The following is a 57,671-nucleotide window of genomic DNA, read 5'->3' as shown; positions in this document are numbered from 1 at the left end:
CACTGCAGGACTGGAGAATGTATGCGATGTCCTTGAACGTGTTCCTGAAGATGCCGTCGTAGCTTCGCTCCAGGTAGGGACGCTCCCACTCGTGCCTGAGGTCCTTGAAGCGGTCCAGCAATTCGTACAGGCCGAAGTTCATCGTGCCCATATTGAGGGACGCGAGTTCCGGCCGCAACTGCAGCGCGGGCTGCAGCCGCTCCTCGACGCTCATCGTCGGCGCGCCGCCCGTGGTCAGGTTGATCACCACATCCGAAGCCGCCTTGATGGCCGGTGCGAACCGGCGAAATAGCGCCGGGTCCTGCGAAGGACGTCCATCGCCGGGATCGCGCGCGTGGAGGTGAACGATGGCGGCGCCGGCCTGCGCGGCGCCAATCGCGCTCGCTGCAATGTCCTCAGGCGTGACAGGCAGATGGGGCGACATGGATGGCGTGTGGATGGACCCGGTAATGGCGCAGGTGATGATGACTTTGTTCAAGATGCTTCCTCGTCGGGAAATGGGTTCGAGCGGGCCTTGTCCCGCCTGGCGAAGCCGGACTGCGCCTGCCGTTCCCGGACATGCCCATACCCGCGCACGCTGGCGGGCCAGGCCAGCAGTTCCCGCAAGCGCTCCGCGGGCCATTGCACCGCCACCTGTTCAATCGCGTCGAGGTCTTCTTCGTAGGCATCGCGCACGCGGCGATTCAGTACCGCCTCCGCGCCGCGTGCGAACGGGTCGAGCCAACTGCCACGCAGGAAGCGCACGCCGGCCAGCATGCGGAACATGGGACGTATCCAGCCGCCAACGCGTGTCTTGCTGACCTTTCCGGTAAGTTTGTCCAGCTTGCCGAAGGGGCCGCCCGCCAGATGGAAGCCAATCTTGAACTCGCCTTCGAACGCATCGCGCAGGGACTGCAGGAACTCGGGCCTGGCATACAAGCGCGCCACCTCGAACTCGTCCTTGACCGCAAGCACGCGAAAGTACTGCGTCGCCACCTGACGGACCAGGGCCTCGGCGTCGCTGCGGCCTGCCAGCGTGCGCTGGACCGCCGCGATCCGCTTGCGGTAGCGATCGGCAAGCGCCGTGTTCTGATAGCCGACAAGTCGCCGGGCCCGGTCCTCGATCAGCCCGGCCAGCGATCCGCCCGCCGTCATCTGCATCCGGACCACCTGCACGGGCGCCAGCAGCCGCAGTACCGCCGCGTTGTCATGCGCGAGCCACCGGCCTAGCGCGAACGCCTTCTGGTTGGTGGCGGCCACCACCCCGTTGAGTTCGATGGCCTTCTCCATCGCGGGCCGCCGCACCGGGATCGCGCCCTTCTGCCAGGCGTAGCCAAGCAAAAGCATGTTCGAGAGAATGGCATCGCCAAGGAGTTGCCGCGCCAGCGCCGCCACGTCGATAAATTCGGTTCGCCCGCCCAGTGCCGCGGTCAGCCGCTGCCTGAGACCTGTCTCATTGGCCGACCAGTCCGGCTGGCTGGTGAAGTCACTGGTGGGAACGATCTCGGTATTGACGAAGGCGCGCGCCAGCCCCGGACGCAACCGCGACAGGGCGTCGGCGCCGGCCGCGACGATCAGGTCGCATCCCAGCAGGACATCGGCTTCGCCGCTGCCGATGCGCGCGGCGTGCAGCAGTTCCGCGCTGGGGGCAATCCGGATATGCGACCCGACCGCACCGTACTTCTGGGATAGTCCGGTGATGTCCAGTGAACTGCCGGCCTTGCCATCCAGGTGCGCCGCCATGGTCAGCACGGCGCCAATGGTCACGACGCCGGTGCCGCCGATGCCCGCCACCAGGATCGACGCCGGTTCGAAATCGCCCGGGATGGCGGGGTCCGGCAGCGCGGGAATCTTCAGTTCGCCTGGCGTGCCGCCCCTGGCTTCAGGCCGGCGCGGCTTTGCCCCGTCGAGCGTCACGAAGCTCGGGCAAAAGCCGCGCACGCACGACATGTCCTTGTTGCACGACGACTGGTTGATCTGCCGCTTGCGGCCCAGCGCCGTCTCCAGCGGCTCGATGGCCAGGCATCCGGACTGGTCGCCGCAATCGCCGCAGCCCTCGCAGACTTCGGGGTCGATATAGGTCCGCACCGGCGGGTCGGGCAGCTTGCCGCGCTTGCGCAGCCGCCGCGCCTCCGTGGCGCAGGCCTGGTCGTAGATGAGCACCGACAGCCCGGCGAATTCGCGCAGCTCGCGCTGCACGGCCTCCAGCGCCGCGCGGTCGTATACCGGCACGTCCAGCGCTGCGCGGCGGCGCTGGTCGTAAGCCGTCACGTCATCCGTGACCACGACGAGCTTCCTGATCCCCTCCGCGCGCAACTGGGCGACAGCCTTGTCGACGCTCAGCTCACCGTCGACCGGCTGGCCGCCCGTCATGGAGACAAAGCCGTTGAACAACAGCTTATAGGTCATCCGCAGATTGGCTGCCAGCGCCTGGCGGATCGCCAGATAGCCGGAATGGAAGTAAGTCCCGTCGCCCATGTTGGCGAAGACATGGGGCTCGTTCGTGAACGGCGCCTGCCCCATCCACATCATCCCCTCGCCACCCATGTGCGAGACGGTGTGCGTCTTCTTCGGGTCGTTCAGCATGGCAATGGTGTGGCAGCCGATGCCTGCCAGCGCCCTGCTGCCGTCCGGCAGCCTGGTGGACGTGTTATGCGGGCAACCCGCGCAAAAGCTCGGCCGGCGCAGCGGCGCGGCAGGTTCCGCCGCGCTCGTCAATGGCGCATTCGCATCCGCCACGGCCTGCGCCGGCAATCCCAGCAGCCGGTGGATGGCTTCGGCGATCTGGAGCACCGTCAGTTCATTGCAGATGGGCAGCACCGGGGCGCCCCGCGACGCGGACCACTCAGGCGCCCCGTCGAACTTGCCACGCACCACGGGCGCCCGCGCCATGCGCGCATCGAAGAGGATGGATTTCAGTTGCGACTCGAGCAGCGGCCGCTTCTCCTCGATCACCAGGATGGTGTCGAGACCCTGGGCGAAGGCGCGCACGATTTCGTCTTCGAGCGGCCATACCATGCCGATCTTCAATACGCGCAGCGACGCGCCGTGCGGACTGGCAGCGTCGATGCCGAGCCGCTGCAAGGCTTGCATCGTATCGGCGTAGGATTTGCCGGCGGTGACGATGCCCACGCGCGCGGCCGGGGCAGGCCACACGAGCCGGTTGAGCCCCGCCGCCCTGGCGAACTGGACGGCTGCCGGCAGCTTGTGCACGTACAGCCGCTCTTCCGCGACCGGCGCCATTTCGAAGGCGCGAATATGCAGGGGCCCGTTGACAGCGGGCAATGCACCGATCGGGCCGTGCTGCCCCACCTCGACTTCGCTGGCGGATTCCACCACGTCTGTCACAAGCTTCATGCCCACCCAGCATCCGCTGTGGCGCGACATCTCGATCCCCCGCAAGCCGAAGTCGATGATGTCCTGGACGTTCGCCGGGTACAGCACCGGAATGCCTGCCGCGATCAGCGAGAAGTCAGACTGGTGCGCGGTGGTCGACGACTTCGCGCTATGGTCGTCGCCCGCCAGGACCAGCACGCCGCCGGCGGCACTGGTGCCGGCCAGGTTGCCGTGCTTCAGCGGATCGCCGCTGCGATCGACGCCCGGACCCTTGCCGTACCAGATGCCAAACACGCCTTCCACCGTGGCGCCGGGAAAAGTGCCGACGTATTGCGTGCCCCAGATGGCAGTGGCGGCCAGGTCCTCGTTGACGCCGGGCTGGAAGCGCACGTTCATTGCCTGCAGCAACGGCTGGATGCGCCACAGCTCCATGTCGAGCCGCCCCAGCGGCGATCCGCGGTAGCCGGAGATAAAGCCCCCGGTATTCTTGCCCAGGCGCGCATCGATGCGGCGCTGGTCCAGCGCGATGCGCAGGATCGCCTGGTTGCCGGTGAGGAAGACCTTGCCGGCGAGTTGCTCGAAGCGGTCGTCCAGCCGGGGCGACGGCAACGCCGTTGGCTCCGTGCGCGCGTTCATGGCTGACCGCCTGTGAGTACCCGGTTACCGCTGGCACGCGGAATAAGACAAGCCGTCATCGAAACGAACTCCGTGATGAATGATTAAGGTATCGATGGCAATCAGAAGCGCTGCGAGTACTGCACGCCGATGCTCTGCTGCCGCGTCGACAGGGTTTCCCGGCCGGCTACCGTGGGATTGCCTGAAAGTTGTGTGGCAACGGCCGAACCCAGTGCCGAGCTGCCGGTGGTGGTGTAGCCGGGAGACAAGGAGTAGAAGACCGACCATTTGCTGTTCGGCCCGGTCGCATAGCCAAGTCCGAGCGTGTAGTGCCGGCGGAACGTGGCAGGCGAGGTGACGTTGCTGGCCGTGTCCTCATCCGCGTAGGCCGCACTGTTTAGTGAAACGCCCCCCGACACGTGCAAGGCGGGGGTCACCTGGTAGCGCACACCGAGCTTGAAGACATTCATGTCCTTCCACCCATTGCCCGGGCCGCCGCCGCTGCCGCGCAAGGCGGTGCCGTCGAAGGGGCGATTGCCGAGCCCGGACGTTCCCGAATAGTTGATGCGCTGGTAGTCGAAGAGAAAGGACAGGTCGGGCGTGGGCGACCACTGCATGCCGGCCAGCATGTTCTCCGGAATATCCAGGCGGCCCTGGTCCGCCAGCAAGCCCTCATATTCCGTGAGCCGTCCCATCCGGATACGGGGCGAGTACGCCGCGCCGAAGCTGAGCGTATCGCTGGCACGCCAGTAGGAACCGATGCGCATCCCCACGCCGAACGAGGACGCCGTGCCCTGGTTGGTCAGGTGGTCCGGCGCCGCCGATTGCGGGGCCAGCGCCTGCAAACCCTCGGCACTGAACAACTGGGCCGCGATCAATAGCGAGAAGCCGACCGAGACCGTATCGGAAACCCGTGCGGATACCGTTGGCGCTATCGTCAACTGCTGGATGGTGGTGGTGGCCCTGCCGTTGCCGCATAGCACATTGCCACGGTAGGTGGCGCCGGGCGCCGCCGGCGGCGGTGCGAGGCAGGTTGTGGCGCTGCCCGTGAAGTAGGTGCCCGCGCCATTGCTATAGCCGACGAGGCTCAGCGACAGGTCGGGACCGATCATCTTGCTGACCGCCATGTCGGCAAGCGGCACCCAGCGGTTCGCGCTATCCGCGCGGGTGTCGAGCACGCCGGTCAATGGCGGCGGCAGGCCCGCCGAGCGGCTCATGCTGGTCCGGCCGTTGGTGGCGATCAGGTTGCCGTCGAAGCGGTTGCCGGCCCATACCGTGGTAGCGGGATTGCTGGCGCCGCCAAACGCATCGCGCGTCGATGCGGCGGCGGCACCGGCCACGCCGCGCGCTTCGGCGCCGTAGCCAATCTGGAAGTAGCCGTTGTCGGCAAGCGCAAGCGCGGGGCACAGTGCTGCCGCGGACGTGACGATCCACTGTTTCGAATTCACTGCTGTCTCCATTGTCATTGTTATGGCCGCGGGAATGTCTCTGCCTCCTCGCGGGGGGGCTTGATGCGATCAGTGGCCGGTGATCAGATTGGTCAGGACGCCAAGTCCGGCGATTTCAACCTCGACCCGATCGCCGTCGTGCAGGAAGCGCCACTGCTCGATGCCGGCGCAGTTCGGCACGCATCCGGTGGCGAGCAGCTCGCCACCGTGCAGGGTCTCGTTGGACGATGCATAGCTGACGATGCGGTCGATGCGATGGGTCATCCCCGAGGTGCTGCCTTTGCCGCGCACCTCACCGTTGACGCGCACGATGACGTCGAGCGCATGCGGGTCGCCGATCTCATCCGCGGTGACGACCCAGGCGCCGAGACTGTTGCTGCCATCGAAGTCCTTGCCCTTGGCCGGGCCCGCGCTGGGCCGGGCGCGCATCTCCTTCATCAGCTGCGCGCGTTCGGAGAAGTCGTTGAAGATCACGTAGCCGAACACGTGCGACATCGCCGCCGCGCTGTCGATGTTCTTGCCCGGACGCCCGACGATGACCCCAAGCTCGGCCTCGTAGTCCAGCCTGGTGCCCGGCGCGGGCCGGCGCACCCTGTCCCCGTGACCGGAAAGATTGAGGCGCGCGCCTTTGTAGTACATGGGCGTCTCAAAGAAGGCCTTCGGGACTTCGCCCGCGCCCAGCATGCGCATCAGCAAACCTGTCAGCGGGCTGACGCCATGCGCCATGACCTGCCGGAATGCATTGCTGAGATGCTGCTCGTACACGCTGAAGCAACGGATCTGCGGGGGACGGTAAGGAACCTGGAGCCGGACCTCCCCCAGCGCATGGACCCCCGGCGCGCGGCCCGCCCCGGCGCCTTCCGCCGCCAGTTTCCGAATGGCCGGCAGCGTCTCATCCTGATGCTCGATCAGCGCCAGCAGGGAAGCGAAGCGCGCGTCCCCTGAAAAGGAAGCGGTCACGTCCAGCACGCGGCCGCCCGAAAGCGAGAGCCCCACATGGCTCGCCACGTCCGCCGAGGAAAACGTACACAGTCTCACGGCCTTGACTCCCTCAGCGCAACGTCAGGAACTGGCGGCTGGTCACCTCGCCGGGCCGCATCAGCAGGCTGTCGGGTTCGCCCGCCTTGTAGCGTTCGAGCAAATGCTCCGGATCGAACTCGACGCCGATCGAGTTTTCGGCGAAGGCGCCCGAGCGGAACCAGGCCTGCAGGTCTTCCGGCGCCGCGAAGTTGTCAACCTGGAGTTCAGCCTGTATGCCGTCGGGGTCGCGGTAGTACAGCGACGTGGTCGGCCCATGGTTGATGCACCATTCCGGCTTGAGGGCGTGCGCCTTCAGGCGTTCATAGGTGTGAAGCAGGTCGCCGAGCGAGCCGAAGGTGAATGCCACATGGTCCAGGCCCGTACTCTCGCGCCGCTTGGGCTCGAAATTCGCGGCGTTGATCAGCGCCAGGCGATGGTGCTCTTCGTCGTAGGACAGGAAGCAAAGCAAGGCATTGCGGAACATCACGCGCGCGCCCAGCACGATGCTCCACCAATGGATCGCCTCGTCAAAGCGCCGCGTGGTGAGCACGATATGGGCGAGCTTCGCCGGGGGACGCGCGTCCGGGTCCGGGCAGGGGATAGGAAACTGGTCCATGATGTCGCTCATTGCCTCTCCTTCGTGAGGTGTGCCGCGCTTGCGGCGCTGGTGGTGATGGTGGTGATGGTGGTGACGGTGGTGACGGACTGGGAAACCAGGCGGGTGACAACGTCCCGCAACGCCGCCCGGGGATCGGCGCACTGACGCCGGCTGCGCCAGGCCACGATGCCGTCGCCGCGCAGCAGCACGGCGCCGGACTCGTCGATCTCCAGCGCCGCGGCGAATGCCGACGGGTTGATGCGAAACTGCGCGGCGTCGCCGCTGCCGACAAGCGGACACGCCACCTCGATGCCCCAGTCGGAATGCAGTTGCGACAGGGCCGCCTGCCAGCGCACGCGCTCCTTTTCGTTGACCAGCAGCGTCATCGGTGCGCGCCGCGCCAGGTCCCGCGTCGAGAGTGACTCGCCATCGCGTTCGCTCCAGAGATGGGGAACCAGCGAGCCGGGACTTGTGCTCGGCCAGTATTCGGCGCCGGCATGGGGAGACTGAGGGTGCGGATGCGGCTCGCGACAGACGAATCCGACCGAATGCGCGTAGCCGAGATCGGTGCCCAGCGTCACGAACACTTCGCGCTGCTTGTCGATCGCCCTTCGCACTTTTGCCCGGGCCTCGGCGCCGCCGGGCTCCGCGGCCGCCAGATGGCCCAGCGGCTTCAGGCCGGCGCCCGTCACGGTACGGAACAGCCCTCGTGCCGCGCGCCTGGGCAGCATGCGCACCCACGCGGACCGGGAAAGCGCGGACAACGTCTTGAAGCCCGCAGGCTCCACGCCAGCCGCACGCAACACCGCGTCGGACAGTTCGCTCAGTTGCAGCGTGCGGCGCGCATGGGCATCCGCGCTCGCGGTCCGCTCGGCGGCATAACTGGACAACAGCCCTTGCGCGAGGTCGCCGCGGACGAAGCCGCCCAGCAGGATCTGCAGCCGCCACGCCAGGCTCGCCGCATCCTCGATGCCATGGTTCATGCCAAAGCCCCCGATGGCGGAGAATCCGGCGGCAGCGTCGCCTAACAGCATTACCCGGCCCACCCGGCAGGTCTCGGCGCGCCGCAGCGCCATGGCCCATGGCCGGACCGACTGGACCTTGACGTCGATGCTGTCATCGCCGATCGCCGCCCGCACCAGCGCCCGCGCCCGCGCGGCCGGCATCTCGCCAGCCAGCTCGATCTCCGGCAGCACCGCCGTCGACAGGACCCAGTCCTCGTCGTCGGCGGTGTGGGCCGTAAGCGTGCCCACCACCCGGGGGTTGAGGATCCAGTACAGCGGGCTTGGCCGCGACGTGTTCAGCCTGTCCAGCCGCGCACGGAAATGGATCTGCGCGACCGCCTGCAACGGCGTCTCGGCCGACCGCACCCCGAGCAGGCGCCGCACGGTGCTCTGCGCGCCGTCCGCACCCGCGACGAAGCGCGCGGTGCGCCGCACGCGCCGGCCGCTGCGCAGTTCGCGCAGCGTCAACACGCATCCGTCATCGTCTTGCGACAGCGCCTCCAGCTCGTATCCCGCCAGGAACTCGATCCGCTCGCTGCCCGCAACGCGCTGCCGCAAGATCGGATCGGTCACGTTCTGGGACAGGTGCAGCGGGCGGCAAGGCCCGCTGCCCAGCAGGCGCGCGGTATGCACCGGGTCGTTGCCGATCGGCACGCAGCGCCCGAGATCCACCCCCGCCAGCGACGTGCACCACGTGATGTAGCGAAGCTTGAGCGGCGCCGAACTGATCTCGCGCAGCGCCTCGGCAAGTTCGGCATCGATGGAGCGGATCACCTCCATCGCGCGGGCAGACCAGACGTGTCCGCGCGGATGCGTATCCGCATTCGGCTGGCGCTCGATCAGCACGCTGCGGATGCCGCGGCTGGCGAGGAGCAGGGCCAGCACGGAGCCTGCCGTGCCGGCGCCGACGATTGCAACGGGGGTGGGATGCCCACCCTGGCCGAGCGGCGCGGCTTCGGGATCGTGTGTCACAGGTAAACCTTCGCGAGAGTGTTGATGAGTGCCTGCGCGGCGGGGCGCGGCGACAGCCGGGAGCCTTGGCCCGGACCGGACGCGCTTACGAGACAGGCGCGACAGGCCGTGCGCCGGATGGCAGCGGTTCGCGTGACGGGACGGGGACTTGAAGCACCCGGCAAAGGGCGCCGAGCACGTCCTCCAACCGCGCGTCCGTCGCCGCCGCATGCCGCCAGGCGATGTGCCCATCGGGGCGCACCAGGATGGCGGCGTCGGGCAGCCCAAGGTTCCATGCGGATAGTTGCGGCCTGTCGGCGTGATGCGTGACGGCGTCGAGGTCCACGCCGTGCACGGCTACGCCGCCAAGCTGCTGGCTCGCTGACTCGGCAAGTCCGGCGCACGCCTTGCCATGGCGCCCAAAGCCGGCGAGCAGGAAGTGCCCATGGCCAACCAGATCGTGCGAAGTGGCGGGCGACCCCGGCACGCCTTGCAGCCGGAAATGCGGCAGCCGCGCGCCCGGCGTGAGCGACTGCGCCACTTCGAGTACGGGATTTGACGCCATCGGGGCCGCCGCGCCGCCACCGCAGACCGCCGCGCTCCGGTACACGTAGCCCAGGTCCAGGCCGAGCGTGTTGAAATGCTCCATCTGCGCCTCGGCGGCCAATTGCACGTTTCGCCGGATGCCCGCGAACCCGGGCGTAGCCGCCCGTTGCACTTTCCGGGTCCGCGAGTCGATCGGTGCGACCAGCAGGCGCTTCACGGCGGAGCGCAGCGCGGCGGGCAGCGCGCTGGCGCGCAGCCGCGCCAGCGTCGGCAGCTTGTCCTCATCAAGGCCCAATGCCGCGGTGACCTGCCGCATCTTGCGGTGGTTTGCCACGCTGACGCGGCTGTTCGTCTCGGCGACAGGCTTGCGCTCGTCGCCATAGGTATCGAGCAGCCCCGGGCCCGCCCACCCCTTCATCACGCAGGCCAGCTTCCACGCCAGGTTGTGCGCGTCGGCGGCGCCCGTGTTCAGCCCGAGCCCGCCGGTGGGCGGGAAGCGGTGCGCGGCATCGCCCACAAGGAAGGTGCGCCCCTGGCTGTATGGCGCGGCAATGTGAGCCTGCATCGTCCAGTTCGACAGCGACGTGATGCGCAACGGCAAATGGCGGTCGCCGAGCGCTGCCCGGAGAATGCGCTCGCAGCGGTCCGGCGGAAAGTCGGCCGGCGATTCGTACTGCGGAAAGTACGGTGTCATGAAAACCGAGTAGCGCGCCGCATCGTGCACGATGAAGGTGCCGGGCGCCGCGGCCGACAGGACCCAGAAGAGGATCGACGGACTGTCCTTGACCAGATGCCGGATATCCGCCTCGAAATTGATGGTGATGAGATGCGCCAGGTTGGTCTCCCCGACCATGGGCAACCCCAGGCTGCGGCGTACCGGGCTGCCGGCACCGTCGGCCGCGATCAGCCAGTCGCTGCGCACCCGGTACGTCTCGCCGGTCGCGACATCCTTCACCGACGAAACGGCGCCGTGCCCGCTGTGCTCCGCGCCCTGCCAGGCATGGCCGAAGCGCGTCTGGCAGCGAACGCGGCGCGACACCTGGGCAAACAGCAGGCGCTCAAGATGATGCTGGGGAATATTCGCCGTGCGCTTGCTGCTGGCGGCCTCCATGCTGGCGAGGTAGCCGGCGCTGCCGATATCGATGCGGGCCAGGTCCCCTTCGGCAAGGTTTTGCCGCCATGTCACGAAGCGCGCTTCGGCGGCATGGGTCGTGATACCCGCCAGTGCCTCGTCGGTGACGCCGATACCGGCCAGGATCTCCTGCGTCCGGGTGTTGATGACATGCGCCTGCGGCGCGAGATGCAGGTCATCGCGCTGCTCGACCAGCAGCGACTCGATGCCCTGGTCCGCCAGCAGCGCCGCCATCAGCATGCCGACCGGGCCAGCACCTACGATCAATACCGGAACATCCAACTCGCGCATCCCTGCCTCCCAATGTTGCTGGCCGCCTCACGGCCGCCTTGGGACGTGAATTTATACAAGTATAAGTCAAGATCACACTGGTACTTATACTTATATCAGTGAGACTTCGATGAGGACGCGAAAGGAGAGCCCGGCGAAGCTGCCACCCAGGCAGATGCCAGGGGGCAAGCCCCAGGCATGTGGGAGAATGCCGGGATCGTTACCGTGAGCGAAACGCGTCCTGAGCCACCATGCCCCCTGTCGATAGCCGGCACACCAAGACTCCCGCCCGAAAGCGCGCCACCGAAGCATCCGCCGCCACGACACCCGCCTCCCCCGCGGTCGAGGTATCGGGGCGACAGCGTCTGATCGAAGCCGCCGAGAGCGAGTTCACGCAAAAAGGATTCGACGGCGCCTCGGTCCTGTCCATCGCCAACCGCGCGGGCGTGAAGCAACCGCTGCTGAACTACCACTTTGGCAGCAAGGAAGGGCTCTGGCGCGCGGTAGTGGAGAATGCGTACGCGGGATCCCTTGCCGCATCCAGGCAAGCGGCGGATGCGCTCGATCGCTCGGATCCGCTCGCCCGCTTGCAAGCCGCGCTAAGGGCCTTCGCGGTGAGCAATATCCTGCATCCGGCAGCGCACTCCCTTGTCCTCATGGAAGTCGCGCAGGACGGTCCACGACTGGACTGGCTGGTGGACAACTACATGAAGCCGTTTCATGAGAAGCTCGATGCGCTGATTGCGGAGTGCCATGCGGCGGAATTGCTGAAGCCCTACCCGGCTGAGCATGCCAGCGTCATGATGACCGCCATGCTGACGGCGGTGCAATCGGCTACCCATCTGCTGAAGCGGCTTTATGGCGTGGGGCCCATGACGCCCGCGCAGGCGGACCAGCATGCGGAACAGGTCATCGATGTGCTGATGAATGGCATGGCAGCACACCGGCCAGGCAGACGGCGTACGGCAAAGCCCGGCTAGTTCCGCGACCGCGCCGCGTCTACCGGACGGCAACGCTCCCGGCCACGCGCCGCGCCAGCTCGTCGGCCCGCTCGCCGGCAAAAGGCCTGGCGCGCGCCGTCATGCTCATATCGCAGTTGCCGGCCCTGGCAGCGCCATCCATCACCTGGCTAACCGCGCCCGCCAGCTCCGGACTGGCCTCGGCGCCACGGCCCAACCGCCACGACAACAAGTCCGCCACCGCCATGCCGCAGCGCCGCGGGTCGCGATACAGCGCGCCGTCGTGTGCAAGCAGCATCTTCACCTTGGCTTGCTGGCCCATCATCATCATGGTCACCAGCGGCAAGGCATCGGGCTGGTCCACCCCTGCGATACGCACGCCCGCATCGGTGCGGTCGGTCTGGTCGGCACCTGCCTTCAGCCATGCCAGGTACAGGTCGTCCGGCAGCCACGGCAAGCTCAGCGGCGCGATGCCGTTGTTCTTCATGCCTTGCGCGCTGTCCAGGTACTTCAGGCTGACGCCGGCGGCAACCATCCGCTCGCCCACGGCACGCGCGCTGGCCCGCAGTCCGTCCCAGGCAGGACTCTCCTTGCTGGCGGCCGCGCGCAACTCCAGTTCGCTCCACGTACGCAACAGCGCCGACATGGGCTCGCTGGTGAGCGGCGCCGCCGGCTTGCGCGAAGCCTGCGCCAGCCGGTCGACCAGCGCCGGCTGCAGGTAGCGCGCGGACAGGCTCAGCGCTTCGTCCATGCCGTTGCGCGCCACCCCGGTCTTGACGCCGTAGCCGCCCACCGAAGCATCCGCGCCATGATCGAGCGCAAAGGCCACGCGTTCCGGCACGGCAAGGGCCGCGCCCGGCTTCAACTCGGCGTACGACGCGCGCAGCGCCTCCAGCAAGGGCGTTTCCCACTGGGGGCTAGCGCCGTAATACATGCGGATGTACGCCGCGTTGATGTCGGCGCCCCTGGCCAGCAACTGTTCGGCGAACCAGCGGGTACGGTAGTTGGAGATGGCTGCGTGCAGCACGCTGCGACCCTGCTTGTCGCGCGCGTTCGGGTTGGCGCCGTGGGACAGCAGGTACTCCAGCGTGTCGCGATCGTCGCCGTAGTAGGACGTACGCGTGATCAGCAAGGGCGTGCCGTTGTGGTCGGGCGCCTCCACCGAGGCGCCCGCCGCCAGCAGCATGTCGGCGATGGCGTAGCGCTGCGCCGGGGGACGCGTATCGCGCCCGACCGGCATGGCGCCGGCCAGCATGGCCCGGCCCGTGCCCGGCCCGTCCGCCTTGGCGCCGGCTGCCAGCAAGGTGCGGACGATCTCCGCCTGCTTGTGGTACACCGCCGAGCCCAGCGCCGACACGCCATATTCGTTGACCCCGTCCGGATCCTGGCCACGCGCAAGCTGCGCGCGCACCGCTTCCAGGTCGCCCGCCTTGATCGCCGCGAAAATCTCCAGCCGCGGCCGGCACGTGGCCGGCGTCAACGCCGGCTCGCCCAGCGCGGCGCCGATGCGGGCTGCCACGTTAGACGGGATGGCCGTATTCGACGCCATCCGCAGGGTGCAGTACTGGCGGTAGTCCTCGCGCGCCAGCGCCAGGTAATAGTCGCGCCTTTGCGGCTCGCGTTCGCGTCCGCTTTGCTGCCAGCGGGCATCCGCGCGGTTCAGGTAGGCGGCGGTACGTGACGGGTCCCGGCGCAGCACCTCGCCCAGGATCAGGTCGGCCTGGGCCGCGTCGCCTGTCTCGGCCAGCCAGAATGCATAGTCGTTCAAGGCGAGCAGCGTGCCGGCGCTTTCGCCCCCGGGATCGATCTCGCGGTAGTCGTGCTCCATGACGAAGGTACGCAGCTGCGCCAGCGCGCGGCCGAATTCCGCCGTCTTCGCGCGGGGTATGGCACGCGCCGCCTGGTGCAGCGCGCGGAAGGCCGCCAGCGTATCGGCGGGCGCCTGCTGCACGAAGCGCACATCGGGCGGCACGGCCGCAAGCCGGCTCGGATAGCTCACCAGGGCGCCGCGCAAGGTCGCCATGGCCTGGGCCTGTCGTGCCGCGTCCCAGGGCCGCGTGCTCGTCACCGTGGCCGTGCCGGCATCGGCGCGCAACGTGGCGGCCTCGCCCGTGGCGTCGACAAGGTAGCCGTTCACCTGCTTGCCATCGGATTCGCTGTAGGCATAGGCCACCCAGTAGAAGACCTGTTCGCCCCTGGGCTGGGCCACCGTCACCCTCTCCTCGCGCGACGCACGCCATGCGTCCGGATCGATCACCAGCGCCGGCGAGCGGAACGCCAGCGCGTATGTCCCGCCTTCGCGCAGGTAGCGATAGAAAAACAAGCGGTTCTCGACCTGCCCGACCAGCAGCGCATCGCGCGCGTTCTCGGTGCCCCACACGCGCCGCTCCGGCGCGTTCAGGGGATACCGGCCCAGGCGCATGGCGTCGATGACTTCGCCGATATCGTAGGCCAGCGCGGCAGGCGGCATGCCGGCGGTGCAGGCGAACGCCAGTGCCACGGCGCCGAGCACGCGGGAAAGCCGGGCAACGCGGCGGCCTTGTCGGGAACAAATGATGGGGGGAGTACGGAACATCCTGACTGGACAAAGTGACGAGCGAGGCAGATGATACCCGGCCCGCGCGTCACCGCCAGGGCTATTTGCTCCGTGTGGCCGCGGTCTGGCCGGCCGGCCGGGCCGCGTCCTTTTGCATGAACACGCTGAGGGGGTCGTCGGCGTAGGTTCCGAACGGCCCGCACCGGACGTAACCCGCCCGGCCGTACAGGGCGAGTGCCTCGGGCTGGCTCACGCCGGTCTCCAGCACGAAGCGCGGGCAGTCCCTGGCGATAGCTTCGCCTTCGAGCCGGGTCAGCAGGGCCAGCGCAATGCCGCCGCCGCGATGTTCCGGGCGCACGTACATGCGCTTGATTTCCCCGAACTCCGGCTGCAAGACGATCGCGCCGCAACCGACGGCAACGCCCTGCCCGTCCCGCACCACGGCAAACAGCACGTTGGGTTGCGACAGCGCCTCGATATCGATGCCGTGATGGCTCTCCGGCGGATATAGGGGCTTCTGGTACGCGTCGAGTTCGTCGATAAGCCGGATCACCTCTGCTTGCGTCGGGCTTTCAAGCGCAATGTTCATGCTGGATTTCGAAAGTTGATATGGCTGTCAGCTACCCGGCGGCACCCGGCCGGTCAGCACCGGCGCCATGGCGGCGCATCAAATTCTATCCGAGGCGCACAGCCTGCATGACGGCGCCGGGGAATCCCGCGAAGGGGCGCGCGCCTTCATGGAGAAGCACAAACCCGACTTCCCTGGCCCGCGTTCGGCGTAGCCACGGCTTCCGCGCGCCCTGCCCGGCTACGGCGGGGTCGGGGAGTCGGCGGTAGACATATTCGTCAATCAAGCGTCATGTTCGATGCGCGAATGACTTCTCCCCACCTTTCCCGCTCGCCAGCCACAAAGGCGGAAAACGTTGCCGGTGACTGCCCGCCCGGAATCCCACCCATTTGCCGCAGCTGTGACAGGAGGTCGGGATCGCGCATGGCTGCCGCGAGGTGGTGTTCCAGCTGGCTGACGACGGCGGGAGGCGTTTTTGCAGCGACGAAGATGCCAATCCATGCCGTCGAGACGAAATTGGCAAATCCGGCCTGCTCCATGGTCGGCACATCGGGCAGGCTCGGCACGCGCTGCGCCGCGGCCACCGCTAGTGCGCGCAGCTTGCCGGAGCGGATATATGGCAGCGCCTGCGTCAGATTGTCGAACTGGAACGTCGTTTCCCCCGCAAGCAAGGCGGTCGTGGCAGGCGTGGAGCCTTTGTATGGCACGTGAATGGCATCCGTGCCGGTGCGTATCTTGAAGAGTTCGCCCACCAGGTGGCTGGTCTGGCCGATGCCCGCGGAGCCGAAGGACAGCTTGCCGGGGTGTTGCTTCATCTGGGCGACAAGATCAGCCACGCTCTTGACCGGCGACTGGGCATTGACCACCAGGACATTGGGAAAGGCAATGACATCGGTAATCGGCGTCAAATCCGATGGTTGGTACGTGAGGCGCTTGTAGGCGCTGTAGTTGATGGCTTGCGGGCCAACGTTGCCGGCCAGGAGGGTATAGCCGTCGGCCGGCGCACGCAAGGCGGCTTGCGTACCGATGATGCCGCCACTGCCGGGTCGGTTGTCGACGACGATGGGCTGGCCCAGGCGTGCACCGAGCTTTGATGCCAGCAGGCGGATGGGAATGTCGATCGTACCGCCAGGCGCACCCGGTACGACGATCGTGACCGGTCGTGTCGGCCAGGCGGTCTCGGACTGCGCACCCGCGACAGCGGAAAACGCCAGCGCCACAAGGCCGCAGGCGAAGGACACTACCGGACGTCCCGATGGACAGAGTGCTCTCATACTGTTTGTCTCCTGGATGTACTGCTTCGGATTCTCCGACCGATCCATGTCAGGGCACGGGTGCCGCATCCGCGGCCTCGGCGAAGCGGCCAAGGTGCATGGCGGCATTGCCGAGCAGCAGCTCATTGCCGATGAGCCGTTTGCTGTAATGGCTGACCGGCGTCTCGTGTTGCAGTCCGACAGCGCCATGCAGCTGCAAGACATCAAACGCGATAGCGCGACCAGCCATGCCGGACAGGTACTTGGCCGCGCTGACCCGGCGCCTGCGTTCGCCGGGGAGCGCGGCATGCCAGCCGATCAATGCCCGCCGCACCAGATGACGTGCACCGCTCCAGGCGCGATAGTGATCGACCACGCGATGCTGCAAGACTTGCTGTTCCGCCAGGGTGCGTCCGAACTGCTTGCGTGTGCGCAGGTACTCGACGGTGATGCCCAGCACGCGCCGCATGGCACCGACGCTTTCAGCGCACAGGGCGATGGTGGCCAGTGCCATGGCATGCTCCATTGCCGCCAACGCGTCGTCCCCCCGGCCGATCAAGGCGCCGGCCGCCAGCGCAAGGCCGTCCAGCCGCACGTCAGCCGCGCCGCGCGCGTCGTGGAGCTGATAAGCGCGTACCACGACACCACCGGCTTCCGCCGGCACGTCGAATACCCCAAGACTGCCGTCTTCCAGCTTCGCGGCGACGATGAAGTGGTGCGCCTGGGCGCCACCCATTACCAGTGGATTGAGACCATCGAGCTGCCAGCCTCCACCAACCCGCCGCGCGGTGATCGTCGGGCGCAGCGCCCGCCCCGCGACGGGCTCATCGCCGCAGGCCACCGCGCAACGCGCATCGCCACTGGCCAGCGCCGCCAGCCGCGCATCGCGCGTGGTGCTGGCCGGCAGCGCGAGAAGGGCCTGGACCCCGAGTACCGCGCTCCACGGAAGAGGTTCCAGCACGAGCGCTTCCCCCAGTGCTTCCATTAGAGGCAACAGGTCTTCCATGGACCGGCCCAGGCCGCCAAACGCTTCCGGCATTGCCAGGTTGGTCAAGCCCAGACCGATGAGACCTGCCCAGGCCTCATTGTCGAAGCCGCCCTGCATGCCGATGATCTTCTGCCGGCGCTCGAAGCTGTAGTGGCCATCCAGCCAGCGGCGCACGGTATCGGCCATCATGGCCTGCTCTTCGCCGAGATGATCGTTGCGCGGCCGGTCGAGCTCGGTCTGCCCGGCAAATATTGCCTTTGCAACGATCTGGCGCTGGATCTCCGAGGAACCGCCCGCCAGCGAGCTGCCACGATAGCGCCACATATGCAGAGTCGTGTTGCCTGCGTGGGCCGAGGGCTCCTGCCCGGCTTGCGGCCGGCCTTCCAACGCTTCAGGATCGAACGGCATGGAGGCGGCACCATGCGCATCCATGCGGAACAGATGAAGATCCTGCAGCAACTGAATGCCTTCGAGTTTCAGCAGGGACGCTTCGAGGTCGGGACTGCCCCCTTCCGCTGCCTGCCGCACGGCCGGCCACCACGCCGCATCGAGCGCGCGCAGGCGAATGTCCAACGCGGCGTGGCGGCGCGCGACCAGGGCATGCTCAATGGCGTGCTCCATGTTCCCAGGCTGGCCTTCCTCATTGCGCCGCGCCCGGACCAGTTCCGCGGCGCGGGCCAACTCCGCCTTGCACTCAGCCACCCGAGCCACGAACAGGCGTTCGATCACCAGCAGTCCCTTGGCGATGGCCCATCCGCCGTCCGCTTTGCCGACCAGGTTGGCTTCAGGCACCCTCACATCGTCAAAGAACATCTGGACGTGGAACAACGCGCCGTTGATATAGCGGATCGGCCGTACCGTCACGCCGGGTGAGCGCAAGTCGATCAGCAGCACGGAGATGCCATCCTGCTTGCGCAACGCGGTCGGATCGGTGCGTACCAGCACCAGGGCCCAGTTGGCCCAATGCCCCAGGCTTTGCCAGATCTTGGAGCCATTCACGATCCATGCGTCGCCATCGCGGCGTGCCGTGGTGCGCAGCGCGGCCAGGTCCGAGCCGGCGTCGGGCTCCGAATAGCCCTGTGCCCAGAAATCGTCAAAGGAGAGCATCCCGGGCAGGAATCGGCGGCATTGCTCCTGTGTGCCGTGGCGGATCAAGGTTGGGCCGATGGTATCGATGCCGAGGTTTTCGATATATGGCGCATCGCTGGCCGCCAGCTCCTCCCGGAAGATGGCCTGTTGCACCAGCGACCATCCCGGCCCGCCGTGCCCGGCCGGCCAACCCGGCGCCGCCCAGCCGCGCGCATGCAGAATGCGATGCCATCGGGCCGCCTGCTCCCGGGTGACAAGGCAATGGGCGCGCGTCGCAGCGCGGATATCGGGCGGCACCGCGTCCCGCAGGAAGGCGCGGATTTCCTTGCGGAATGCCTCGTCAGTGCGTTGAACCGATCCGGTGTCTGACAGGTGCGACATCTTCTGTTCCTTCATGGAGGTTCGATTCGGGCAACAGGGTCCGCGTGGCGCTTATCGGCGATTGCCGAATGCCGATTGCCGGACATCAAGTTTGCCAGCGGGGCTTGCGCTTTTCCACGAACGCCGCGAGGCCCTCTCTTGCATCTTCGGTCGCGATGACGTTGCCAAACGACTCGACAGCGGTAGCCACGCCGCGACGGTAGTCGGAGTCGTTCGCACGCATGAATGCCAGCCGCCCCATCCGCATGATCTCCGGCGACTTCCGGCACAGGACCTGCGCCAGTGCGCGCGCCTCTTCCATGACGTCCTGCTCGGGAACCACGCGGCTGACCAGCCCCAATGACATGGCTTCCCCTGCGTCAAAGGTGCGCCCCGTGAACAGCAGGTCAAAGGCGCGGTGCCGGCCAACGATGCGGGGCAGATGTGTGTAGTGAATGGCCGGCGTCAGCCCGACATCGATTTCCGGATAGCCGAAGGAAGCCGTATCGGCGGCGACAATCATGTCGCAGTGAATGGCCAATGTCATGCCACCGCCGCGCGCGGTGCCGCCAACCGCTGCAATGGACGGCTTGCCAAGGCGGAATTGCGCATCGCACAAGCCGTTGTACAGCTTGTCGACCAGCGCGTAGCTGCGTGCTGGCGAAGCGCCAACCAATTCGCCCAGCTGCAGCCCGGCGCAGAATCGCCGTGGCACCGCGCTGCCAAGGATCACCGCGCGTACCGCGCTGTCTTCGGCCGCGCGGTACAGCGCCTGCAGCAAGGCGTCAATCATCTCTTCATTCAGCGCGTTGACGGGTGGGCTGTCGAGCAGGATTTCCGCGACGCGGTCGCGAACCTCATAGGAAACGGAAGACATGGCAGTCACTGGTCCGTAAGTGGCAAAGCTGTGGGCCCGAGGCTGGCTTCGGGGGCGTTGGCGGCAGCGACCACGCCGCTGGCCTTGAGTTCGGCAATGGTGCCGGGTCCATAGCCAGCCTGGCGCAACACCTCATCGGTGTGCTCGCCGAGCAGGGGGGGCGGACGGTATGCCTTGCGGTCTTCACCGCGAAAGCGGACTGGCAGGCCGATGTTGCGGATCTTGCCGAGCACCGGGTGCTCGGACTCGACAATCAGGCCGCGCGCATCCAGCTGCGGATGCGCCAGCGCCTCGCCCAGCGTATGAATCGGGGCACAAGCCACACCGGCTTTGCGCAGCGCATCCAGCCAGTACGCAACCGGCTGCGTGACGATTCGCGCCTGCACCATGGCCACGGTTTCGTCGAAGTGCGCGACGCGTGCCGCGTTGGTGGCAAACCGGGGTGCGTCGACGGCGTCATGCAGCCCGGCAACCGCGCAGAAACGCCGCCACTGGGCATCGTTGCCGACGCCGATCATGACCGGCCCGTCGGCGGCCTCGAACACCTGATAGGGCGCCATGGCTGGATGCGCTGTTCCCATGGGCCGTGGCAGCTTCCCGCTGCACCAGTAGTTCTGCGCCAGATAGCCCATGAACCCCATGGCCGTGTCCAGCAACGACACCTCCAGCAGCATGCCCTTGCCGGTCTTCTGGCGCTCGAGCAGCGCGGCCAGGATGCCGCTCAGAGCGTGCATGCCGGTACCCAGGTCCACTGGCGAGAAGCTCGCGCGCGCGAGCTTGCCGCCGGATTCGCCCATGGTGCTGACCATTCCGCTGAACGCTTGCAGCATCACATCGTAGCCAGGCTCCTTGCCTAACGGCCCCGCACGCCCGTAGCCTGAGATTTCGCAGTAGATCAGCGCCGGGTTCCGCGCCGACAGCGTCTCGTAGTCCACGCCCAGCCGGGCGGCGGCTCCGCTGCCGAAGCCCTGCAGCACGATGTCGGCGCGGGCCGCCAGCGTTTGCACGATCTGCCTGCCCTCCCCGGTCTTCAGGTCAACCGCCAGGCTGCGCTTGTTGTGGTTGACGGCCAGGAAGGTGGCAGACTCGCCGCGGTCCTGTGGCAACCACGCGCGCGTGTCATCACCGCGGCCCACCGGCTCGACCTTGATGACTTCGGCACCCAGCTCTCCCAGGTATTGGCCGCACAGCGGGCCGGCGAGCACCTTGCTCAGGTCCAGTACGCGAATTCCCTGTAGTCCAGTCATGTGTATCCATCCGGAGCGGTTCGATGCCGGCACCGTACCGCGCGCGGCATGGTGCCAACGTACGGGGCCGGATTGCGGCCCCGCGGGCTACCCTATTCGGGCTTGATGTCGATGGAACGCGCCAGCGCCGTCCAGCGTGCGGAATCGCGGTTGACAAAGTCCTGGACCTCCGCCGGCGCCAGTTGGAACGGTTCGGCGCCGCGCGCAACCAGGGCCTTGCCGAAGGCGGCATCCTGGGTACATTCGGCAACGGCCTCGCGCAGCGCCCTCACGACAGTGCCCGGTGTCCTGGCCGAGACTTGCAGCGAAAGCCAGAACTTGAGGTCCAGCGCCGGGTAGCCAGCTTCCTGCAGCGTCGGCACATCCGGCAGCAGGGGGGAACGGGCGGCCGAGGTGATTGCCAACGCCTTGAGCTTGCCGCCCTTGATCTGGCCGATGCATGTGGTCATGCTGTCAAAGAGAAAGTCCACATTGCCCGCCATGACATCGCTGCTGGCTGGCGCGCTGCCCTTGTAGGGCACCGGCACGGCGCTGAATCCGGCCTCCTTCAGCAGCAGGGCGCCATAGATGTGCGGGGAGCTTCCGGCGCCATAGGTAGCGTAGCTGAGGCGGTCCGGCCGCTGCCGGCCAAGCCGGACCAGGTCGCCCAGGCCGCTGACATCGAGCTTGGTGGGGTGTACCACCAGCACGTTCGGCACGGTGGCGATCACGCCGACGGCCGTCAGGTCGCGCCGTGGCTGGAAGCGCAGGTCGGGAAACATCAGCGGGTTGACGGCATGCATGCCTACGGTGTTGAGGAGGATCGTATAGCCATCGGCGCTCGCATCCAGGACGCTTTGCGTACCCAGGTTGCCGCCGGCTCCGGGCTTGTTCTCCACCACGACCGGCTGGCCAAGCTTCTGTGCCAGCGGCAAGGCGATCTGCCGCGCCACGAAATCACCGGGCCCGCCGGCCGCAAATGGCACGACCAGCCGGATTGGCCGCGAGGGCCACTGGCTCGCCAGGAGCGGGCGCGACAACAGCGCGACACCTGTGCCTGCCAAAAAAGTACGGCGAGTGATTCTCATCACATCTCCCATCAATGTCGGCGCCGATCCGCGTACGCCGCGCGGCGGGCCCAGGACCGCACTATTGCTTTCCGCGGGATATATGTCCAAGATATATTCTTTATGCCGGCTATCATTTCGCGATATACCCTCGGAACCGGGGGGTTGCGAGACTGGACTGGCGCAGTCGCACGCGTCGGCATAGCACCGGCAGCGATGATGGGAGACAGCATTGGGAATGCCGGTAGATCTGCGTGGGTTGCAGTGCTTCCTTGCCGTGGCGACGGCAGGCTCGATCTCTCGTGCGGCGGAAGTCCTGCACATCGCGCAGCCCGCCCTGAGTATCCAGATCAGGCATCTGGAAGAAGCGCTGGGCGTGGCGTTGTTCACGCGCAGCCACAAGGGCGTGGTGCCGACCGCGGCTGGCCAGCGCCTGGCGATTCACGCCCGCGACATCCTGAGGCGACTCGACATTGCCTGCGAGCACGTGCGTGACGTGATGAACGATCCCGAGGGCCGGGTGGCGATCGGCCTGCCGCAATCGATGGCCAAGATCCTGACGGTTCCGCTGGTCCGGGAGACCATCCGGCGCTGGCCCAAGGTGCGGCTGCAAGTCATTGAACTCAGCACGGGCTACATCCCCAGCCACCTGCTGACCGGACATATCGACATCGGCCTGACGTTCCAGAACAAGACCGATTCCGGCCTGCTGTGCAGCCATCTGGTAGACGAGGATCTTGTCCTTGTGGCGCCAGCGGGGCAGTTCGCCAGCGGCGGCAAAAGCGCCATGCCGCTGACCAGGACTGTCCGCTTCCGGGACCTGAGCAAGTATCCAATGATCCTGCCTGCCGGTGAGCACGGACTTCGCGCCCTCCTCGACGGCTATCTGCGGGCACACGAAGTCGACCTGCGCATCCTGGCCGAAGTCAATACCATCCCGGAGCTGATTGCACTGGCGTCGGCGGGTATCGGCTACACGGTGCTCTCCTACGCGTCGGTCTCCTCCGAAGTGCTCCAAGGTCTGCTGTCGGCAGCACGCATCGGTCAGCCAGCCGTTTCACGCCCGGTCTACCTGTGCCGCTCGGCCACCATGCCGCTGTCGATTGCGGCGTCCGCGGTGCAGGAACTGCTGGTGGAAACCGTGCATGCCCTGATTGCGGATGGCAGCTGGCCAGCGGTCATGCATGCCAGACAACAAACAGCGACATAGCGCGGCCTGCCGCCTCAACAAGTCACAAGACCAGACAAGTCGCCCAGATCAAATCCGTATCCGGGATCAGCCATTTGGTCCAGGCAGCGGCCGCGCATTGCTCGCATGCTCCCCTCAATCCGCCTGCCCGACCGGCATCCATCCGTTCGCAGAGATCGCGGCCGCCACCTGTTTCGCAATCGAATCGCCCAACCGCGCGGCATCCGCGGAAATGCTGTCGCGCTTCGCCTCGGACATGCCATGCAGGCCCGAGTCCGCCGCGGCGGACTCCGCGAGATGGCCCGCGGCCGCGCCGACGCCGGCAGTCTCGGCCACGCCCGGCATGTGGCCGCTGTCCGCATCGGCGGAGAAGCTTCGCAGCAGCACCGGCGAACCGTTCGCGGGCTTGTACATGATCTGGACCGATGCGCGAACCTCGCTCTTGCCGGCGCCAAGACCGACCAGCAAGCGACGCCGGCGCGTACCCTCATCGATCTTCTGGAAGCCTCCCTCGACGATCAGCGCATTGCTGTCCGCGGGCACGGGGCCGTCCGCGCGTACCGCGTGCAGCCCCATCGACTGCAGTTTGCGCACGATTTCGTCAGACACCTGCTCACGCGCTTCGCGCGCCGTCTGGGACTGCTCGCTGGCGGCCGAACCGCCAGCGGCCATCGTCTTCAGCTTCTGGCCCATGCCGCTGTCCAGTTTCACCTGATCCGGGCTCGCATCGAACGAATACACATAGATGACGTCCGCGCGCACCTGCGCCTGGACGCTGGCCTGGCTCACGCCTTGATTCACGCCTTGATTCACACCTGTATCGCCCCAGGCACAGCCCGCCGTCAAGAGCGATGCCGTCGCGAAAGCTGCAACCGCCACGCGCGTGGCGCGGTCTGCGAGGGATTTGAATGAAGTCTGCATGTCGATCCGTCCTCGGCACCATCGTGCCGTCAATTGCCGTAAAGCCGTAAAGCCGTAAGAATGTCGCCGACAATCATTCGATCCGCAGGATCACAAGCCATCGGAGATCACGCCTGCCAGGGTGCGGCTCATTGGCTATCGGAGTCAGCCGCAACCCGCTGAAGCCAGTATGGGAGAAACCGGCTACGCCCGCCATGCGGCAATTATGTCGCCCGATGTCACCCTTGCCTTGCGCTCGGGCATATGGGACACATGGCTGCGTCGATGCGTGGATGCGTGAGCTCGGCTTTACGCGGAATGCCGGTCAAGCGGCAATGCCACGACCGCTTCGAGACCGCCACCGTCGCGTGCACGGAACTGCAGTGAGCCGCCGTGCAGGCGCGCGATGCGTTCGACGATCGCGAGCCCGAGGCCGGTGCCGCCCGAATGGCCGCGCGCGTTCCTGCCGCGGCTGAAGGGTGCCTTGAGCTGCTCAAGCTCCTCCGCGCCGAGGCCGCTGCCCCGGTCGCATACGGCCACATACGCCGACTTGCCTTCGGCCCAGGTATGGATGAAAAGGCCGGTTCGGCCGTAGACGACCGCGTTCTGCAACAGGTTCATCAGCAGGCGCATCAGGCTCACCGGCCTGAACGAAATCGCCGGTATGTCGCCGAGCGACAGCTCGAATTCATGCCCGAGCCCCGCAAAATCCGCCGCCAGCTGACTGACGAGCGCATTGAGATCGCCAGGCTCCGGCACCTCGCGTTCGCCGCTGCCCGCGTAGTCCATGAACTGCTGAAGGATCGTGTCGATCTGATCGAGATAGCCTTCCACCGATGCCACGAAGGGTTCGTCGGCGCCGCGCGGAATCGCCATCGCCATCGCGAGACGCAGCTTGGTCAGCGGCGTGCGGATGTCGTGCGACACGCCGGCCAGCATCAGCGTGCGCGTCGCATCGGCCTGCTGCAATGCCTGCGTCATCTGGTTGAACGCGCTGCTTACCTGGGCGATTTCCGTCGGTCCGTCGGTGGGCAGCGGCACCGGGGCTTCGCCGGCGCTGAGGTGACGCGCGGCCCGCGCCAGGTCCTGCAGCGGACGGTTGATATGCAGCTGGATCAGATAGCCCGTCAGCGCCGCGAGCAACGCGAAGGCCACTGAAAGCACGAGCGCGGCGGTGATGCCGCTCGCCTGTGCGTCTTCGGCCACCGGCAAGGCGATCCAGCTGGGCGTGCCGGCGACGTGCACGCGAATCCATAGCCGCTCCCCGTCGCCCGTCTGCCATCGCACCGGCATGTCCGGGGGCAGATAGCGTTGCAATGCATCGACGAAGACGTCGCGCTGATACGTACGAAAAATACGGATCGGACTGGGGTGCGGATCCTGTACCACATGCTCCGGCGGCTGCGCCTGCCCACCGAGCCGCGCGGCTGCCGCGCGGCCCTCATCGGGCGGCATGGCGGCAAACACGCCGTCGAGCAGCTTCACGTAATCGGAAAAGATGTTCGCCGCGCGTTCGATGTGCGGGCGCTGCACGAAATGCAGCAAGACAATGAGCGAACAGACCTGCGTGAGCATGACCAGCCCCACCAGCAAGGCGATGTTGCGCGCGAGCAGCGAACGGGGCAGCGCGAGCCGCATTACGACTCGATGCCGGCCACCAGCATGTAGCCGACACCCCACACGGTCTTGATGAAGCGCGGCTTGGAAGGATCGTCTTCGACGATCTGGCGCAGCCGCAGGATCTGTACGTCGATGCTGCGGTCGAGCGCGTCGTGATCGCGGCCGCGGGCCCGCGCAAGCAGGTTATCGCGGCTCACCGCCCGGTTCGGCGACGAGCCCAGCGCATGCAGCAGCAGCATCTGCGCGGAATGCACCTCGACCGGTTCGCCGCGGCGCAGCAGCGTCTGCTTGCCGACATCGAACTCGAATTCGCCGAAGCGCAGGGTCTGCGAGGTCACGGTCGGATCGCCCGCCGCCATTTTCTGGCGGCGCAGCAGTGCGCGGATCCGTGCCACCAGTTCGTCCGGCACGAACGGCTTGGCGAGATAGTCGTCGGCGCCGGTCTCGAGCCCGGCCACCCTGTCGACCGGATCGCCCTTCGCGGTCAGCATCAGGATCGGCAGCGTCTGTCCCGTGGCGCGCAGCCGGCGGCAGATGGTCAGGCCGTCTTCCGGCTCCATCATCAGGTCCAGCACCAGCAGGTCGTATGGCTCGCGTTGCAGATAGCGGTCGAGCTGCTTGCCGTCGGCGATCACGCGCACCTGGAAACCGTGCCCGGTCAGGAACCGCTGCAGCATGTTGCGCAACTCGGCTTCATCATCGAGCACGATAATCCTGTTCACCTGCTCCATGGCGCGTCTCCGGCGATGGCCGGGAATCAGCGGGCCATCATTTTCTGACTCAGGTATTGCTCGATCTGCGGCAACGTGACGTAGCCGGCCCGCTGCGTGTCGATTTCGTCGAAGCGGCTGGCGACCATCGGCATGCCGGCCGCTGCCTGGTCTCGGGTCAGCTTGCCGTCGTGCGTCGTGTTGGCAGTGGCGAAGCGCGTCTGCAATTGCTGCATCGCACGCTCAACCCTTGCGCTGTTTCCTGCGGGCGGCGCGACGCTCTGGGCGGACGCACCTGCTGAAACAATACACAAAATAAGCATCGCGATCATCTTCTTCATGGCTTTCTCCGTGGTTTAGCCGACCCTCGCCGGCGGCGTGGGTGATCGATCCGATACTGCGGTCACGCCCAGTGCGCGGGCACCCAGACGCGGCCGACCCAGTGTCCCGGCACCATTACCGCAGGAGCTGGCGCCCGCGTCACGTAGACGGGACGCGGCGCGTACACAACCTTCGGCGGCAGCGGCGGCGCGACGTACACCACCCTGGGCGGCGGCGGGGCGACGTAGACCGTCTTCGGCGGCGGGGGCGGCGGCACATAGACCACCGGCGGGGGCGGCACATACGCTACCGGCGGAGGCGGCACATAAGCCACCGGCGCAGGCGCGATGACCACCGGCGCGGCACCGACCGCAACCGTGGCACCTACGGTCGTCACCGTGCCACCAGTCGTCACGGTCCCGCCATGCACGACCGTCGTGCCGCCCGCGGTCGTCACGACACCCGGCGCAACGCGGGTCGCGGAGCCCGAGTGCGTGACGGTTTCGCCGTAAGCACCGGTCGCGGTCCCCGAGCGGTCGCACGTAGCGCCGGCGCAGCTGGTCGATGCCGCGTGGCTGACGGTGTTGCCGTTCGAACCGGTGATCGTGCCGGATGACGAGTACTGCCCCGGCGCATCGCGTGTCACGCTGCCCGCCGTGGAAGCGGTCTGTCCGTTGGCCCCGGTGAGGTTGCCCGTATGCGAGCACGTACCGCCCGAGCAACTGGTGTCGCCAGCGTGCTGAACCGATCGGCCGTTCGGTCCGGTTGCCGTGCCGGAGTTCGAAAACTGCCCCGGCGCCGTACGGGACACCGTGCCGGTGTTTGTCGCGAGCCCGCCGTAGGGACCGACGACGCCGCCGGCATGCGAGCAGCTTCCGCCTCCGCATGATCCATAGTGCGCGCCGTTATAGACGCCGTGCGGCGTATAGGCCGTGCCGTGGCCGGACCAGCCCGCGAAGGCCGGGGTGCTGGCGAGGAAGATCAGCGAGGCGGTCGCTGTGAGGAGGTAACGGGGTTTCATCGGATGTCCTTCTGGTTCGGTTCGGGTCAGGTCACGCACCGCGGCGTGGCAACGGGACGAACTATAGAACGACATCGCCAGTTAATCGCCTTGGAAAAAATGTCGCGGTGTTACACCGGACCGCAGAGACGGTGCGCGCCGATTGCCATCCGCCGCGCCCGCAAGCCTCCCCCGCTGGCGGACCGATTCGGTGACATCGGGCGAAATACTTTCCGCCTGTTCCTGGCCGCGCCCGCCCACTAGAGTTGGCTCATCCGGCGCGACGGCGGTCATTCCCGCAGACGGCGCGCCTTCCCCCCGACCTTACCTGTGCTCATCATGCTTACTACCGGAAAAATCACGCTCTATGTCACGTTGTTCATCGTCGCCGTCTCGCTGGTCGAGGCCTGCGTGCTCACGCGAAAGCACCGCAACAGCGGCACGCCGTTCGACTGGAGTGAAACATGGCTGTCGCTGGCCGATCTCGCCGGCCGCAAGTTGTTCGCGCTGCTGCCGCTTTCGCTGGCGACGCCGATCTTCTCTTTCGTCTGGGAACATCGCCTCTTCACGGTCTCGATCAACAGCGCGCTGATGGTGCTGCTGCTGTTTGTCGGCCAGGAGTTCTGCTACTACTGGTACCACCGCGCCTCGCATCGCATCCGGTTCTTCTGGGCGACACATGCGGTCCATCATTCGCCGAACCAGTTGACGCTATCGTCTGCTTACCGGCTCGGCTGGACCGGCAAGCTGACCGGCACGGCGATGTTCTTCGCCCCGCTCGTCTGGCTCGGCGTGCGCCCGGAGGTCGTGCTCGCGACGCTGATGTTCAACCTCCTGTACCAGTTCTGGCTGCACAACACGTGGATGCCCAAGCTCGGCTGGCTCGAATACGTATTCAACACGCCGTCCGCGCATCGGGTGCACCATGCGTCGAACGTCGACTACCTCGACGCGAACTACGGTGGCGTGCTGATCGTGTTCGACCGCCTGTTCGGCACCTATATCGAAGAACGCGCCGACGAACCTTGCCGCTACGGCCTCGTGACGCCGACGCACTCGCGCAATCCGCTCGTCAACCAGTTCGAACACTGGGTCAGCCTCGCCCGGGATATCGCGTCGGCGGGCAATGTGTGGACCGCGATCAACTACGTGATGATGCCGCCGGGCTGGCGTGCGGACGGCACTGGCGAAACCACGGAGAATCTGCGCCGGCAGCACTGCGACGCACGCCACACGGTCTCCGTGAGCAGCAACTGAAAGGGAGCGGCGCGGTCGTGGCGAGTTGCCGGCCTCCGCGCCCCAAGGCTGCCAGCGCCCGGCTATGCCCCCGCCGCCGCAAACCTGTCGGTAGCGGCAACCAGCTGATCAAGGATGCCGGGCTCGGTCCATGCGTGCCCGGCGCCTTCGATCAGATGCAGATCGGCATCCGGCCACGCCTGGTGCAGCGCATAGGCATAGCGAGCCGGGCACGGCATGTCGTAGCGGCCGTGCACGATGACGCCCGGAATGCCGGCAAGGCGAGGCGCGTCGCGCAACAACTGCCCGTCTTCCAGCCAGCAGCGATGCGTGAAGTAGTGGTTCTCCAACCGCGCGAACGCCAGCGCGAAATGACTGTCGGCATGCTTCGCGCTGTTGGCCGGATCGGGCAGCAACGTGATCGTCTCCCCCTCCCACACACTCCACGCGCGGGCCGCCTCCAGCCGCTTCTCCATATCGCTGCCGGTCAGCAGCTTGCGATAGGCGGCCATCATGTTGCCGCGTTCGGCTTCCGGAACGGGAGCCTGGAATCGGGCCCATTTCTCGGGAAACACCTCCGAGACGCCGTATTGGTAATACCAGTCCAGCTCCGCCTGGGAGACGGTATATACCCCGCGCAGCACCAGTTCGCTGGTCCGCTCCGGATACTTCTGCGCATAGGCCAGCGCGAGCGTCGAACCCCAAGAGCCGCCAAAGACGAGCCAGCGGTCGGCGTTGGCCAGCTTGCGCAGGCGCTCGATGTCATCCACCAGATGCCACGTGGTATTGGCTTCCAGCTCCGCGTGCGGCGTGGACCGGCCGCAGCCGCGCTGGTCGAACAGCATGACGTCGTAGCGCGCCGGATCGAACAGGCGGCGGTGATCGGCCGATATGCCGCCACCAGGACCACCATGCAGGAATACCGCCGGCTTGGCGCCGGGCGTTCCAACGCGTTCGTAGTAGACCACGTGGCCGTCACCGACATCCACCGTGCCGGTTTCATAGGGTTCGATAGCGGGATAGAGCGAGCGAAGTTTTGGCATGGATCAGGTCCGGTCAAGGCGTCCGAAATGCCAGAGTGTATCGCCTGCCGCAACATGCAAGACACAGGGAAAACACCCCATCGGCCGGACTACCGAACGCGGCCCCGTACGATTACGCGGCACGGTTGCAGGAGCGGCCTCGAATGGCCGCTCCCGGCCGCCTGGTGCGGAACCTGCCAGACAGCCTCCCGAAGAGATTTGGCCAGCGAATCCTGCCTGTCGGATTTCATCGCCGCATCCGTGGGTCAGTAGGCCTGATCGGCAACAACACGGGCCACCGTTTCCAGGGACTGCTTTAACGTGGACAGGTCGACGGAGCCGAGTGCCAACCGGATGGCATGAGGCACATGCGCTGCCGTCGCGAACGGATGGGCCGTCGACACGGAAATATGCTCGCGCATCAACGCCATCGCGATCGCGTCTGCCCGAACTTCCTGTGGCAGAGGAAGCCAGACGAAGTACGACGCGGGATGGCTGATCCTTTTCAGCCCGCCCAGGACTTCAGTGGCAAGGCCCTGCCGCAGCGTGGCATCCCGCCGTTTTTCGGCTTCGAGCCTGGCCACGGTGCCGTCCTCGATCCAGCCGCAGGCGATAGCCGTCATGGTTGCCGGGGTGTTCCAGGTCGTGGCCCGGATGGCCCGTTCCAGCCTGGGAACCCATTCGCGCGGGGCACAGACGAAGCCGACGCGCAGCCCGGTGGCGACACTCTTCGAGAAGCTGGACACATAGACCGTCGTCTCCGGGGCAAGCGATGCCAAAGGCGGTGGGGCGCCTTCCGCCAGGAACGCGTAGGCCGCGTCCTCGATGAGCATCAGTCCATGCTGACGAGCCATGGCGACCAGTTCCCGACGTCGCCTTGCGCTCATCACCCAGCCGAGCGGGTTATGGAGCGTCGGCATCGCGTACACGGCGCGTACCCGCCGTCGCCTGCACAGCGCCGCCAATGCGTCCAGATCCGGGCCATGTCCTGCGGCGGGAATTGGGGCGAGTTCCAGCCGATTGACCTCGGCGGCAAGCTTGAATCCCGGGTACGTCAGCGCGTCCACGGCCACCACGTCGCCGGGCTCGAGCAAGGCCATGGCGGTTGTCGTCAGCCCGTGCTGCGCGCCGCTCACGAGCAATACGGTTTCGGCCGATGCCGCCAGCCCCCGGCTAGCCAGGTGGCGCGCCACGGTCGCCCGCTCGTGCTCGCGCCCGCCGTGGGGCTGGTATCGAAGCAGGGCCTCCAGATCGCCCGAGGCTGCGAGCTGGCGCAGCGCTGCCCGGAGAAGGTCTGCCTGATCCGGCAACGAGGGATAGTTGAAGCTCAGGTCCACCGTGTCAGCGCTCCAGGCATGCAAGTCAATGCCTTGTCCGCGAGGGAGCGCCTCCTTGACGAACGTGCCGCGACCGGTCTCCCCGCTCACCAACCCCATCGCTTGCAGCTCCGCGTAGACGCGCGTGGCCGTGACCAGCGCCAGTCCTTCGCGAGCCGCGAGCTCGCGGTGCGTTGGCAGTTGCGTCCCGGGACGCAGCCGCCGCGCACGGATATCGGCCGCGAGACGGTCGACCAGTTGCTTGTAGCGGGGCTGAGGCATGCCTGAACGTATCCATGACAATTATTTGAATGTATTGATTATCGGTTCTACGACGGCGCCATACAACGTCTCCACTCGCACGAGGCCCCCCAAGCACATCGCCATCCTGACCTTTGAAGGTTTCAACGCGCCAGTGGGGGAAAAGGAGACCTACGTGACGCGCGCGATGGCGAACATTTTGCCGTTCCTCTAATGCGCACGGCGTCTCGACTTGGGAGGACCCGCCCTGGCCGGCAGCGTGACGCTGCCCATCCTGCGATTCGGCGATACACCCAATAAAAAGCGGGATGGCACCACCGCCCATCCCGCTTCGCTTACCACCAGGCTCCCCGGCTTACCTGCGGAAGCCCGCGTTCAAACCACCCCCTGCGCCAGCATCGCGTCCGCCACCTTCACAAACCCGGCGACGTTGGCCCCTTCCACGTAATTGATATACCCGTCCGCCTTCTGCCCGTAGTGGATGCAGTTGCCGTGGATGTCTTTCATGATGGCGTGAAGCTTCTCGTCGACCTCCGCATGGTGCCACGACAGGCGCATGGCGTTCTGCGACATTTCCAGGCCCGAGGTGGCGACGCCGCCGGCGTTGCTGGCCTTGCCCGGCGCGTAGAGGATGCGCGCGGCGAGGAAGCGGTCGACGGCGTCCAGCGTGGAGGGCATGTTGGCGCCTTCGGCCACGCAGAACACGCCGTTGGCGAGCAGGCGTTCGGCATCGTTGCCGTCCAGCTCGTTTTGCGTGGCGCAGGGCAGCGCCACGTCAGCCGGTACGTGCCAGGGTGTACGGCCGGCTTCGAAGTGCAGGTCTTGCTGCGCGGCAAAATCGGCCAGGCGCCCGCGCGATTCGTTCTTGAAGGCCATCAGCGCGGCGAGTTGCTCGCTGTTCATGCCCTTGGGGTAGTGCAGCACGCCGCCGGAGTCCGATACCGTGAGTACCTTGGCACCGAGTTCGATGGCTTTCTCGGCGGCGTACTGGGCCACGTTGCCCGAGCCGGAGAGCAGAACGCGCAGGCCGCTGAAGCCGCGCCCCCGGCGATGGAGCATTTCCTGCGCGAAATACACCGTGCCGTAGCCGGTGGCTTCGGGCCGCATCAGGCTGCCGCCGAAGGCCATGCCCTTGCCCGTGAAGACGCTGGCGGAGCTGTTGGACAGTTTCTTCATCATGCCGGCCATGAAGCCCACCTCGCGCGCGCCCACGCCGATATCGCCGGCGGGCACGTCGGTATCCGGGCCAAGGTGGCGGTACAGTTCGGTCATCAGGGCCTGGCAGAAGCGCATGACTTCGCCGTCGGACTTGCCCTTGGGGTCGAAGTCGGAGCCGCCCTTGCCGCCGCCCATGGGTAGCGTGGTCAGCGCGTTCTTGAAGGTCTGCTCGAAGCCGAGGAACTTGAGCACCGAGAGGTTCACGGTGGGGTGCAGGCGCATGCCGCCCTTGTAGGGGCCGATGGCGGAGCTGTGCTGCACGCGGAAGCCGCGGTTGACCTGCACCTGGCCGCGGTCGTCGGTCCATGCCACGCGGAACTGGATCACGCGCTCGGGTTCCACCAGCCGCTCCAGCAGCGCTTGCTCGCCGTAGCGCGGATGCTGCTCGACGAAGGGCCACAGCGTCATCATGACTTCCTTCACGGCCTGGAGGAATTCGGGCTGATCGGGGTCGCGCCGGGCAACGCCGGCCAGGAATGTTTCAAGGGAAGCGGATGTCACAAGTGTCTCTTCGATTCGATGTGCTGGTGCTTGGCAGGAGACGGCCGCCACGGATACCTGTCCGGCGGGCGTGCCGAGGGATGCCACGGTGCGCCCGGAACGGCTCGGGCGCGCAAACGCGGCAAAGTCCGGCGGCAGCCGCCGCCGGAGCATGTCAATACATTCAGGATTGGGACTGGATGTATCGCCAGGGGCGAAGCTTAGCATTGGCACGGCCACGCACGACAGTCAAAACACCTTTGATGAGGAGACATATAAAGGCCGCTTGCATGTATTTTTGTGCGATCAACGGCCACATGGAGCGGATCGCAGCGGGAAGCCGCGCGCCGTACAATCGGCGGATTGCTCCCGGACGAGGCTCAAGCGCGTGGAAATTCCCATCGATCAGGCGGTCAGTCTTATCCACGAGGCGGCCTACGGCACCCTGGCCACCAACGCGGCCGCCCTGCCCGGCTACCCCTATGCCACGGTCGTGCCCTTCGTGGCCGACCACGCCAACGCACCCGTTATCTGCGTCAGCGCGCTGGCCGAGCACACCCGGAATCTGCTGGCCGATCCGCGAGTGAGCCTGTCCGTGCTGCAACCGGGCGCCACGGACGTGCAGAACGCGCGCCGGCTGACGCTGGCAGGCGATGCGGCCCGCTTCGAGCCGGGGCCAGCCGAGTTGGCGCGATACCTGCGCTATGAACCGGCTGCCGAGCCTCTGCTGGCCCTGGATTTCCACTTCTTCCGCATCAGCCCGAAAACCATCCGGTTTATCGGCGGCGTCGCGCGCATGGGCTGGATCGGGGACGATGCATGGCGGGCATTGCCGCAGGTGCCGCCGGACACCGAGGCTGGACTCGTGCAAGCGATGTCCCTGGCCGCCCCGGCCGGCGTTCGCGTGCTGGGCGTGGATTGCCACGGCATCGACTATGAAATTGCCGGGCTGCGCAAGCGCCGGGGCTTTCCCGCCGCGCCCATGCCGCTTGAGGCAATGGAAGAGGCAGCCCTCGGGCTTGTGGCCGGCCTCACCTAGGCGCGCCCGCTCAGGCGATCCGCAGCACCGGCCCGCGTTCCTTCAGCGCCGCCGCCAGTTCAGGTTCCGGCGCCATATCTGAGATCAGGTAGGCGGCCTTGTCGAAATGCTTGACCAGCACGCCGGCGTTGCGGCCGAACTTGGTGTGATCGGCCACCACGCAGGCCACGCTGGCGGCCAGCAGCATGCGGCTGCGCAACTCGGCGGCCGAGCGCGAGAAATCGCTCATCTGGCCATCGGCGGTGATGCCGCCGGTGCCGATAAAGGCGAAGTCGGCGTGGTAGCGCGACAGCTGTTCGATGGTGTCCCAGCCGTGGGTAGCGTCCTCGTTATCCTGCAGTTCCCCGCCAAGCACCACTACACGATTGCCGTTGCGCCGTCCGAGCAGCATGGCGATGGTGATGTCGTTGGTGTAGACCAGCAGGTTATGGTGGCCATGCAGGGCCTGGGCCACGGTGTGGGTGGTGGTGCCGTAGTCAAGGATCAGCGAGGCGCCGTCGGGCACCAGCTCCGCCGCGCGCATGCCGATGGCGCGCTTGCCTTCGGCATTGACCGCGGCGCGGGTCTGGGTGTCGGGCTCGGCCCGCTCGGGTGTGAGCGCGCCGCCGTGGGTGAGGATCAGCAGGCCGCGCGCCGCCAGCGCATTGAGGTCGCGGCGGACGGTCTCGCGCGAGACATCGAGTTCGCTCACCAGTTCGCTGATCGCCAGCGCGCCGCTGGCGGCGAGCTGGTCGAGAATGAATTTTTGCCGCTGCTCAGCCAGCACGTGGACTCCGCTGCATAGGAAAAACAAAGGTGGATTCTAACCCCGTCATACCGGGGCCAGCCCGATCAGCCGGCTGATATTGGCCGCGGCCTGCTGCAACGCGGGCACGATCTCGGCGGGGATGCGCTCTGGCGTGGCTTCGCCCGCCGAGGTGGAAATGCCCAGCGACAATGTCCGCGAGCCAGCTGCCGGCAGAGGCACCGCAACCGATACCTGATTGCTCTCCGGGTAGGCCAGCACGCTCCACTCGCCGGGCGGCAAGGGCAAGGCCGTCGCCAGCGCGCTGCCCGCCGGCAGCACGCTGCCCACCCGCAGGTTCATGACCACCAGCCGGCGCCGCTCGGCCGGCGCCATCGCCCGGCCGATGATGATCACGCCCTCCGGATTGGCCTCGCCAAGGTTGGCCGTGCCGGAGTAGGCGTCGGCCAGTTTCTGCAGCCCCTCCTGCACGGCATCGGTGACGCCCAGGCTTTCCAGCGCGGCAAAGCCGATCTCGAAGATACGCGTGGTGAGACGCCAGCGATTGCCTTCCCGCGCCACATACGCATCCTCTTCCAGCGTCAGCAGGAACCGCAGCACGGTGGGGTGCGGCAGGTCCACCGCGCGCGATAGCTCCGCCAGCGTTGGCCGGCCGTTGTGGCGGAACGCTTGCAGGATCGCTAGACACCGCTGGATCGATCTATTATTCTTCATCCGCTATTTCGTTCACCTAGAGCACGCTTCGTTCATTAGGTGAACATACTAAAGCAGAAAGAAGGCGGCGGCAAGCACCGCGCCTCACCGCTCACACAGGAGACAAGATGAAGACCATCGCCCCCGCACTTGCGTCCATCCTCGCCCTCGCGCTGCTGGCCCCGGCCGCACAGGCCGCCGATGCCTGGCCAGCCAAGCCGATCAAATGGGTCGTGCCATATCCGCCCGGCGGCTCGACCGACATGCTCGCGCGCATCGTCGGCCAGAAGCTGGGAGAGCGGCTCGGCCAGCCGGTGGTGGTGGAAAACAAGGCGGGTGCCGGCGGCAACGTGGGCACGGACTACGTGGCCAAGCAACCGGCCGATGGCTACACCATCGTAATGGGCAATATCGGCCCCATCGCCATCAACCCTTCGCTGTATCCGGACCTGCCCTACAACCCGCTCAAGGACCTGGCCCCGGTGACCATGCTGATGGCGGTGCCTAACCTGCTGGTGGTCAATCCAGCGCTGCCGGTGCATTCGGTGCGCGACCTGATCGACTACGGCAGGCGGCAGCCAGCCCCGCTGGGCTACGCGACGCCGGGCGCCGGCACCTCGCTGCACCTGGCGGGTGAGCTCTTCGCCACCACCTCGGGCGTGAAGATGACCCACATCCCCTACAAGGGCAGCGCGCCGGGACTGAACGACACCATGGCCGGGCATGTGCCGGTGATGTTCGACAACATGCCCTCCGCGCTGCCGCTGGTGAAGGCGGGCAAGCTGCGCGCGCTGGCCATCACCAGCGCCCAACGCTCCGCGCAGCTGCCCGATGTGCCCACCATGGCGGAAGCCGGCCTGCGGGGTTACGAGATCGCCGGATGGTTTGGCGTACTGGTGCCGGCGGCCACGCCCAAGGCCATCGTCGCCCGGCTCGACACCGAACTGGAGGCCGTGCTGAAGATGCCCGACGTGCGCAAGAAGCTCGACGAGATGGGCGGCATCGTCTCCGGCGCCGGGCCGCAGGCTTTCGGCCGCTATATCGAAGCGGAATCGCGCAAGTGGAGCACGCTGGTGCGCAGCGCGAATATCACGGTCCAGTAAAGCCACAACCCATCCACCACCAAGGAGACAAGCCATGTCGCAATACCGCCTTATCGATATCCACCCCATTGCCGGCGCGCTCGGCGCGGAAATCCGCGGCGTCGACCTTGCCCGGCCGCTGTCCGACGAGACCTTCGCCGAGATCCGCTCGGCGCTGCACGACAACCTGGTGATCTTCTTTCGCGACCAGGAACTGACGCCCGAGCAGCACAAGGCATTCAGCGCGCGCTTTGGCGATCTGCTGGAAGTGCCGTTCATCCGCGCGCTGCAAGGGCATCCCGAGATCCTGCCGGTGATGAAGGGCAGGACCGAGCAGACCAAACGCAATTTTGGCGGGCTGTGGCACACCGACATGAGCTATGCGGAAATCCCGCCGCTGGGGTCCGCGCTGTACGCCCGCGTGATTCCGCCCTATGGGGGCGACACCATGTGGACCAATATGTATCGCGCCTACGATGCGCTGTCGGACGGCATGAAGCAGGTTCTGGACAAGCTGCGTGCCGTGCATAGCCCGGTGCGTTCATACGGCGCCGGCGGCGCGGTCGTCAACAATGGCGATCCCGCGCACAAGATGGATGTACGCACCGACGAGCGCGCCAGTAGCGAGGTCATGCATCCGGTGGTGCGCATCCACCCCGCCACCGGGAAGAAGGCGCTCTATGTCAATAGCACCTATACGCTGCGTTTCGAAGGCATGACCGAGGAGGAGAGTGCGCCGTTGCTGCAGTTCCTTTACAGCCATGCGGTGCGGCCGGAGTTTACTTGCCGGTTCCGGTGGACGCGGGGGGCGTTGGCGGTGTGGGATAACCGGTGTACGCAGCATCTGGCGATGAATGACTATGATGGGTTTGATCGGGAGTTGCATCGGACTACGATTGCTGGGGATCGGGTTTTGGCGGTGGGGGGGTGAAGGTTGGTTGGCTGTTGGGGGCTTTTTTTTGGGGTTGTCGCTACTTTTTTGGGCGGTGTTGGTTTTTGCACCCAAAGGAATACGACATCCCCCCTGCGGGGGGACGCCGGTCACTTTTCTTTGCGTTCGGCGGCAAAGAAAACTAACGAAAAGGTTGGTTGGCTGTTGGGGGCTTTTATTGGGGGTTTTCGCTACTTTTTTGAGCGGTGTTTGTTTTTGCACCCAAAGGAATACGACATCCCCCCTGCGGGGGGACGCCGGTCACTTTTCTTTGCGTTCGGCAAAGAAAACTAACGAAAAGAAAGCCGACCCTGCCGGGGGCAGAGCCATCAGGCTATTCGGCGACAGTGATTCCGTCGTACGGGCGGTGGCTTCGGCTGGCATGTCCTACCGACTTCAACGGCGATACCACTGCGCACTACACGGGTTTCGTGGTGCGGCCCCTGATTGCACACCCCAGCGCCCATTCGGCCATCTGCCGTTCGCGGTGCAATGGGCCACGGCATCTCATGCCTTGCTGGTTTCGTGGTTTTGTCTCTGACGGCGAATACCCTGCCATTCGACACCCTGCCGTACCGGCGCTGGCCGTGGCTGAATGCAATCGTCTTCGTTTCGTGGTGGGCACCGTGGCCCGGTCGGCGAACACGGAAGGATCTGGCGCTTCCGGGATTCGTGGTGAGGCCCCCGGTAGCAGACATCACTTGCTTCAAGCCGTCTGTCGCTCGCGTAGTGGCCGCCCACGAAGTTGCAGGCGCACCGGTTCCGTCGTGGGCGCGGTGGCACCGGGTTGATATGCCCAAGACCCTGATCACCGCGCCCGCCCCACCACGAAACCATTGGCAGGCGATGTATCGTGGTGCTTCGCGCCGGTAACGGCAGATGGCCGAATGGGCAAGGATTCCGCTACCGGGGGCCGCACCACGAATCCCGGAAATTGGCAGATTCGTGACCCTGCAAGCTGGTACCGGCAGAAGCTAGCAGAACTGCTGGCCGCACGACGAAATCACCAATGCGAAATAGCCTGATTGCTCTGCCCCCGGCAGGGTCGGCTTTCTTCTCGTTAGTCTTCTTTGCCGAAGCAAAGAAGAGTGACCGGCGTCCCCCGCAGGGGGATGTCGTATTCCTTTGGGTGCAACATGCCAACACCGCCCCACCCCCGACCCCCTACCCCCTACCCCCTACCCCCTACCCCCTACCCCCTACCCCCTACCCCCTACCCCCAAGGCATCGTAATCGACTTCAAATTAGTAAAACTCTTAATCGCCTCCTGCACACCCTCCTTATAGCCAAGCCCCGAATCCTTGATCCCCCCAAACGGCGTAAGTTCGATACGATAACCAGGCACTTCCCACAGGTTGACCGTACCCACCTGCAACTCATCCGCAAAGCGGGCAAAGTCGTCCATCCGGTTGGTGCATACCCCCGAGGACAAACCAAACGCGGTGCCGTTGGAAATACGGATGGCGTCATCGATATCCCGGAAGGTAATAATGGGCGAGACGGGCCCAAAGGTTTCCTCGCGCACCACCGTCATGGCCGGATCGACACGATCGATCACCGTAGGCGAATAGCGCGCGCCGTCGCGAAGATTGCCCAGCACCAGCCGCGCCCCCTGCGCCACCGCCTCCTTCACGCGGGACTCGAACAGCGCGGCAGCCTCGGCGTCGATCACGGTGCCCATGTCCACGGTACGATCCATCGGGTCCCCATATTTCCAGGCACGGGTCTTTTCCACCACCATCTCGGTGAAGCGGTCGGCCACAGCCTGGTGCACCAGCATGCGCTTGACCGCAGTGCACCGCTGCCCGGAATTCTTGTACGAGCCCTGCACCGCCAGGTCCGCGGCGCGTTCCAGGTCGGCGTCGTCCATCACGATCAGCGGATCGTTCCCGCCCAGTTCCAGCACCACGCGCTTGTAGCCAGCCTTGTTGGCGATGTACTTTCCGATGCCGACGCCTCCGGTGAAGGTGACCAGGTCCACCGAGGGATGGGTGATCAGCTCGTCGGCGATTTCGCGCGGGTCGCCCGTCACCACCTGCAGCATCTGCGGCGGCAGGCCGGCTTCATACAGTATGTCGGCCAGGTAGTAGGCCGACAGCGGCACCTTTTCCGACGGCTTGAGCACCATGCGGTTGTTGGTGGCGATGGACGGCGCCACCTTGTGCGCGACCTGGTTCATCGGATGGTTGAACGGCGTGATGGCGCAGATCACGCCGAGGAACGGCGAGCGCTGGGTCATCACGCGGCGCTTCTTGCCGTGCGGGGTCAGGTCGCAGGAGAACAGCTGGCCGTCGTCGCGCAGGGTTTCGTTGGCGGCAAAGCCAAGCACGTCGGCCACCCGGCCGATCTCGTAGAGCGAGTCCTTCTTGCACAACCCGGATTCGAGCGTGATCAGGTCCGACGCTTCCTCCACCCGCTCGCGCAGCAGCGCGGCGGCGCGGTTGAGGATGGCGGCGCGTTCGAAGCGGGTCAGCGTGGAGCGGTACGCGCGCGCCACGGCAAAGGCATGCCGCACGTCTTCCACGCTGGCCATCGGCACGGTGCCGACCAGCGAGCCATCGTAGGGGCTGCAGACTTCGATCACGCGCTCGCGCGTCATCTTCTTGCCGTCGATGCGCAGCGCTTCGGCGCGGAAATGCGGGCTGACCTGGCCGGCGGAAAACTGGGGGGCATTCATGTCGGTTCTCGCGTCAAGGATTCGGGCGGATTGGGGCTGCGCTCAGTGCAGGTGATTGAGCGCGACATCGAAGATGTCGAAGTTGCGTAGCTGCGCCTTGCCGGGAATGCCCGCCGTGGCGCGGTTGAACACCAGCGGCACGGTCTGCTCCGACACGCCGCCATGCGAGCGCAGCGGCGCGTCCAGGCCGGACAGGTCGTGCCGGCTCTGGCTGGTGCCCAGTACCACATGCTTGCCGCTGACGATCACGAGATCGCCCACCCGGTCCGGCGGCAGTTCGAAGCGCGCGCAGGCCTCGGCGTTATCGAGCACGCTTTCGATGCCCGGCAGCGCCGCCAGCCGTTCCTTGAGCGCGGCGCGGTCGGCATCCTCCGGCAGATAGACAGTGGCATACGAGCCCAGCGCGCCGTGGTGCACCACGTAGGGATCGGTGATCGGCAGGATCACGCGCGCGCCGCCCGCCTCCACGCCGCGGCCCAGCCACGCATCGAGCTGGTCCTGCAGGTAGATCACGTTGGGGGCCTTGGTGGCGTCGTCGTGCTTTGCGTTCATGCCGTGGTCGGCGGTCAGCGCCACCACGCAGCCGAGCGCGTCGAGCTGCGCCAGGTATTTGTCCATCATGGCGTAGAAGGCGTTGGCGCCGTCCGAGCCAGGGGCGAACTTGTGCTGGATGTAGTCGGTGGTGGACAGGTACATCAGGTCCGGCCGCCGCGTTTCCATCAGCCGCACGCCTGCCGCAAAGACAAACTCGGACAACGCCGCGCTGTACACGTCCGGCACCGGCATGCCGACCAGTTCCAGCACGTTGTCGATACCGTTCTCCTCCACCGTGGCCTGGTCGGCCTTCTCCGAGGAAAAGCAGATGCCGCGCATGCCGTAGCCGAGCAGGCGGCGCAGCTTGTCCTTGGCGGTCACCACCGCCACGCTGGCGCCGGCGTCGGCAAAGGCGGCCAGGATGGTACCGGCGCGCAGGTACTTGGGGTCGTTCATCATGACTTCCTCGCCGCGCCCGCCGTTGGCGCTGCGGTCGAAGAAGTAGTTGCCACAGATGCCGTGCACCGCCGGCGGCGCCCCGCACACGATGGAGAGATTGTTGGGGTTGGTGAAGGTGGGCACCACGCACGCCCCGCGGAAGCTGGCGCCTTCGGCCAGCAGGCGTTTCAGGTAGGGCGCGCTGCCGCTGGCGGCGGCCGCTTCCAGGTAATCGAACTCACAACCGTCCACGCAGACCACCACCACGGGCTGTTTCATCCATTGGTAGGTGCGCTGATTGACAGTGATGCTCGGTGCGGCGACGCTGGAAAGATTCGGGTTCGACATATCGGGGGTTCCTGTGCGGGAGAGGAAAAGCTTCAGGGCGTATGGGTAGCGGCGCCGCCATCGACGGCGGCATGCATGCGGGCGCGGCCACGTTCCACGTGCTCGCGCATCAGCCTGCCGGCCAGCTCCACGTCGCGCCCGGCAATGGCGGACACGATCTCGCGGTGCTCGCGGGTCGAGGTGGGAATGGCGTTGCTGTCGGCGGACAGCGCCTCGCGCCGGTACAGGGTGAGTTCCTTGACCAGGCGCCGATAGGTATCCACCAGCTTGCGGTTGCCGGCGAGCTCCACCATGCGGTCGTGCAGGGCGAGGTTGAGGCGGGTGTATTCGTCGAGATCGCGCGCGGTGCTGGCCGCGCCCATGGCCTCGATCAGCGCGCGCAGCTCGCGCACGCCTTCGGCCGTGATGTTGGCGGCGAGCAGGCGGCCCACGTATTCGTCCAGCACCGCGCGCAGCGCATAGATTTCGTCGGCTTCTTCCAGGGAGATGGCGCGCACGAACACGCCGCGGTTTTTCTCGGTGCGCAGCAGGCCGGCCTGCTCCAGCGCCCGGAAGGCTTCGCGCAGCGGGCCGCGCGACACATTGAACTCGCCCGCGAGTTCGATTTCATTGAGCCTGGCGCCGGGTAGCAGACCGCCGGACACGATGCGCATTTCAAGCTCGCGCTGCACCAGGGTGGTCAGCGACTGGCTCTGCAGGATCGCAATATCGCTCGACTGAGCGGCTGGCCGTGACATGAAGACTCCTGATTCGGGACCATCGAAATTCCTGGTTGTCATTAAAGCAAGCAGTTTGTATATTGTCAACAAACCAGGTACCGATGAAGAGCACGAAACGCCGCCCAGCATCCCGTGAAAGTCCGGGCACACGTCTTGCAAGCGTTGTAAAACAAGGGTTTAACGGTGATATGTGGTGATGCGATGGTGGTGCAACATGCCCCAAAGCGCTGCAACAAATTCACCAAATTGACACACAATACAACCTAAAATGCCACAAGGAGCCCCACATGAAAGCGACGTTCAAGTTCGTTCCGCACCTGGCCGCCGGCGCCCTCGCCCTGTGTTGCGCCAGTACCGCGATGGCGCAGAAGACCACCCTCACCGTCTATACGGCGTGGGAGATCGAGACGCTGAAGCCCTACGCCGAGGGCTTCGCCAAGGTCGCCCCGGACATCGAACTGAAGTACGTGCGGGATTCCACCGGCGTGATCACCGCCAAGGCGCTCGCGGAAAAAGCCAATCCGCAGGCCGACGTGATCGCCGGGCTGGCCGCATCCAGCCTGGAACTGCTTAAACAGGAAAACATGCTGACGCCTTACTCGCCAAAGGGCTTCGACCGTCTCACCCGCGACTACAGCGACAAGGCCACGCCACCTAACTGGGTCGGACTGGACGTATGGGGCGCCACCATCTGCTTCAACACCGTGGAGGCCAAGAAGCGCAACCTGCCCAAGCCGGAAACCTGGCGCGACCTGACCAAGCCTGTCTACAAGGGCATGATCGTGATGCCCAACCCGGCGTCGTCCGGCACCGGTTTTCTCGACGTGACCGCGTGGCTGCAACTGTTCGGCGAGCAGGAAGGCTGGAAGTACATGGACGCGTTACACGAAAACATCGCCCAGTACACGCACTCCGGCTCCAAGCCGTGCAAGCAGGCCGGCGCCGGCGAGTTCCCGATCGGCATCTCGTTCGAGCTGCGCGCGCACAAGACCAAGGCCTCGGGCGCGCCCATCGACATGATCTTCCCGACCGAGGGGCTGGGTTACGACATCGAGGCCGCCGGCATCGTCAAGGGCACCAAGAAGCTGGAGGCCGCGCAGCGTTACCTGGACTGGCTGGCCAGCAAGGAAGCCAATGAACTGTTCGCCCGCGACTGGGCCATCGTGGCCTATCCCGGCATCGCCAAGAAGGTGGAGAGCATCCCTGTGAACTACGAAAAGATGCTGGTCAAGAACGACTTCAGCTATATCGCCAAGAACCGCGAGCGCGTGCTCAACGAATGGCAGAAGCGCTATAGCGGCAAGTCGGAAAAGCAATAAGGCAAACAATAAGGCAAACAATATGGCCGCCAGCGCGCACGGGCACGACGCCATGCCCGTGCGCGGCAGCGAGCCAAGCCAGCCCTCACCCCCACAAGAGGCGACACACCATGCAAAACATGACCGCCAGGCTCGATAGCTACCTCAGCCTGCAAGGCATCCAGAAGCGCTTCGGCGGCTTTACCGCCCTGCAACATATCGACCTGGAGGTACGCCAGGGCGAACTGCTGTGTTTCCTCGGGCCCTCCGGCTGCGGCAAGACCACCTTGCTGCGCATCATCGCCGGACTGGAATCGCAAAGCGCCGGCACCATCATCCAGGCCGGCCGCGACATCTCCACCCTGCCGCCAATGGAACGCGACTACGGCATCGTGTTCCAGTCCTACGCGCTGTTCCCCAATCTCACCGTGGCGGACAACGTGGCCTATGGCCTGGTCAACCGCCGCATGCCGCGCGCGCAGCGGCAGGAGCGCGTGGCGGAACTGCTGACCATGGTCGGCCTGCCCGAGCGCGGCGGGCAGTACCCGGCCCAGCTTTCCGGCGGGCAGCAGCAGCGCGTGGCCATCGCCCGCGCGCTGGCTACCTCGCCCGGCCTGCTGCTGCTGGACGAGCCGCTCTCCGCGCTGGACGCACGCGTGCGCGGGCGGCTGCGCGGAGAGATCCGCGCGCTGCAGCAGCGGCTGAACATCACCACCATCCTGGTCACGCACGACCAGGAAGAAGCACTGTCGATGGCCGACCGCATCGTGGTGATGAACCAGGGCGCCATCGAGCAGATCGGCACGCCCGCGCAGATCTACCAGCGCCCTTCCACGCCGTTCGCAGCCGATTTTGTCGGCCGCACCAATATGCTGGCGGCGCGCGTGGGCGGCGACGGCGAACTGCACTTTGGCGGCACGCGCATGCGCTGCGCGACGCCGCCCGGCTGTTGCACGGATGAATCCGTGCAGGTGTTCTTCCGGCCAGAGGATGTCTGCGTGCGCGGCATCGAGCAGCACGGCGGCAACGTGCTGGACGCTACCGTCGACAAGATCGAGTTCCTGGGCGCGTTTTCCCGCCTCACGCTCAGGTTGCCGGACACGGGCGGCCACTGCGCCACGCTCTACGCGGATCTTTCGCTGAACGACCTGCACGACTTGCGCCCCAGCGCCGGCGATTTGCTGCGCCTGGCCATTCCCGCCGACCGCATCCGCATCTTCCGCCAAGCATGAGCCTCAGCCTATCCACCGCCCCGGTGGCTGAAGCCACCCCCGCCGCCACCCGCGTGCGCGCGCACTGGACCGACCGCCTGGCGCTCGCCCTGCTGGGTGTGGCCGCGCTGGCCCTGCTGTGCTTCGTGCTGGCGCCCATCGTGATGATCCTGGCCAAGAGCGTGCAGAACCGCGACGGCAGCCTCGCCGGCCTCGCGCACTTCCGCGCCTACCTGGAGTCTCCCGCGCTGCTGCGCTCGGTGTGGAACAGCGTGTGGGTATCGGCGCTGGCCACCGCGCTGACCGTGCCGCTGGCCTTCGCCTTCGCCTACGCGCTCACGCGCAGCCGCATCGCCTGCAAGGGCATGCTGCGCAACCTGGCGATGATCCCCCTGCTGGCGCCCTCGTTGCTGGCGGCGATCTCCTTTATCTTCTGGTTCGGCAACCAGGGCCTGCTCAAGCCGTACATGGGCGAGACGCAGATCTACGGCCCGCTAGGCATCGTCGCGTCGATGGTGTTCGCCACCTTCCCGCATGCGCTGATGATCCTGATCACCGCGCTGTCGCTGACGGACGCGCGCCTGTACGAAGCGGCCGACGCGCTCGGCACCTCCACGTTGCGGAAATTCCTCACCATCACGGTGCCCGGCGCGCGCTACGGGCTGGTCAGCGCGGCCATGGTGGTGTTCACCTATGCGATCTCCGACTTCGGCATTCCCAAGGTGATCGGCGGCAACTTCCATATGCTGGCCACCGATATCTACAAGCTGGTGATCGGCATGCAGGATTTCTCGCAGGGGGCGGTGGTATCGCTGATGCTGCTGGTGCCAGTGGCCGTCACCTATTACATCGACGCGCGCGTGCAGCGCCGCCAGATGGCGCTGATGACCGCCCGCTCCGTGCCGTACGTGCCGCGCCGCAGCCGGCGCTTCGATCTCTCCATGGCCGCATTCTGCTGGGTCATGGCAGCGCTGATGGTGGCGGTGATGGGCATGGCGATCTATGCATCGTTCGTCAAGCTGTGGCCCTATGACTTCTCGCTCTCGCTCGATCACTACCGGGTTGGCCTGGTGGAAGGCGGCGTGGTGGACTCGTACTTCAACAGCCTGCGCCTGGCGATCGCCTGCGCGCTGCCGGGACCCGTCTTCATCTTCAGCACAGCCTACCTGCTGGAGAAGACACGCGGGCTGGACTGGCTGCGCGGCTTCGTGCGGCTGATGGCGGTGCTGCCGATGGGCGTGCCGGGGCTGGTGCTCGGACTGGGCTACATCTTCTTCTTCGTGCCGGCGGCCAACCCGCTCAACGTCATGTACCAGACGCTGGGCATCCTGGTGCTGGTGACCATCGTGCACTACTACGCCTCCTGCCACCTGACCGCGGTAACGGCGCTCAAGCAGCTCGACAGCGAGTTCGAAGCCGTTTCCGCCTCGCTCAAGGTGCCCTTCTACACCACCTTCCTCAAGGTCACGGTGCCGGCCTGCCTGCCCGCCATCCTGGACATCTCGCGCTACCTGTTCATCAACGCCATGACCACCGTATCGGCGGTTGTCTTCCTGTATGGCGCGGATACCAAGCTAGCCTCAGTGGAGATCGTCAATCTCGACGAAAGCGGCGACATCGGTCCCGCTGCCGCCATGGCCACGCTGGTGGTGCTGACCTCCGCCTTCGCCTGCCTGCTGTACTACCTGCTGCAGCGCGTGCTCGATGCGAAGACGCAGGCCTGGCGGCAATCCGGCCGCAACGACTGACGCAACCCAACGGCATTCCATGCCCACGAGGCACGGAAGCCATCACTCCAACGATCCCAATCCCTGAATCCATCCCTGGAGCACAACCATGATCCGCGGCAACGACCCCATCCTGCTAACCCCCGGCCCCCTCACCACCTCGCTCGCCACCAAGCAAGCCATGCTGCGCGACTGGGGATCCTGGGACACCAGCTTCAACGCCATCACCCGCAGCCTGTGCGACGACCTCATCGCCATCGTGCACGGACAGGGCAGCCACGTCTGCGTGCCCATGCAGGGCAGCGGCACCTTCTCGGTGGAAGCCGCCATCGCCAATGTCGTGCCGCGCGACGGCAAGGTGCTGGTGCCGCAGAACGGCGCCTATTGCCAGCGCATCCTCAAGATCTGCAAGGTACTGGGCCGCGCCAGCGTGGAACTGCCGACCCCCGAAGACCAGCCGGCGACCGCCGCGCTGATCGAAGCCGCGCTCGCCCGCGATCCGTCGATCACCCATGTGGCGCAGGTCCATTGCGAAACCGGCGCCGGCGTGCTCAACCCCCTGCCCGAGATCGCCGCGCTATGCGCGCGCCTGGGCAAGGGCCTGATCGTGGATGCCATGAGCTCCTTCGGCGCGCTGGACATCGACGCGCGCACCATGCCGTTCGACGCGCTGGTGGCGGCCACGGGCAAGTGCATCGAAGGCGTACCGGGCATGGGCTTCGTGCTGGTGAAGAAGACCGTGCTGGAAGCCAGCCAGGGCAACAGCCATTCGCTGGTGCTGGACCTGTACGACCAGTACACCTATATGCAGAAGACCACCCAGTGGCGCTTCACGCCGCCCACGCACGTGGTAGCGGCCTTCCGTGCCGCGCTCGACCAGTTCCTGGAAGAAGGCGGGCAGCCTGTACGCGGTGCGCGTTATCAAGCCAACTATGAAACGCTGGTGAGCGGCATGGCGGAACTGGGCTTCCGCCCCTTCCTCTCGCCCACGGTGCAAGCGCCAATCATCGTAACGTTCCATGCACCGTCCGATGCGCGCTATGACTTCAAGACCTTCTACGCCAAGGTACGCGAACGCGGCTACATCCTCTACCCCGGCAAGCTGACACAGGTCGAGACATTCCGCGTGGGCTGCATCGGCGCCATCGACGCCAACGAGATGCGCAACGTGGTGAGCGCAATCGACGAAACGCTCCGCGAAATGGGCATCGAGATGAAGGCACCGCTGGCGCGGGCGGCTTGAGGCATTTGCAGAGCCGTCGTCCGGGCAAACGCCCGCCCCCTCTCCCGCAAGCGGGAGAGGGGAGTGAACCAGTGGATGGCAAACGGCGGCTCGCCGGCAGAAGCGGGTACCGGACGAAAGCCCCAATGCTTGATGTCCAGGGACATCAAACAACAGCGGTGCCACCAGAACAACGATTCGGTGTAGCCGTGTGGTGCGCCCTCAAGGGCGGGCCACACCCCAGCGCGATGCGAAGCGAGCCGTCAAGGTGTACCAGGCCGTATGGGGCGCCTTCTTTGCCTACTTTCTTGGCAAGACAAGAAAGTAGGTCGCCGCCCCGCAGGGGTGGTGAAACTGCCTTTGACTTTAGGCTTTTGACGTTAAGCGGTTGCATCAAGCCCCCAAGCCCCCCCCAAATGCCCCTCCCCCCCGACTCCCCCGCCACCCCCTTCCTAGCCGTCATGCTCTCCGCGATCATGCACGCCTCCTGGAACGCCATCGTCAAGATCGGCGGCGACCGCCTATCGTCGATGGCGCTGATCGACAGCTTCTGCTTCCTCGTGGCCTTGCCAATGGTATTCCTGGTACCGCTACCCGCCCCCCAGGTTTGGCCCTTCCTCCTCGCCACCGTCACACTCGAAGTCGGCTACAAACTATCGCTGGTAGCCGCCTATAACCGCGGCGACTTCAGCCAGGCCTACCCCCTGATGCGCGGCTCCGCCCCGTTGATGGTCGCCATGATCCTCCTGCTGACCGGCGCCGAGCGGCTCGGCCCCGGCGGCTATGCCGGCATCGCCCTGATCTGCATCGGCCTGGTCAGCCTGGTACGCTGGCGCAGCCAGTCCCCCGACCTGATGGGCTTCGCCCTGCTGGCGGGCGCCTGCCTGGCCGGCGGCACCGTGATCGACGGTACCGCGGTCAAGCGATATGGAGACGTCTTCTCCTATATCGCCTGGCTGCAGTTGCTGTCGCATATCTTCATGCCCGGCTTTGCCTTCAGCCAGCGCGGGCGAACGCTGCTGACCCTGTACCGCCAGGAGTGGAAACGCGCCTGGATCGGCGGCATCAACCGCGTGGGTTCCTACGCGCTGATGCTCTGGGCCATGACGATGGCGCCAGTGACCAAGCTGGCGGCGCTGCGCGAATCCAGCGTGATCTTTGCAGCGCTGCTCGGGCATTTCCTGCTGCGCGAGCCGTTCGACAAGCGCCGCCTGGTAGCGACGGCGCTGGTGGTGGCGGGCATCGTCACGCTGCAGTTGGCGCGCTGATCGCGGACACCCGGCGCATCTGCCTCCCGATCAACGCGGCGCACAGGGCCGACACCACACCGGCGAAGACCACATAGGCGCAGATCTGCCACGGCGCTCCGCCGCCGCTCTTGAGCAAGGCGGTGGCAACGATGGGCGTGATGCCGGAGGCAAAGATGCCCGAGAACTGGTACACGAAGGAGATGCCGGTATAGCGCACCCTGGCGTCGAACAGCTCGCAGAACAGTGCGGCCTCCGGCCCGTACACGGCCGCGTAGAAGATACCGAAGGGCACCACGATGGCCAGCCAGAGCAGCATCACGTTCTGCCCGCCGTTGAGCATCAGCCAGAAGGCCGGGAACGAGGAGAAAGCGGTGATCAGCGAGCCCCAGAAGTAGACACGCGTGCGCCCGATGCGATCCGACAGGCCGCCGAAGAACGGGATGAAGAAACACATCACCACCGCGGACGCCATCACGCCGACCAGGGCCTGGGTACGCGAGATGTGGATGGTCTGGGTCAGGTAGGTGATCGAGAATACGCCGAAGATATTGAAGAACACGCCGTCGATATACCGTGCGCCCATGCCTTTGAGGATATTGCCCGGATAACGCCGCATCATGTCGACGAAAGGAATCTGCGTCTCGGCGTTCTGTCGCTTGACCGCGGCGAACTCCGGCGTTTCCTTGACGTTCAGGCGGATATACATGCCGACGAAGACCATCGCCGCCGACACGATAAAGGCAACACGCCAGCCCCAGGCGAGGAACTGGCCGTCGGTCAGCAGCAGCGAGAGCAATGCGACCACGCCCGATGCCAGGCACAAGCCGATCGCCAGGCCGATCTGCGGCAGGGAGGCGTAGAAGCCCTTGCGGTGCGCCGGCGCGTATTCATAGGCCATCAGCACCGCCCCGCCCCATTCCCCGCCCAGCCCGATCCCCTGGAAGACGCGCAGCAGCAACAGCAGCACGGGTGCCCACAAACCGATGCTGTCGTAGGTCGGCACAAGCCCGATCAGGAATGTGGACACGCCCATGATCATCAGCGTCATCACCAGCATGCTCTTGCGGCCGATGCGGTCGCCGAAGTGGCCGAAGATCACGCCGCCAAGCGGCCGCGTCAGGAACCCGACCGCAAAGGTTGTGTACGCCAGCATGGTTGCCACCAGCGGATCGCCGGCCGGGAAGTACAGCTTGTTGAACACAATGCCGGCGACCACGCCGTAGAGGAAAAAGTCATACCACTCGATGGTGGCGCCGATCACCGACGCCATCACGACCTTGCGAATCGCCTTTTCATTGGGGCTTGCCATCTTTGTCTCCTCACACAGGTAAGCGGCGCCCGCTGGAATGATGTGATTGTTGAGCGCCGGGGCTTGCAGAAAAACAGCGGGACCTTCCTCCTTTACCGGGGCATCATGCCGCCGCGCCGACCGGTACCTCCCGCCGCGCGTCTTCCAGGATGAAATCGGCGGCGCGTTCGGCCACCATCACCACCGGGACATTGGTGTTACCCGACACCAGCGTCGGCATGATCGAGCAATCCACCACGCGCAGGCCCGCCACGCCATGCACGCGCAGGCGGGCATCGACCACCGCCAGCGCGTCGCGGGCGGGCCCCATGCGGGCCGTGCCGGACGGATGGAAGATGGTGGCGCCGTACTGGCGGCAAAAATGCAGGATCTCGTCGTCCGAGCGCACCGCATCGCCGGGCCGGAACTCGCGCTTCATCAGCCCGCGCATGGGTTCGGCCTGGGCCACGCTGCGCGCGAACTTCACCGCCGCCACCGCGCTGCGCTGGTCCAGTTCGGTCGAGAGATAGTTCGGCTGCATGGACGGCGGCTCGAAGGGATCGGTCGACTTGATGCGCACCGATCCCCGCGATTCCGGCCGCAGCTGGCAAACCGAATACGTGCAGCCGGAGAACGGGTGGACATTGCCGCCCGCCATATCCGCGGACAACGTGGAGAAATGGAACTGCGTGTCCGGCGTAGCGCTTTCGTCCGGCAGGGCACGGCAGAACATGGCGCCCTGGTTGATGCCGATCGCCAGCGGCCCCTTGCGGAACAGCAGCCATTCCAGCCCCATGCGCGCCTTGCCGGACAAGGTGCGCAACTGGTCGTTGGTGGTGATCGGCTTGGAGACTTCGTAGATAAGCCGGACCTGGAGGTGGTCCTGCAGGTTTTCCCCGACACCAGGCAAGGCGTGCACCACCTGCACCCCCAGCGATTGCAGCAGCGGCGCGGGGCCGATGCCCGACAGTTGCAGCAACTGCGGCGATTGCAGCGCGCCGGCGCAGAGCAGCACCTCGCGCCGCGCCAGCACGGTGCATGACCTGCCGCCTTGCATGTAGCGCACGCCGATGGCGCGCCGCCCCTCGAACAGGATCGCGGTGGCATGCGCGTCGGTCTCGATGCGCAGGTTCGGCCGCCCCCGCGCCGGGCGCAGGTAGGCGACCGCCGTGGAACAGCGCCAGCCCTTGCGCGTGGTCAGCTGATAGTAGCCGGCGCCTTCCTGCTCGCCGGTGTTGAAGTCCTCGCGGTAAGGCACGCCCAGCCGCTGGCCTGCCTCGATGAAGGCATCCACCAGCGGATGGCGGCTGTCGATGGAAGTGGCATTGAGCGGCCCGGCCGTGCCGTGGGTGGGCCCTTCGCCGAGGTCGTTGTTCTCCAGCTTGCGGAAGTACGGCAGGCATTCATCCCAGCCCCACCCGGGATTGCCCAGCGCGGCCCAGTGATCGTAGTCCTGCCGCTGGCCGCGCACGTAGATCAGGCCATTGATGGCGCTGCATCCGCCCAGGGTGCGCCCGCGTGGCCAGTAGATGCGGCGGTCGAGCATATTGGGATCAGGGTCGGTATAGAAGCCCCAGTTGACCGTCTTGTGGAACATGGTCTTGCCGTAGCCGATGGGGATGTGAATCCACGGATAGCGGTCGGGAGGACCGGCCTCCAGCAGGCAGACCGCATGCCGGCCGTTTTCGCTCAGGCGATTGGCCAGTACGCAACCGGCCGAACCGGCTCCTACCACGATGTAATCAACGGTTTGCGACATCGTCGCTGTCTCCTTGTTATCTGCCGCCAGGGCCAGTCATGCCCTTTGCTGCCGTTGGCGGCGCCACTTATACTGAAACGAATTGTTCCGATCTTATGAACGAGAACCCAGAATAAGAAGGCAAATTGTGAGGAGACACAGAATATGAAACAGAATGTGCAATTTCCGTTTCAGAATCGCAGCGCAGCAGAGAGCACGAAGCCAGCCGCCGACGACGAGGACCGCAGCCTGCGGGCGCTGACGGTGCTGGAATGCCTCGCGCGCGCCCAGCACCCGCAGACCCTGGCGCAACTGGCGCAGCGCCAGCGCATGCCCAAGACCACGCTGATGCGCCTGCTGCGCGCCATGGAAAGCGCCGGCTTTGTCGTGCAGATGCCCGCGGAGCGCGGCTTCATGCCCGGCCCCAGGGCAGCCGCGATTGCGATGCAGACACTAAAAGGGCCACCAATGCTGCGCGAATGCCGCGCCGTTCTTGGCCGGCTGGTTGCCAGCCTTGGCGAGACCTGCAACCTGACCACGATGGACGGCGACCATGTGCTCTATGTGGAACGGGTGGAGACGGATGAGCCCCTGCGCCTGCAACTCTCGCCGGGCATCCGCGTGCCCCTTCACTGCACGGCGAGCGGCAAGCTGTTCCTGGCGGCCATGTCGCGCGCGGAGCGGCAGCAGACGTTGCGGCGCCTGGAAATCCGCGGCTATACGCCGCGCACCCTGACCGACATCGGCGCGCTCGACACTGAACTGGACCGCCTCGGCGCCCAGGGTATCGGCGTGGATAACGAAGAGTTCGTCCGCGGCATGACGGCGGTAGCGGTGCCCGTGCGCGCCGGCGGCGGCACGGCTGACAGCGCCGCCCCGGATGGCCCCGTGATAGCGGCTATCGCCTGTCACGCGCCCACGGCCCGGGTATCGCTGGAGGCGCTGGTGCGAGCGGTGCCGACGTTGCGCGAGGCGGCGCGCGGCATGGCAAAAGTACTTTGCGACGAACGCTAGGCCCTTGCCCGCTCCCGACAGGGGCGGCAGACGCGCTGGCTGATGCTGCCCACAAGCGAAGGTCTGAAGTGGAATACAATCAATCTGTCTCGTTTTCCGGAACGGAGTCCGAATTGAAATCGGCAACAGCAGCAGCACAAAGAAAAGTGCCTCCCGAGGCACCCAAGGAAAAATCCGCCAAAGGCGCGCGCGCGGCGGCGCCCTTGCGGCTGGAAGAACCGGCCGCCACGGCGCCGGTCCCGAACGCCGCAGCCGATGCCGCTGCGGACCGCGACACCCCCACGCTGCGCGCCTTCGCGCTGCTGGAATTCCTGGTGGCGGCGGACCGGCCCTTGTCGCTGGCGGAAATCATGCAGGGTTTCGAAGCGCCCAAGGCTTCCCTGCACCGCATGCTTGGCGCGCTGGAAGCGGGCGGGCTGGTGATCCGCGAGCCCGGTGCGCGCAACGCCTACGCGGTGGGGCCGCGCCTCTCGCGGCTGGGCGTGGCCATCGTCACGCATTCGGGCACACGCCAGTTGCGCCATGCCATCCTGGCACGGCTGGTGGCCGATATCGGCGAAACGGTCAACCTGACTATGCTGCACGAAACCTCGGTGCTGTACCTGGACCGCATGGAAGCCCCGTGGCCGCTGCGGCTGGACCTGAAACCCGGATCGCGCGTGCCGCTGCACTGCTCTGCCAGCGGCAAGCTGCTGCTGTCGCTGCTGCCGCGCGAGCAGCGCGCCGCGCTGGTGCGGCAGTTGCCGCTGGAGCGCTTTACGCCCAATACCGTCACCGACGTGGAACTGCTCGAAGCCGAGCTGGACCGCAGCGCCCACAAGCAGCTTGGCGTGGACAACGAGGAATTCGTGGCGGGGATTTCCTGCGTGGCGGTGCCGGTGCGCGATGAGCGCGGGCAGGTGGTGGCGGCCCTGGCGGTGCATGCGCCCACGGCACGCTCGCCGCTGTCGCGCTCGCTGGAGTTCGTGCCGCGCTTGCAGGAAACGGCCAGGGAGCTGGCCGCTACGTTCTAGACGGGGAAACGGGCGGCGCGGATAGCGGCGCCCGGCACGGCACAGGCTCTGGCTTTACATCCTCCCCTTCCAGGGCACCAGCCACTTCTCCATCTTGCGCATCAGCAGGTCGAAGGTATAGGCAATCAGGCCGATCAGCCCGATGCCCATGATCACCACATCCGTGCGCAGGAAGTTCGACGCGTTGAGCACCATCTGGCCCAGGCCCGACGTGGCGGCCACCATCTCGGCGGCAACCAGCGTGGTCCAGCCGAAGCCGATGGCGATGCGCATCCCGGTCAGGATGTCGGGCAGCGCCGCGGGAATCACCACATGGCGGATCACCTGCCACCGGTTGGCCCCCATCGAGTACGCCGCATTGATCTGCTCGATGGTGACCGAGCGCACCCCCGCCTGCGCCGACATCGCCAGCGGCGCGAAGCAGGCCAGGAAGATCAGCAGGATCTTCGACGTTTCATCGATGCCGAACCAGATCACGATCAGCGGCAGGTAGGCCAGCGGCGGCAGCGGCCGGTAGAACTCGATGGGCGGATCGAACACGCCGCGCGCGATGCGCGACACGCCCATCATCACGCCGATCGGCACGGCCGTGACCGTGGCCAGCGCGAAGGCGCCGAACACGCGCACCATGCTGGCGCGGAAGTGCTCCGTCAGCGGCAGGCCGCCTTGCACATTGCCGTTCCAGGCATCGATAAAGGCATTGATGATGGATTCCGGCGTGGGCAGGAACAGTGGCGGCAGCCAGCGCAGGTGGCTGGCGATCCACCACAGCGCCAGCAGCGAAACCACGGTGATGGTGGAGATGCGCGAGCTTGAGCCCTCGCCTGGCAGGCGGTAGCCGGAGACGGCCTTCATGCGGCGCGCGGCCGGCCTGGCGGGCATGGCGCCCGAGCCGGGAGGGGGGTCGAGTCGTTGGGCGGTAGCAGTCATGTCGGACTCCTCAGGGCGTGGCATGGATCAGGTCGACGATTTCTTCGCGGTACCGGATGAACTCGGGATCGGACTTGACTTCGCGGGCATCGCCGCAGGCAATGAAGCGCCGCGCGAAGGGCAGCTCGTAGGTATGCGCGATGCGTCCCGGGGAAGGCGTCATCACGATCAGGCGGGTGGCCAGGAACAATGCTTCCTCCACGCTGTGGGTGATGAAGAACACGATTTTCTGTTCCGCGGCCCACAGCTTGAGGATCAGCGCCTGGATGGTTTCACGCGTGAGCGCATCCAGCGCGCCGAGCGGTTCGTCCATCAGCATCACCGCAGGGTCGTTGGCCAGCGTGCGGGCAATGCCAACGCGCTGCTGCATGCCGCCGGAGAGCTGGTAGACGGGCTTGGCCGCCACCTTCTCCAGCCCGACCAGCGCCAGCTTTTCCTGCGCGATGCGCAGGCGCTCGGCGCGCGGCACGCCGCGCAGCCGCAGGCCCAGCGCCACGTTGTCCAGCACATTGAGCCAGGGCATCAATGCATGCTTCTGGAACACCACGCCGCGCTCGGCACCAGGACCGTGCACAGTCTTGCCGTCGAGGCGGATCTCGCCTTCCGAGGGTTGCATGAAGCCGGCAATGCATGACAGCAAGGTCGTCTTGCCGCACCCGGAGGCGCCCAGCGCGACGACGAAATCGCCGCGCTCCATAGTGAGATTGACTTGCGACAGGGCCAGCGTTTCGGCGCCGCCACGGCCGCCGTAGTTAACGCTGAGGTTGTCGATTTCGAGTTTGGCCATAGCTGCAAACTTCCGGAAAAGGTCATTCAAGGCCACGGAGCGGACATCGCCCGCTCCGCGGCGCACAAGGCAGTCAGGCCGGCGTCCTGGTGGCAAGGGCCCGCTTTACCCACTCCGCATTGACGCCCGTTCCGTAGTCCGGCAGCACGGTCTGGATGGTGCCCTGCTCCTTCAGGAACTGCGCCGCCGATTGCAGCGCCTTGGCCGCGCCGCCGCCCAGCCAGCGGGGCGAGGCTTGCTCCTCCAGCGTGGGGAATCCGTACAGCGCCATGCTGGCCGGCACGGCTTCGGCCTTGGCGCCGGAGACTTTGGCAACCGCCTTCACCATCGGCGATTCCGCGGTCCATGCGGCCTTGTCCTGGCGATACTTGTCATCCGCCGCGGCCAGGATCTTGACGAACTTGACCATGAACTCGGGGTTCTCGCGCGCGAACTTCTTGTTGGCGATCATGCCGTCGAAGGTCGCCTTGCCGGTTTCGGCGGCGATCTTGCCGGAGGTCACCAGCACCTTGCCCGATTGCTTGAGCTTGGCCAGCACCGGATCCCAGATGAAGGTGGCGTCGATGTCGCCGCGCTCCCAGGCCGCGGCCACTTCGGGCGGCCGCATGTTCATGATCTTGACGTCCTTGGGATTGATCTTGGCCTGCTCCAGCGCTACCAGCGTGTGGTAGTGCGTGGTGGAGACAAAGGGCACGCCCACCCGCTTGCCCTTGAGGTCGGCCACGCTGTTGATATTGCTGCCGTTGCGCGCCACCATGGCTTCGGCCGCGTTGATGTCGTCGAGGATCCAGAAGAGCTCCACGTCCAGCCCCTGCGACAGCGCCGAGGCAATCGGCGAGGTGCCGGCTTCGCCGATCGCGATCTGGCCCGAAGCCATCGCGCGGATCACGTCGCCGCCGCCGCCGAACTGGCGGAACGAGACCTTGTAGCCGGTCTGCTTCTCGACTTCCTTCATGTCCTGCGCGTAGCGCCACGGCACCACCATGTCCTGGTAGGCGATGACGACTTCCCTGGTCTGCGCGTAGGCGCCCGGGGCGACGACCGCCGCCATGACCACGCTTGCTGCAAGCTGCTTGATCCAACGCATGATGAACCTCCTCAAGATTGACTGTGTGGTGTGCTGTGGCGGAGATCGCCGGCACGGGAAGCCTGGCACCAGGGCGGTGCCTGCTCGAGGAGGAAGAGGTGATGAGCATGAAGCATGCCAATGTCTCCGTCTGGTTGGGACGTCTTTGCGTCCTCTCGTTTTAGCGGCGCTCTTCTCTGCGGAGAGTCAGCCCGGCGCGCACCGGATGCTGTTGAAGCAAGCCCTGAGCGCGGTGTAGCCCTATGGTAGAAAGCCGGCCCTCGCCGGGTTAGAGCCAGCGAGGACCAACTGTGGGTCCACACGGCCCGCCAGATTGCTCTTGCTGCACTTTAAAGGGTATTTACTACCGTTTTTAGGTACATGGCATTCCGTTTATCGAATTCTTCTATTGACCATCTCGCGCTCACATCCTACATTTCGACTCACGAACACTTTTCGGAACATTTGGTTCCGTTTTGAGATCGATAGACTGGAGACACGACACCATGAGCGAACACTTGCCCGAATCCCTCAAGACCCAACCCGCCGACGGCGCCGCCACCGCCGGCCCGCAGGCCATGACCCCCTCGGAAGCCTTCGTCGAGACCCTTGCCGCCAACGGCGTGACCGACATGTTCGGCATCATGGGGTCGGCCTTCATGGACGCCATGGACATCTTCGCCCCCGCCGGCATCCGCCTGATCCCCGTCGTGCACGAGCAGGGCGCCGGCCACATGGCCGACGGCTATGCCCGCGTCTCCGGCCGCCACGGCGTCGTCATCGGCCAGAACGGCCCCGGCATCAGCAACTGCGTCACCGCCATCGC

47 protein-coding genes (1 of these 47 running past the window's edge) are annotated in these 57,671 nt (G+C 66.1%); 15 read left to right on the top strand and 32 right to left on the bottom strand.

All coding sequences use genetic code 11. The features are described 5' to 3' along the window. From kce to AC1DS6_RS21905, 7 genes are all read right to left on the bottom strand, one after another. A protein-coding gene (kce, locus tag AC1DS6_RS21935) for a 3,5-dioxohexanoate:acetyl-CoA acetone transferase (RefSeq protein WP_477103075.1) crosses the window boundary here: on the bottom strand, nt 1-478 show its 5' portion. The gene continues 446 nt to the left of window position 1, outside the view; 478 of the gene's 924 nt are visible here — the first part of the coding sequence; it begins with the start codon at nt 476-478; its stop codon lies beyond the left edge, outside the window. Further along, the gene (locus tag AC1DS6_RS21930) at nt 475-3,951 is read right to left on the bottom strand and encodes an indolepyruvate ferredoxin oxidoreductase family protein (RefSeq protein WP_477103074.1); all 3,477 of its coding nucleotides are present in this window, start codon (nt 3,949-3,951) and stop codon (nt 475-477) included. The genes kce and AC1DS6_RS21930 overlap by 4 nt, the downstream gene beginning before the upstream one ends. A 101-nt stretch (nt 3,952-4,052) precedes the next feature. Further along, nucleotides 4,053-5,378: an OmpP1/FadL family transporter gene (locus tag AC1DS6_RS21925; protein WP_441628354.1), complete on the bottom strand. Its 1,326-nt coding sequence runs from the start codon at nt 5,376-5,378 to the stop codon at nt 4,053-4,055. A 69-nt stretch (nt 5,379-5,447) separates the two neighbouring features. Then, nucleotides 5,448-6,416 (bottom strand): fumarylacetoacetate hydrolase family protein, encoded by a 969-nt coding sequence (locus AC1DS6_RS21920; RefSeq protein ID WP_477103073.1) that lies wholly within the window; start codon nt 6,414-6,416, stop codon nt 5,448-5,450. A gap of 13 nt (nt 6,417-6,429) precedes the next feature. Then, entirely contained in the window at nt 6,430-7,026 is a 597-nt protein-coding gene (locus AC1DS6_RS21915) for a VOC family protein (RefSeq protein ID WP_045240902.1), read from the bottom strand. Then, on the bottom strand, nt 7,023-8,972 hold the full coding sequence (locus tag AC1DS6_RS21910) for an FAD-dependent monooxygenase (RefSeq protein ID WP_477103072.1): 1,950 nt from the start codon (nt 8,970-8,972) through the stop codon (nt 7,023-7,025). The genes AC1DS6_RS21915 and AC1DS6_RS21910 overlap by 4 nt, the downstream gene beginning before the upstream one ends. Nucleotides 8,973-9,057: 85 nt before the next feature. Further along, entirely contained in the window at nt 9,058-10,920 is a 1,863-nt protein-coding gene (locus AC1DS6_RS21905; protein ID WP_477103071.1) for an FAD-dependent monooxygenase, read from the bottom strand. A gap of 230 nt (nt 10,921-11,150) precedes the next feature. On the opposite strand from AC1DS6_RS21905, the gene AC1DS6_RS21900 reads away from it, so the two are divergent. Next, a complete protein-coding gene (locus AC1DS6_RS21900; RefSeq protein WP_441628346.1) occupies nt 11,151-11,879 on the top strand; it encodes a TetR/AcrR family transcriptional regulator in 729 nt (242 codons plus the stop codon). A gap of 19 nt (nt 11,880-11,898) precedes the next feature. Here AC1DS6_RS21900 and AC1DS6_RS21895 read toward each other — a convergent pair whose 3' ends face one another. The 7 genes from AC1DS6_RS21895 to AC1DS6_RS21865 form a co-directional block, all read right to left on the bottom strand. After that, on the bottom strand, nt 11,899-14,433 hold the full coding sequence (locus tag AC1DS6_RS21895; RefSeq protein ID WP_477103070.1) for an ankyrin repeat domain-containing protein: 2,535 nt from the start codon (nt 14,431-14,433) through the stop codon (nt 11,899-11,901). Between the two features lie 61 nt (nt 14,434-14,494). Continuing rightward, the gene (locus AC1DS6_RS21890) at nt 14,495-14,983 is read right to left on the bottom strand and encodes a GNAT family N-acetyltransferase (RefSeq protein WP_441628342.1); all 489 of its coding nucleotides are present in this window, start codon (nt 14,981-14,983) and stop codon (nt 14,495-14,497) included. A 257-nt stretch (nt 14,984-15,240) separates the two neighbouring features. Beyond that, nucleotides 15,241-16,236 carry a Bug family tripartite tricarboxylate transporter substrate binding protein gene (locus AC1DS6_RS21885; RefSeq protein ID WP_477103069.1) on the bottom strand — a complete coding sequence of 332 codons (996 nt, stop codon included), beginning with the start codon at nt 16,234-16,236 and terminating at the stop codon, nt 15,241-15,243. A 49-nt stretch (nt 16,237-16,285) separates the two neighbouring features. Continuing rightward, entirely contained in the window at nt 16,286-18,673 is a 2,388-nt protein-coding gene (locus AC1DS6_RS21880) for an acyl-CoA dehydrogenase family protein (protein ID WP_477103068.1), read from the bottom strand. A gap of 85 nt (nt 18,674-18,758) precedes the next feature. After that, nucleotides 18,759-19,529, bottom strand: a complete 771-nt coding sequence (locus tag AC1DS6_RS21875; RefSeq protein WP_477103067.1) for an enoyl-CoA hydratase/isomerase family protein — start codon at nt 19,527-19,529, stop codon at nt 18,759-18,761. Between the two features lie 5 nt (nt 19,530-19,534). Next, nucleotides 19,535-20,776 carry a CaiB/BaiF CoA transferase family protein gene (locus AC1DS6_RS21870; RefSeq protein ID WP_477103066.1) on the bottom strand — a complete coding sequence of 414 codons (1,242 nt, stop codon included), beginning with the start codon at nt 20,774-20,776 and terminating at the stop codon, nt 19,535-19,537. Nucleotides 20,777-20,868: 92 nt separating this feature from the next. Next, nucleotides 20,869-21,843: a Bug family tripartite tricarboxylate transporter substrate binding protein gene (locus AC1DS6_RS21865; protein ID WP_477103065.1), complete on the bottom strand. Its 975-nt coding sequence runs from the start codon at nt 21,841-21,843 to the stop codon at nt 20,869-20,871. A 217-nt stretch (nt 21,844-22,060) separates the two neighbouring features. Between AC1DS6_RS21865 and AC1DS6_RS21860 the strand changes: the two genes are divergently transcribed. After that, nucleotides 22,061-23,032, top strand: coding sequence for a LysR family transcriptional regulator (locus AC1DS6_RS21860; protein ID WP_441628330.1), 972 nt, complete (start codon nt 22,061-22,063; stop codon nt 23,030-23,032). Nucleotides 23,033-23,146: 114 nt separating this feature from the next. Here the strand turns inward: AC1DS6_RS21860 and AC1DS6_RS21855 are convergent, their stop codons facing one another. The 5 genes from AC1DS6_RS21855 to AC1DS6_RS21835 form a co-directional block, all read right to left on the bottom strand. Continuing rightward, complete coding sequence (locus tag AC1DS6_RS21855) at nt 23,147-23,932, bottom strand: DUF4410 domain-containing protein (protein WP_477103064.1); 786 nt, start codon at nt 23,930-23,932, stop codon at nt 23,147-23,149. A gap of 288 nt (nt 23,933-24,220) precedes the next feature. Next, a complete protein-coding gene (locus AC1DS6_RS21850; protein ID WP_477103063.1) occupies nt 24,221-25,549 on the bottom strand; it encodes an ATP-binding protein in 1,329 nt (442 codons plus the stop codon). Then, nucleotides 25,549-26,262: a response regulator gene (locus AC1DS6_RS21845; RefSeq protein WP_428179362.1), complete on the bottom strand. Its 714-nt coding sequence runs from the start codon at nt 26,260-26,262 to the stop codon at nt 25,549-25,551. Before AC1DS6_RS21845 ends, AC1DS6_RS21850 begins: the two co-directional genes overlap by 1 nt. Before the next feature lie 26 nt (nt 26,263-26,288). Beyond that, nucleotides 26,289-26,582, bottom strand: a complete 294-nt coding sequence (locus tag AC1DS6_RS21840) for an EF-hand domain-containing protein (protein WP_441628322.1) — start codon at nt 26,580-26,582, stop codon at nt 26,289-26,291. A gap of 62 nt (nt 26,583-26,644) precedes the next feature. Continuing rightward, nucleotides 26,645-27,583 (bottom strand): hypothetical protein, encoded by a 939-nt coding sequence (locus AC1DS6_RS21835; protein WP_441628320.1) that lies wholly within the window; start codon nt 27,581-27,583, stop codon nt 26,645-26,647. A 318-nt stretch (nt 27,584-27,901) separates the two neighbouring features. Here AC1DS6_RS21835 and AC1DS6_RS21830 point away from each other — a divergent pair, with 318 nt between their 5' ends. Continuing rightward, a complete protein-coding gene (locus tag AC1DS6_RS21830) occupies nt 27,902-28,819 on the top strand; it encodes a sterol desaturase family protein (RefSeq protein WP_441628318.1) in 918 nt (305 codons plus the stop codon). Nucleotides 28,820-28,881: 62 nt separating this feature from the next. Here AC1DS6_RS21830 and pip read toward each other — a convergent pair whose 3' ends face one another. Together pip and AC1DS6_RS21820 are read right to left on the bottom strand one after the other, a co-directional pair. Next, entirely contained in the window at nt 28,882-29,841 is a 960-nt protein-coding gene (pip, locus tag AC1DS6_RS21825; protein WP_477103062.1) for a prolyl aminopeptidase, read from the bottom strand. A 245-nt stretch (nt 29,842-30,086) separates the two neighbouring features. Next, nucleotides 30,087-31,418: an aminotransferase-like domain-containing protein gene (locus tag AC1DS6_RS21820; protein ID WP_477103061.1), complete on the bottom strand. Its 1,332-nt coding sequence runs from the start codon at nt 31,416-31,418 to the stop codon at nt 30,087-30,089. Here AC1DS6_RS21820 and AC1DS6_RS21815 point away from each other — a divergent pair. Beyond that, a complete protein-coding gene (locus tag AC1DS6_RS21815) occupies nt 31,417-31,611 on the top strand; it encodes a hypothetical protein (RefSeq protein WP_477103060.1) in 195 nt (64 codons plus the stop codon). The genes AC1DS6_RS21820 and AC1DS6_RS21815 overlap by 2 nt on opposite strands. Before the next feature lie 161 nt (nt 31,612-31,772). On the opposite strand, the gene gdhA is transcribed toward AC1DS6_RS21815, so the two are convergent. Further along, the gene (gene gdhA / locus AC1DS6_RS21810; protein WP_477103059.1) at nt 31,773-33,116 is read right to left on the bottom strand and encodes an NADP-specific glutamate dehydrogenase; all 1,344 of its coding nucleotides are present in this window, start codon (nt 33,114-33,116) and stop codon (nt 31,773-31,775) included. Between the two features lie 367 nt (nt 33,117-33,483). Here gdhA and AC1DS6_RS21805 point away from each other — a divergent pair, with 367 nt between their 5' ends. Then, a complete protein-coding gene (locus AC1DS6_RS21805) occupies nt 33,484-34,134 on the top strand; it encodes a HugZ family pyridoxamine 5'-phosphate oxidase (RefSeq protein WP_441628308.1) in 651 nt (216 codons plus the stop codon). 10 nt (nt 34,135-34,144) lie between these two features. Here AC1DS6_RS21805 and AC1DS6_RS21800 read toward each other — a convergent pair whose 3' ends face one another. Both AC1DS6_RS21800 and AC1DS6_RS21795 read right to left on the bottom strand, forming a co-directional pair. After that, nucleotides 34,145-34,900 (bottom strand): DeoR/GlpR family DNA-binding transcription regulator, encoded by a 756-nt coding sequence (locus AC1DS6_RS21800; protein ID WP_441628306.1) that lies wholly within the window; start codon nt 34,898-34,900, stop codon nt 34,145-34,147. Between the two features lie 45 nt (nt 34,901-34,945). Continuing rightward, on the bottom strand, nt 34,946-35,593 hold the full coding sequence (locus tag AC1DS6_RS21795) for an IclR family transcriptional regulator (RefSeq protein ID WP_441628304.1): 648 nt from the start codon (nt 35,591-35,593) through the stop codon (nt 34,946-34,948). Nucleotides 35,594-35,700: 107 nt separating this feature from the next. Here AC1DS6_RS21795 and AC1DS6_RS21790 point away from each other — a divergent pair, with 107 nt between their 5' ends. Beyond that, a complete protein-coding gene (locus tag AC1DS6_RS21790; RefSeq protein WP_441628302.1) occupies nt 35,701-36,675 on the top strand; it encodes a Bug family tripartite tricarboxylate transporter substrate binding protein in 975 nt (324 codons plus the stop codon). 34 nt (nt 36,676-36,709) lie between these two features. Next, a complete protein-coding gene (locus tag AC1DS6_RS21785) occupies nt 36,710-37,585 on the top strand; it encodes a TauD/TfdA dioxygenase family protein (RefSeq protein ID WP_477103058.1) in 876 nt (291 codons plus the stop codon). A gap of 1,213 nt (nt 37,586-38,798) precedes the next feature. On the opposite strand, the gene phnY is transcribed toward AC1DS6_RS21785, so the two are convergent. Genes phnY through AC1DS6_RS21770 form a run of 3 tightly spaced genes read right to left on the bottom strand, consistent with a single transcriptional unit; the run spans nt 38,799 to nt 42,319 of the window. Next, nucleotides 38,799-40,262: a phosphonoacetaldehyde dehydrogenase gene (phnY, locus tag AC1DS6_RS21780; protein ID WP_441635852.1), complete on the bottom strand. Its 1,464-nt coding sequence runs from the start codon at nt 40,260-40,262 to the stop codon at nt 38,799-38,801. 42 nt (nt 40,263-40,304) lie between these two features. Next, nucleotides 40,305-41,582, bottom strand: coding sequence for a phosphonoacetate hydrolase (phnA, locus tag AC1DS6_RS21775; protein WP_441635854.1), 1,278 nt, complete (start codon nt 41,580-41,582; stop codon nt 40,305-40,307). 32 nt (nt 41,583-41,614) lie between these two features. Then, nucleotides 41,615-42,319, bottom strand: coding sequence for a phosphonate utilization associated transcriptional regulator (locus AC1DS6_RS21770; RefSeq protein WP_441635856.1), 705 nt, complete (start codon nt 42,317-42,319; stop codon nt 41,615-41,617). 269 nt (nt 42,320-42,588) lie between these two features. Here AC1DS6_RS21770 and AC1DS6_RS21765 point away from each other — a divergent pair, with 269 nt between their 5' ends. The 5 genes from AC1DS6_RS21765 to AC1DS6_RS21745 all read left to right on the top strand — a co-directional run bounded on the left by AC1DS6_RS21765 (nt 42,589) and on the right by AC1DS6_RS21745 (nt 49,027). Then, nucleotides 42,589-43,620: a putative 2-aminoethylphosphonate ABC transporter substrate-binding protein gene (locus AC1DS6_RS21765; protein ID WP_477103057.1), complete on the top strand. Its 1,032-nt coding sequence runs from the start codon at nt 42,589-42,591 to the stop codon at nt 43,618-43,620. 110 nt (nt 43,621-43,730) lie between these two features. After that, a complete protein-coding gene (locus AC1DS6_RS21760) occupies nt 43,731-44,831 on the top strand; it encodes a putative 2-aminoethylphosphonate ABC transporter ATP-binding protein (RefSeq protein WP_441635860.1) in 1,101 nt (366 codons plus the stop codon). Continuing rightward, nucleotides 44,828-46,558, top strand: coding sequence for a putative 2-aminoethylphosphonate ABC transporter permease subunit (locus AC1DS6_RS21755; protein ID WP_477103056.1), 1,731 nt, complete (start codon nt 44,828-44,830; stop codon nt 46,556-46,558). Before AC1DS6_RS21760 ends, AC1DS6_RS21755 begins: the two co-directional genes overlap by 4 nt. An 88-nt stretch (nt 46,559-46,646) precedes the next feature. After that, the gene (locus tag AC1DS6_RS21750) at nt 46,647-47,780 is read left to right on the top strand and encodes a 2-aminoethylphosphonate--pyruvate transaminase (RefSeq protein WP_477103055.1); all 1,134 of its coding nucleotides are present in this window, start codon (nt 46,647-46,649) and stop codon (nt 47,778-47,780) included. Nucleotides 47,781-48,175: 395 nt separating this feature from the next. Beyond that, nucleotides 48,176-49,027, top strand: coding sequence for an EamA family transporter (locus AC1DS6_RS21745; protein ID WP_477103054.1), 852 nt, complete (start codon nt 48,176-48,178; stop codon nt 49,025-49,027). Here the strand turns inward: AC1DS6_RS21745 and AC1DS6_RS21740 are convergent. Both AC1DS6_RS21740 and AC1DS6_RS21735 read right to left on the bottom strand, forming a co-directional pair. Continuing rightward, nucleotides 49,005-50,318: an MFS transporter gene (locus AC1DS6_RS21740; protein WP_477103053.1), complete on the bottom strand. Its 1,314-nt coding sequence runs from the start codon at nt 50,316-50,318 to the stop codon at nt 49,005-49,007. The two genes, AC1DS6_RS21745 and AC1DS6_RS21740, sit on opposite strands and share 23 nt — an antisense overlap. A gap of 103 nt (nt 50,319-50,421) precedes the next feature. Next, nucleotides 50,422-52,056, bottom strand: a complete 1,635-nt coding sequence (locus tag AC1DS6_RS21735; protein ID WP_477103052.1) for a GMC family oxidoreductase — start codon at nt 52,054-52,056, stop codon at nt 50,422-50,424. Nucleotides 52,057-52,200: 144 nt separating this feature from the next. Between AC1DS6_RS21735 and AC1DS6_RS21730 the strand changes: the two genes are divergently transcribed. Continuing rightward, nucleotides 52,201-53,049: an IclR family transcriptional regulator gene (locus AC1DS6_RS21730; RefSeq protein WP_477103051.1), complete on the top strand. Its 849-nt coding sequence runs from the start codon at nt 52,201-52,203 to the stop codon at nt 53,047-53,049. A 284-nt stretch (nt 53,050-53,333) separates the two neighbouring features. Continuing rightward, a complete protein-coding gene (locus AC1DS6_RS21725; protein ID WP_428180526.1) occupies nt 53,334-54,062 on the top strand; it encodes an IclR family transcriptional regulator in 729 nt (242 codons plus the stop codon). Nucleotides 54,063-54,116: 54 nt separating this feature from the next. On the opposite strand, the gene AC1DS6_RS21720 is transcribed toward AC1DS6_RS21725, so the two are convergent. The 3 genes from AC1DS6_RS21720 to tauA form a co-directional block, all read right to left on the bottom strand. After that, nucleotides 54,117-54,992: an ABC transporter permease subunit gene (locus AC1DS6_RS21720; RefSeq protein ID WP_477103050.1), complete on the bottom strand. Its 876-nt coding sequence runs from the start codon at nt 54,990-54,992 to the stop codon at nt 54,117-54,119. Between the two features lie 10 nt (nt 54,993-55,002). After that, nucleotides 55,003-55,779 (bottom strand): taurine ABC transporter ATP-binding protein, encoded by a 777-nt coding sequence (locus tag AC1DS6_RS21715; RefSeq protein ID WP_045243183.1) that lies wholly within the window; start codon nt 55,777-55,779, stop codon nt 55,003-55,005. A gap of 73 nt (nt 55,780-55,852) precedes the next feature. Beyond that, nucleotides 55,853-56,866 carry a taurine ABC transporter substrate-binding protein gene (gene tauA, locus AC1DS6_RS21710; protein ID WP_441635874.1) on the bottom strand — a complete coding sequence of 338 codons (1,014 nt, stop codon included), beginning with the start codon at nt 56,864-56,866 and terminating at the stop codon, nt 55,853-55,855. A gap of 485 nt (nt 56,867-57,351) precedes the next feature. Here tauA and AC1DS6_RS21705 point away from each other — a divergent pair. After that, on the top strand, nt 57,352-57,671 hold a 320-nt coding region (locus AC1DS6_RS21705), incomplete at its 3' end, for a thiamine pyrophosphate-binding protein (RefSeq protein ID WP_477103049.1).

It is taken from the genome of Cupriavidus sp. 05L310, from assembly GCF_056398185.1.
Note: the sequence above shows the minus strand (reverse complement) of the source record. Positions and strands in the feature narration are given on the sequence as shown.

What these genes read in the sequence shown, in the direction of transcription:
- AC1DS6_RS21930 (WP_477103074.1), bottom strand. Translation starts at nt 3,951, where the DNA reads ATGAACGCGCGCACGGAGCCAACGGCGTTGCCGTCGCCCCGGCTGGAC.
- AC1DS6_RS21915 (WP_045240902.1), bottom strand. Translation starts at nt 7,026, where the DNA reads ATGAGCGACATCATGGACCAGTTTCCTATCCCCTGCCCGGACCCGGAC.
- AC1DS6_RS21905 (WP_477103071.1), bottom strand. Translation starts at nt 10,920, where the DNA reads ATGCGCGAGTTGGATGTTCCGGTATTGATCGTAGGTGCTGGCCCGGTC.
- AC1DS6_RS21900 (WP_441628346.1), top strand. Translation starts at nt 11,151, where the DNA reads ATGCCCCCTGTCGATAGCCGGCACACCAAGACTCCCGCCCGAAAGCGC.
- AC1DS6_RS21895 (WP_477103070.1), bottom strand. Translation starts at nt 14,433, where the DNA reads ATGTTCCGTACTCCCCCCATCATTTGTTCCCGACAAGGCCGCCGCGTT.
- AC1DS6_RS21890 (WP_441628342.1), bottom strand. Translation starts at nt 14,983, where the DNA reads ATGAACATTGCGCTTGAAAGCCCGACGCAAGCAGAGGTGATCCGGCTT.
- AC1DS6_RS21885 (WP_477103069.1), bottom strand. Translation starts at nt 16,236, where the DNA reads ATGAGAGCACTCTGTCCATCGGGACGTCCGGTAGTGTCCTTCGCCTGC.
- AC1DS6_RS21880 (WP_477103068.1), bottom strand. Translation starts at nt 18,673, where the DNA reads ATGTCGCACCTGTCAGACACCGGATCGGTTCAACGCACTGACGAGGCA.
- AC1DS6_RS21875 (WP_477103067.1), bottom strand. Translation starts at nt 19,529, where the DNA reads ATGTCTTCCGTTTCCTATGAGGTTCGCGACCGCGTCGCGGAAATCCTG.
- AC1DS6_RS21870 (WP_477103066.1), bottom strand. Translation starts at nt 20,776, where the DNA reads ATGACTGGACTACAGGGAATTCGCGTACTGGACCTGAGCAAGGTGCTC.
- AC1DS6_RS21865 (WP_477103065.1), bottom strand. Translation starts at nt 21,843, where the DNA reads ATGAGAATCACTCGCCGTACTTTTTTGGCAGGCACAGGTGTCGCGCTG.
- AC1DS6_RS21860 (WP_441628330.1), top strand. Translation starts at nt 22,061, where the DNA reads ATGCCGGTAGATCTGCGTGGGTTGCAGTGCTTCCTTGCCGTGGCGACG.
- AC1DS6_RS21855 (WP_477103064.1), bottom strand. Translation starts at nt 23,932, where the DNA reads ATGCAGACTTCATTCAAATCCCTCGCAGACCGCGCCACGCGCGTGGCG.
- AC1DS6_RS21850 (WP_477103063.1), bottom strand. Translation starts at nt 25,549, where the DNA reads ATGCGGCTCGCGCTGCCCCGTTCGCTGCTCGCGCGCAACATCGCCTTG.
- AC1DS6_RS21845 (WP_428179362.1), bottom strand. Translation starts at nt 26,262, where the DNA reads ATGGAGCAGGTGAACAGGATTATCGTGCTCGATGATGAAGCCGAGTTG.
- AC1DS6_RS21840 (WP_441628322.1), bottom strand. Translation starts at nt 26,582, where the DNA reads ATGAAGAAGATGATCGCGATGCTTATTTTGTGTATTGTTTCAGCAGGT.
- AC1DS6_RS21835 (WP_441628320.1), bottom strand. Translation starts at nt 27,583, where the DNA reads ATGAAACCCCGTTACCTCCTCACAGCGACCGCCTCGCTGATCTTCCTC.
- AC1DS6_RS21830 (WP_441628318.1), top strand. Translation starts at nt 27,902, where the DNA reads ATGCTTACTACCGGAAAAATCACGCTCTATGTCACGTTGTTCATCGTC.
- pip (WP_477103062.1), bottom strand. Translation starts at nt 29,841, where the DNA reads ATGCCAAAACTTCGCTCGCTCTATCCCGCTATCGAACCCTATGAAACC.
- AC1DS6_RS21815 (WP_477103060.1), top strand. Translation starts at nt 31,417, where the DNA reads ATGCCTGAACGTATCCATGACAATTATTTGAATGTATTGATTATCGGT.
- AC1DS6_RS21820 (WP_477103061.1), bottom strand. Translation starts at nt 31,418, where the DNA reads ATGCCTCAGCCCCGCTACAAGCAACTGGTCGACCGTCTCGCGGCCGAT.
- AC1DS6_RS21795 (WP_441628304.1), bottom strand. Translation starts at nt 35,593, where the DNA reads ATGAAGAATAATAGATCGATCCAGCGGTGTCTAGCGATCCTGCAAGCG.
- AC1DS6_RS21790 (WP_441628302.1), top strand. Translation starts at nt 35,701, where the DNA reads ATGAAGACCATCGCCCCCGCACTTGCGTCCATCCTCGCCCTCGCGCTG.
- AC1DS6_RS21785 (WP_477103058.1), top strand. Translation starts at nt 36,710, where the DNA reads ATGTCGCAATACCGCCTTATCGATATCCACCCCATTGCCGGCGCGCTC.
- phnY (WP_441635852.1), bottom strand. Translation starts at nt 40,262, where the DNA reads ATGAATGCCCCCCAGTTTTCCGCCGGCCAGGTCAGCCCGCATTTCCGC.
- phnA (WP_441635854.1), bottom strand. Translation starts at nt 41,582, where the DNA reads ATGTCGAACCCGAATCTTTCCAGCGTCGCCGCACCGAGCATCACTGTC.
- AC1DS6_RS21770 (WP_441635856.1), bottom strand. Translation starts at nt 42,319, where the DNA reads ATGTCACGGCCAGCCGCTCAGTCGAGCGATATTGCGATCCTGCAGAGC.
- AC1DS6_RS21765 (WP_477103057.1), top strand. Translation starts at nt 42,589, where the DNA reads ATGAAAGCGACGTTCAAGTTCGTTCCGCACCTGGCCGCCGGCGCCCTC.
- AC1DS6_RS21760 (WP_441635860.1), top strand. Translation starts at nt 43,731, where the DNA reads ATGCAAAACATGACCGCCAGGCTCGATAGCTACCTCAGCCTGCAAGGC.
- AC1DS6_RS21755 (WP_477103056.1), top strand. Translation starts at nt 44,828, where the DNA reads ATGAGCCTCAGCCTATCCACCGCCCCGGTGGCTGAAGCCACCCCCGCC.
- AC1DS6_RS21750 (WP_477103055.1), top strand. Translation starts at nt 46,647, where the DNA reads ATGATCCGCGGCAACGACCCCATCCTGCTAACCCCCGGCCCCCTCACC.
- AC1DS6_RS21745 (WP_477103054.1), top strand. Translation starts at nt 48,176, where the DNA reads ATGCCCCTCCCCCCCGACTCCCCCGCCACCCCCTTCCTAGCCGTCATG.
- AC1DS6_RS21740 (WP_477103053.1), bottom strand. Translation starts at nt 50,318, where the DNA reads ATGGCAAGCCCCAATGAAAAGGCGATTCGCAAGGTCGTGATGGCGTCG.
- AC1DS6_RS21735 (WP_477103052.1), bottom strand. Translation starts at nt 52,056, where the DNA reads ATGTCGCAAACCGTTGATTACATCGTGGTAGGAGCCGGTTCGGCCGGT.
- AC1DS6_RS21730 (WP_477103051.1), top strand. Translation starts at nt 52,201, where the DNA reads ATGAAACAGAATGTGCAATTTCCGTTTCAGAATCGCAGCGCAGCAGAG.
- AC1DS6_RS21720 (WP_477103050.1), bottom strand. Translation starts at nt 54,992, where the DNA reads ATGACTGCTACCGCCCAACGACTCGACCCCCCTCCCGGCTCGGGCGCC.
- AC1DS6_RS21715 (WP_045243183.1), bottom strand. Translation starts at nt 55,779, where the DNA reads ATGGCCAAACTCGAAATCGACAACCTCAGCGTTAACTACGGCGGCCGT.
- tauA (WP_441635874.1), bottom strand. Translation starts at nt 56,866, where the DNA reads ATGCGTTGGATCAAGCAGCTTGCAGCAAGCGTGGTCATGGCGGCGGTC.